Origin of the sequence: Neptunomonas concharum (assembly GCF_008630635.1) — a bacterium.
Taxonomy (GTDB): domain Bacteria; phylum Pseudomonadota; class Gammaproteobacteria; order Pseudomonadales; family Balneatricaceae; genus Neptunomonas; species Neptunomonas concharum.
The window spans coordinates 2,909,208-2,966,878 of record NZ_CP043869.1 but is presented as its reverse complement, the minus strand read 5'-3'; the positions used below and the strand labels follow the sequence as shown (position 1 = coordinate 2,966,878).

General features: G+C 46.8%; 52 protein-coding genes and 4 tRNA genes (2 of these 56 cut by a window edge). 24 read left to right on the top strand and 32 right to left on the bottom strand.

Translation table 11 applies throughout. The annotated features are described in order from the left end of the window. From F0U83_RS14070 to F0U83_RS14045, 6 genes are all read left to right on the top strand, one after another. On the top strand, positions 1-1,068 hold the 3' portion of the coding sequence (locus F0U83_RS14070; RefSeq protein ID WP_138987869.1) for an acyl-CoA dehydrogenase family protein. The gene continues 696 nt to the left of window position 1, outside the view; the window shows 1,068 of its 1,764 coding nt (coding positions 697-1,764); its start codon lies off the left edge, out of view; its stop codon occupies positions 1,066-1,068. A gap of 14 nt (positions 1,069-1,082) precedes the next feature. Next, on the top strand, positions 1,083-2,738 hold the full coding sequence (locus tag F0U83_RS14065) for an electron transfer flavoprotein-ubiquinone oxidoreductase (RefSeq protein WP_211343679.1): 1,656 nt from the start codon (positions 1,083-1,085) through the stop codon (positions 2,736-2,738). A 199-nt stretch (positions 2,739-2,937) separates the two neighbouring features. Further along, positions 2,938-4,254: a hypothetical protein gene (locus F0U83_RS14060; RefSeq protein WP_138987868.1), complete on the top strand. Its 1,317-nt coding sequence runs from the start codon at positions 2,938-2,940 to the stop codon at positions 4,252-4,254. Continuing rightward, complete coding sequence (locus F0U83_RS14055) at positions 4,242-5,531, top strand: hypothetical protein (RefSeq protein ID WP_138987867.1); 1,290 nt, start codon at positions 4,242-4,244, stop codon at positions 5,529-5,531. The genes F0U83_RS14060 and F0U83_RS14055 overlap by 13 nt, the downstream gene beginning before the upstream one ends. Positions 5,532-5,575: 44 nt before the next feature. After that, positions 5,576-6,889 carry a hypothetical protein gene (locus tag F0U83_RS14050; protein WP_138987866.1) on the top strand — a complete coding sequence of 438 codons (1,314 nt, stop codon included), beginning with the start codon at positions 5,576-5,578 and terminating at the stop codon, positions 6,887-6,889. Positions 6,890-7,007: 118 nt separating this feature from the next. Further along, entirely contained in the window at positions 7,008-7,610 is a 603-nt protein-coding gene (locus F0U83_RS14045; RefSeq protein ID WP_138987865.1) for a MarC family protein, read from the top strand. Between the two features lie 11 nt (positions 7,611-7,621). Here the strand turns inward: F0U83_RS14045 and F0U83_RS14040 are convergent, their stop codons facing one another. Together F0U83_RS14040 and F0U83_RS14035 are read right to left on the bottom strand one after the other, a co-directional pair. Next, complete coding sequence (locus F0U83_RS14040; RefSeq protein ID WP_138987864.1) at positions 7,622-8,812, bottom strand: MFS transporter; 1,191 nt, start codon at positions 8,810-8,812, stop codon at positions 7,622-7,624. Positions 8,813-8,946: 134 nt separating this feature from the next. Then, entirely contained in the window at positions 8,947-9,720 is a 774-nt protein-coding gene (locus tag F0U83_RS14035) for a ferredoxin--NADP reductase (protein WP_138987863.1), read from the bottom strand. A 107-nt stretch (positions 9,721-9,827) separates the two neighbouring features. Here F0U83_RS14035 and F0U83_RS14030 point away from each other — a divergent pair, with 107 nt between their 5' ends. The 10 genes from F0U83_RS14030 to F0U83_RS13985 all read left to right on the top strand — a co-directional run bounded on the left by F0U83_RS14030 (position 9,828) and on the right by F0U83_RS13985 (position 18,585). Beyond that, positions 9,828-10,721, top strand: a complete 894-nt coding sequence (locus tag F0U83_RS14030) for a LysR family transcriptional regulator (RefSeq protein ID WP_138987862.1) — start codon at positions 9,828-9,830, stop codon at positions 10,719-10,721. Positions 10,722-10,839: 118 nt separating this feature from the next. After that, a tRNA-Ser gene (locus F0U83_RS14025) sits at positions 10,840-10,927 on the top strand. Positions 10,928-10,945: 18 nt separating this feature from the next. Beyond that, positions 10,946-11,021 (top strand) — tRNA-Asn (locus tag F0U83_RS14020). 7 nt (positions 11,022-11,028) lie between these two features. Further along, positions 11,029-11,103 (top strand) — tRNA-Lys (locus F0U83_RS14015). A 15-nt stretch (positions 11,104-11,118) separates the two neighbouring features. Beyond that, positions 11,119-11,193 (top strand) — tRNA-Lys (locus F0U83_RS14010). A gap of 89 nt (positions 11,194-11,282) precedes the next feature. Next, positions 11,283-11,765: a transcription elongation factor GreB gene (gene greB, locus F0U83_RS14005; RefSeq protein WP_138987861.1), complete on the top strand. Its 483-nt coding sequence runs from the start codon at positions 11,283-11,285 to the stop codon at positions 11,763-11,765. Positions 11,766-11,847: 82 nt separating this feature from the next. Continuing rightward, positions 11,848-13,587, top strand: coding sequence for an autotransporter assembly complex protein TamA (locus F0U83_RS14000; RefSeq protein ID WP_138987860.1), 1,740 nt, complete (start codon positions 11,848-11,850; stop codon positions 13,585-13,587). Beyond that, positions 13,584-16,901 carry a translocation/assembly module TamB domain-containing protein gene (locus F0U83_RS13995; protein ID WP_138987859.1) on the top strand — a complete coding sequence of 1,106 codons (3,318 nt, stop codon included), beginning with the start codon at positions 13,584-13,586 and terminating at the stop codon, positions 16,899-16,901. Before F0U83_RS14000 ends, F0U83_RS13995 begins: the two co-directional genes overlap by 4 nt. Before the next feature lie 295 nt (positions 16,902-17,196). After that, positions 17,197-17,643, top strand: coding sequence for a hypothetical protein (locus F0U83_RS13990; RefSeq protein WP_138987858.1), 447 nt, complete (start codon positions 17,197-17,199; stop codon positions 17,641-17,643). Between the two features lie 48 nt (positions 17,644-17,691). Beyond that, positions 17,692-18,585, top strand: coding sequence for a DMT family transporter (locus tag F0U83_RS13985; protein WP_138987857.1), 894 nt, complete (start codon positions 17,692-17,694; stop codon positions 18,583-18,585). Here the strand turns inward: F0U83_RS13985 and F0U83_RS13980 are convergent. Next, on the bottom strand, positions 18,578-18,964 hold the full coding sequence (locus F0U83_RS13980; RefSeq protein WP_138987856.1) for a hypothetical protein: 387 nt from the start codon (positions 18,962-18,964) through the stop codon (positions 18,578-18,580). The genes F0U83_RS13985 and F0U83_RS13980 overlap by 8 nt on opposite strands. Positions 18,965-19,115: 151 nt before the next feature. On the opposite strand from F0U83_RS13980, the gene F0U83_RS13975 reads away from it, so the two are divergent. Beyond that, complete coding sequence (locus F0U83_RS13975) at positions 19,116-20,435, top strand: DUF945 family protein (protein ID WP_138987855.1); 1,320 nt, start codon at positions 19,116-19,118, stop codon at positions 20,433-20,435. 15 nt (positions 20,436-20,450) lie between these two features. Here F0U83_RS13975 and F0U83_RS13970 read toward each other — a convergent pair whose 3' ends face one another. From F0U83_RS13970 to F0U83_RS13930, 9 genes are all read right to left on the bottom strand, one after another. Further along, entirely contained in the window at positions 20,451-20,729 is a 279-nt protein-coding gene (locus F0U83_RS13970) for a hypothetical protein (RefSeq protein ID WP_138987854.1), read from the bottom strand. Then, positions 20,726-21,565, bottom strand: a complete 840-nt coding sequence (locus F0U83_RS13965) for a putative RNA methyltransferase (RefSeq protein ID WP_138987853.1) — start codon at positions 21,563-21,565, stop codon at positions 20,726-20,728. Before F0U83_RS13965 ends, F0U83_RS13970 begins: the two co-directional genes overlap by 4 nt. 6 nt (positions 21,566-21,571) lie before the next feature. Beyond that, positions 21,572-22,708, bottom strand: a complete 1,137-nt coding sequence (dapE, locus tag F0U83_RS13960) for a succinyl-diaminopimelate desuccinylase (RefSeq protein ID WP_138987852.1) — start codon at positions 22,706-22,708, stop codon at positions 21,572-21,574. A 63-nt stretch (positions 22,709-22,771) separates the two neighbouring features. Further along, complete coding sequence (dapD, locus tag F0U83_RS13955; protein ID WP_138987851.1) at positions 22,772-23,803, bottom strand: 2,3,4,5-tetrahydropyridine-2,6-dicarboxylate N-succinyltransferase; 1,032 nt, start codon at positions 23,801-23,803, stop codon at positions 22,772-22,774. A 12-nt stretch (positions 23,804-23,815) separates the two neighbouring features. Then, complete coding sequence (locus tag F0U83_RS13950; protein WP_138987850.1) at positions 23,816-24,175, bottom strand: ArsC family reductase; 360 nt, start codon at positions 24,173-24,175, stop codon at positions 23,816-23,818. Between the two features lie 4 nt (positions 24,176-24,179). After that, a complete protein-coding gene (gene dapC, locus F0U83_RS13945; RefSeq protein ID WP_138987849.1) occupies positions 24,180-25,382 on the bottom strand; it encodes a succinyldiaminopimelate transaminase in 1,203 nt (400 codons plus the stop codon). A gap of 202 nt (positions 25,383-25,584) precedes the next feature. Then, positions 25,585-25,881 (bottom strand): EF-hand domain-containing protein, encoded by a 297-nt coding sequence (locus F0U83_RS13940; protein WP_170221832.1) that lies wholly within the window; start codon positions 25,879-25,881, stop codon positions 25,585-25,587. A gap of 269 nt (positions 25,882-26,150) precedes the next feature. After that, the gene (locus F0U83_RS13935; RefSeq protein ID WP_138987847.1) at positions 26,151-29,306 is read right to left on the bottom strand and encodes an efflux RND transporter permease subunit; all 3,156 of its coding nucleotides are present in this window, start codon (positions 29,304-29,306) and stop codon (positions 26,151-26,153) included. 3 nt (positions 29,307-29,309) lie between these two features. Next, the gene (locus tag F0U83_RS13930; protein WP_138987846.1) at positions 29,310-30,584 is read right to left on the bottom strand and encodes an efflux RND transporter periplasmic adaptor subunit; all 1,275 of its coding nucleotides are present in this window, start codon (positions 30,582-30,584) and stop codon (positions 29,310-29,312) included. 224 nt (positions 30,585-30,808) lie between these two features. Between F0U83_RS13930 and F0U83_RS13925 the strand changes: the two genes are divergently transcribed. Genes F0U83_RS13925 through F0U83_RS13915 form a run of 3 tightly spaced genes read left to right on the top strand, consistent with a single transcriptional unit; the run spans position 30,809 to position 33,338 of the window. Continuing rightward, positions 30,809-31,648 (top strand): alpha/beta fold hydrolase, encoded by an 840-nt coding sequence (locus F0U83_RS13925; protein ID WP_138987845.1) that lies wholly within the window; start codon positions 30,809-30,811, stop codon positions 31,646-31,648. 16 nt (positions 31,649-31,664) lie between these two features. Then, positions 31,665-32,675, top strand: a complete 1,011-nt coding sequence (locus F0U83_RS13920) for a hypothetical protein (protein WP_138987844.1) — start codon at positions 31,665-31,667, stop codon at positions 32,673-32,675. A gap of 12 nt (positions 32,676-32,687) precedes the next feature. Beyond that, positions 32,688-33,338, top strand: coding sequence for a DUF2959 domain-containing protein (locus tag F0U83_RS13915; protein WP_138987843.1), 651 nt, complete (start codon positions 32,688-32,690; stop codon positions 33,336-33,338). Positions 33,339-33,342: 4 nt separating this feature from the next. Here F0U83_RS13915 and F0U83_RS13910 read toward each other — a convergent pair whose 3' ends face one another. From F0U83_RS13910 to F0U83_RS13895, 4 genes are read right to left on the bottom strand one after another with little or no spacing between them, the layout of a single operon-like run. Further along, positions 33,343-34,071 carry a hypothetical protein gene (locus F0U83_RS13910; RefSeq protein WP_138987991.1) on the bottom strand — a complete coding sequence of 243 codons (729 nt, stop codon included), beginning with the start codon at positions 34,069-34,071 and terminating at the stop codon, positions 33,343-33,345. Then, positions 34,061-36,673 (bottom strand): MlaD family protein, encoded by a 2,613-nt coding sequence (locus F0U83_RS13905; protein ID WP_138987842.1) that lies wholly within the window; start codon positions 36,671-36,673, stop codon positions 34,061-34,063. The genes F0U83_RS13910 and F0U83_RS13905 overlap by 11 nt, the downstream gene beginning before the upstream one ends. Then, positions 36,670-37,296: a paraquat-inducible protein A gene (locus F0U83_RS13900; RefSeq protein WP_138987841.1), complete on the bottom strand. Its 627-nt coding sequence runs from the start codon at positions 37,294-37,296 to the stop codon at positions 36,670-36,672. Before F0U83_RS13900 ends, F0U83_RS13905 begins: the two co-directional genes overlap by 4 nt. Next, positions 37,278-37,934, bottom strand: coding sequence for a paraquat-inducible protein A (locus tag F0U83_RS13895; RefSeq protein ID WP_138987840.1), 657 nt, complete (start codon positions 37,932-37,934; stop codon positions 37,278-37,280). Before F0U83_RS13895 ends, F0U83_RS13900 begins: the two co-directional genes overlap by 19 nt. Before the next feature lie 134 nt (positions 37,935-38,068). Between F0U83_RS13895 and pdxH the strand changes: the two genes are divergently transcribed. From pdxH to F0U83_RS13880, 3 genes are read left to right on the top strand one after another with little or no spacing between them, the layout of a single operon-like run. Then, positions 38,069-38,719 (top strand): pyridoxamine 5'-phosphate oxidase, encoded by a 651-nt coding sequence (gene pdxH, locus F0U83_RS13890; RefSeq protein WP_138987839.1) that lies wholly within the window; start codon positions 38,069-38,071, stop codon positions 38,717-38,719. Next, a complete protein-coding gene (locus F0U83_RS13885; protein WP_138987838.1) occupies positions 38,716-39,375 on the top strand; it encodes an alpha/beta hydrolase in 660 nt (219 codons plus the stop codon). Before pdxH ends, F0U83_RS13885 begins: the two co-directional genes overlap by 4 nt. Before the next feature lie 11 nt (positions 39,376-39,386). Continuing rightward, positions 39,387-39,851, top strand: coding sequence for an FKBP-type peptidyl-prolyl cis-trans isomerase (locus tag F0U83_RS13880; RefSeq protein ID WP_138987837.1), 465 nt, complete (start codon positions 39,387-39,389; stop codon positions 39,849-39,851). 37 nt (positions 39,852-39,888) lie between these two features. Here F0U83_RS13880 and F0U83_RS13875 read toward each other — a convergent pair whose 3' ends face one another. Further along, entirely contained in the window at positions 39,889-40,146 is a 258-nt protein-coding gene (locus F0U83_RS13875) for a hypothetical protein (protein ID WP_138987836.1), read from the bottom strand. A 523-nt stretch (positions 40,147-40,669) separates the two neighbouring features. Here F0U83_RS13875 and F0U83_RS17350 point away from each other — a divergent pair. Next, positions 40,670-40,804: a hypothetical protein gene (locus F0U83_RS17350; protein WP_276469559.1), complete on the top strand. Its 135-nt coding sequence runs from the start codon at positions 40,670-40,672 to the stop codon at positions 40,802-40,804. A 109-nt stretch (positions 40,805-40,913) separates the two neighbouring features. Here F0U83_RS17350 and F0U83_RS13870 read toward each other — a convergent pair whose 3' ends face one another. The 15 genes from F0U83_RS13870 to F0U83_RS13800 all read right to left on the bottom strand — a co-directional run. After that, positions 40,914-41,384: a hypothetical protein gene (locus F0U83_RS13870; RefSeq protein WP_138987835.1), complete on the bottom strand. Its 471-nt coding sequence runs from the start codon at positions 41,382-41,384 to the stop codon at positions 40,914-40,916. Further along, on the bottom strand, positions 41,381-42,094 hold the full coding sequence (locus F0U83_RS13865) for a hypothetical protein (RefSeq protein WP_138987834.1): 714 nt from the start codon (positions 42,092-42,094) through the stop codon (positions 41,381-41,383). Before F0U83_RS13865 ends, F0U83_RS13870 begins: the two co-directional genes overlap by 4 nt. A gap of 163 nt (positions 42,095-42,257) precedes the next feature. Beyond that, positions 42,258-45,344 carry an efflux RND transporter permease subunit gene (locus F0U83_RS13860; RefSeq protein ID WP_211343678.1) on the bottom strand — a complete coding sequence of 1,029 codons (3,087 nt, stop codon included), beginning with the start codon at positions 45,342-45,344 and terminating at the stop codon, positions 42,258-42,260. Next, the gene (locus F0U83_RS13855; protein WP_138987833.1) at positions 45,341-46,408 is read right to left on the bottom strand and encodes an efflux RND transporter periplasmic adaptor subunit; all 1,068 of its coding nucleotides are present in this window, start codon (positions 46,406-46,408) and stop codon (positions 45,341-45,343) included. The genes F0U83_RS13860 and F0U83_RS13855 overlap by 4 nt, the downstream gene beginning before the upstream one ends. 74 nt (positions 46,409-46,482) lie before the next feature. Continuing rightward, positions 46,483-47,601 (bottom strand): alpha-hydroxy acid oxidase, encoded by a 1,119-nt coding sequence (locus F0U83_RS13850; RefSeq protein ID WP_138987832.1) that lies wholly within the window; start codon positions 47,599-47,601, stop codon positions 46,483-46,485. Positions 47,602-47,614: 13 nt separating this feature from the next. Then, the gene (locus tag F0U83_RS13845; protein ID WP_138987831.1) at positions 47,615-48,298 is read right to left on the bottom strand and encodes a Fe2+-dependent dioxygenase; all 684 of its coding nucleotides are present in this window, start codon (positions 48,296-48,298) and stop codon (positions 47,615-47,617) included. Between the two features lie 47 nt (positions 48,299-48,345). Beyond that, on the bottom strand, positions 48,346-50,571 hold the full coding sequence (locus tag F0U83_RS13840; RefSeq protein ID WP_138987830.1) for a TonB-dependent receptor: 2,226 nt from the start codon (positions 50,569-50,571) through the stop codon (positions 48,346-48,348). A 114-nt stretch (positions 50,572-50,685) separates the two neighbouring features. After that, entirely contained in the window at positions 50,686-51,486 is an 801-nt protein-coding gene (locus tag F0U83_RS13835; RefSeq protein ID WP_138987829.1) for an energy transducer TonB, read from the bottom strand. Further along, on the bottom strand, positions 51,483-51,911 hold the full coding sequence (locus tag F0U83_RS13830) for an ExbD/TolR family protein (RefSeq protein WP_138987828.1): 429 nt from the start codon (positions 51,909-51,911) through the stop codon (positions 51,483-51,485). Before F0U83_RS13830 ends, F0U83_RS13835 begins: the two co-directional genes overlap by 4 nt. Beyond that, positions 51,908-52,303: an ExbD/TolR family protein gene (locus tag F0U83_RS13825; protein ID WP_170221830.1), complete on the bottom strand. Its 396-nt coding sequence runs from the start codon at positions 52,301-52,303 to the stop codon at positions 51,908-51,910. Before F0U83_RS13825 ends, F0U83_RS13830 begins: the two co-directional genes overlap by 4 nt. Next, a complete protein-coding gene (locus F0U83_RS13820) occupies positions 52,293-53,135 on the bottom strand; it encodes a MotA/TolQ/ExbB proton channel family protein (RefSeq protein WP_246077784.1) in 843 nt (280 codons plus the stop codon). Before F0U83_RS13820 ends, F0U83_RS13825 begins: the two co-directional genes overlap by 11 nt. Positions 53,136-53,313: 178 nt before the next feature. Beyond that, positions 53,314-54,072: a substrate-binding periplasmic protein gene (locus F0U83_RS13815; protein ID WP_138987826.1), complete on the bottom strand. Its 759-nt coding sequence runs from the start codon at positions 54,070-54,072 to the stop codon at positions 53,314-53,316. Positions 54,073-54,275: 203 nt separating this feature from the next. Continuing rightward, positions 54,276-54,863 carry a CBS domain-containing protein gene (locus F0U83_RS13810; protein WP_170221828.1) on the bottom strand — a complete coding sequence of 196 codons (588 nt, stop codon included), beginning with the start codon at positions 54,861-54,863 and terminating at the stop codon, positions 54,276-54,278. Positions 54,864-54,913: 50 nt separating this feature from the next. After that, a complete protein-coding gene (locus tag F0U83_RS13805) occupies positions 54,914-55,258 on the bottom strand; it encodes a hypothetical protein (protein ID WP_138987824.1) in 345 nt (114 codons plus the stop codon). Between the two features lie 157 nt (positions 55,259-55,415). After that, positions 55,416-57,671 carry the 3' portion of a valine--tRNA ligase gene (locus tag F0U83_RS13800; RefSeq protein ID WP_138987823.1) on the bottom strand. The gene runs 600 nt beyond the window's last position, so 2,256 of the gene's 2,856 nt are visible here — the last part of the coding sequence; the start codon falls outside the window, past its right edge; the stop codon is at positions 55,416-55,418.

Genomic DNA, 57,671 nt, shown 5'->3' with positions numbered 1-57,671 from the left:
TTCTTGGTCAATTCAGACGGCTCATTAGGTGAACTGAATGACGCTAAAGCCGTCTCGCTTGAGCATAAGCTTGGTATTCATGGCAGCCCGACGTGTGTGATGAGCTATGGTGATCAAGGTGGTGCAGTAGGCTATCTCGTTGGTGAACCGCATACTGGCCTAGCTTGTATGTTCACTATGATGAATGACGCAAGGCAAGGTGTTGGTTTGCAGGGGCTGGCTATTTCCGAGCGGGCTTATCAACATGCACTTCAGTATGCAAAAGATCGTATTCAAGGCACACAGCGTGATGGTAGTCGGGTTGCTATTATTCAGCATCCGGATGTTCGCCGTATGCTCATGATGATGAAGTCAGGTAGCGAAGCGATGCGCACGTTAGCCTATGTTGCCGCTTCGGAAGCGGATCGGCTAAAAGTAGCCGCGCCTCACGATAAAGCCCTTTGTCAAACCCGCCTTGATCTCTATACCCCCATTGTAAAAGGTTGGATAACGGAACTTGCTCAAGAGTTAACATCGCTTGGTGTGCAAATTCATGGAGGGATGGGGTTTATTGAAGAAACGGGAGCCGCCCAGTTTTACCGGGATGCACGTATTTTACCTATCTATGAAGGTACAACAGGGATACAAGGTTTAGATTTGGTGGGCCGCAAAGGTTTATCAGATAAAGGGGCTGGGATGTTGGCGTTGTTGGATCAGATTCGCGATGAGCTGGTTACTCTGCAGTTACCTGATAATATGCAAGCTGCCAATGAATTGATGGTTCAAGCAGAGCAAGATGCAAGGGAGGCAGTTGTTTGGTTGTTATCCCACAAGGAAGATGCATCGTCGATAGGTGTTAACCTGATGATGCTATTCGGGTATCTTTGTGGGGGATGGCTTATGTTACGCAGTGCTGCCGCGGCTCATGCTTTACGAGCGGATAGCACTCAAGATATAAGTTTCCTTGATGCCAAGCTGGTTAGCGCACGTTTTTATTGCGAGCATTTTGTACCTCGTGTAGCGGCCCATTGGCAGACTATTAAAGCCGGAAGTGAAGCTATTCTGGCATTGGATGAAGCACAGTTCTGAGGAGAACAAAAAAGATGTCAGAACGCGAATCGATGGAATTTGATGTTGTCGTCGTAGGCGCAGGCCCAGCCGGATTATCCGCTGCCTGCCGCTTGATGCAGATGGCAAACGAGCAAGAACAAGAACTGACCGTATGTGTGGTTGAAAAGGGTTCTGAAGTGGGTGCCCATATCCTTTCGGGTGCGGTGGTTGAATCCCGTGCATTGGATGAACTCTTCCCCAACTGGAAAGAGCTTGGCGCCCCTCTCAACACGCCCGTCACCCGTGATGAGCTGTATCTGCTCAAAGATAACGAAAGAGCCACCAAGCTACCGAGCGCGCTGATCCCTAAAACCATGCACAACCATGGTAACTATATTGTCAGCCTCGGTAACTTAACCCGTTGGCTGGGTGAGCAGGCGGAGCAACTCGGTGTCGAGATCTTCCCAGGCTTTACCGCTGCGGAAATCCTTCTCAATGAGGATGGCAGCGTCAAGGGTATCGCTACCGGTGATATGGGTGTCGCTGAGGATGGCGGCGAGAAAGACAGCTATATGCCGGGTATGGAGCTGCATGCCAAATACACCTTGTTTGCGGAAGGTTGCCGTGGCCATCTGGGCAAACAGCTGTATCAGACGTTCCAGCTGGATAAAAACGCCGATGCTCAGCACTACGGTATCGGTATTAAAGAGCTGTGGGATATCGATCCAGCGAAACACGAAGAGGGCTTAGTGGTACATGGGTCGGGTTGGCCACTGGAAGGAGGTACCAGCGGTGGCTTCTTCCTTTACCATGCAGAGAACAATCAAGTGGTGGTGGGTCTGATTGTCGACCTGAACTACGCCAACCCTTACGTCAGTCCGTTTGATGAATTCCAGCGGATGAAGCATCACCCGGTGCTCAAACAATACTTAGCAGGCGGTAAACGTGTCTCTTATGGTGCGCGTGCTATCGCTAAAGGTGGCTTTAATGCACTGCCTGAAATGACCTTCCCAGGCGGTCTTTTGATCGGTTGTAATGCAGGCACGTTGAACTTCGCTAAGATCAAAGGCACCCATACCGCGATGAAGTCTGGCATGATTGCGGCTGAATCGGTGTTTGAAGCGATTAAAGGCGGCTGTACTGGCGGTAAAAAACTTGATAGCTTCGATAGCGCGTTTAAAGACTCTTGGTTATATGAAGAGTTGTATCGCTCCCGTAACTTTGGCCCGGCGATGCACAAGTTTGGCCCGTATCTGGGTGGCGCGTTCAACTTTATCGATCAGAACCTCTTTGGCGGCAAGCTGCCAATCACACTACGTGATAATCATGAAGATTATGCACAGATGCGCCCCGCCAGTGAGTTCAGTGAGATCACCTACCCGAAACCGGACGGTGTTTTGAGCTTTGATAAGCTCAGCTCGGTGTTCCTCTCCAACACCAACCATGAAGAAGATCAACCGTGCCACTTAACGCTAAAAGACAGCAGTATTCCGTTGGGTAAAAACCTGCCACTGTACGCAGAACCGGCACAACGCTACTGCCCTGCAGGCGTTTATGAGATTGTGGAAACTGAAGCGGGAGAGGCGAAGTTCCAGATCAACTCGCAGAACTGCGTCCACTGTAAAACCTGTGATATTAAAGATCCGTCTCAGAATATCATCTGGATTACTCCAGAAGGCGGCGGTGGGCCTAACTACCCGAATATGTGATGAAAATAAAGCCCGGTTCTCCGGGCTTCTTATCTTCACGCTCAAGAGTCAAACTTAAAAGAGAGTGTTGGTTAATTGAAACGTTTATCTTGAGTAAGTAGTGCTCAGAGTGTATTTTGTTTCTGACTTGATGCCCTGTGTATTATGTAATACAACTGAATGATGTAATGGAATAGCTGATGATGAAAAGGGAGTTTACATGAAGGTGGTCTTTCGGTTTTTCTCTGTTGTTTTTCTCTTTGCTGCCGCTTGTCTGTCTTCGTTAGTATTGGCAGAGAACGAGCGTGTTAGTATCTCCCCCGATGGTTCAGGAGGGGTGTTAATTATTCCGTTTTACACATCCGAAAACGGTTGGGACACCTACTTCAATATATATAACCCTAGCGCTTCTGAGTTATTACATATCAAGCTTCGCAGTGGCAAAACGGGAGAGGTCATCACAACATTCTCCTATTACCCCGATGGTTATGAAACCTTCCGCGCGAGCATTTCTGAGAATGACGCAGGTCATACAATATTGCGTATTGCTGAGGGCGCTTGCCTGATTGGAGGAGATGCTCAATTATTACGCTCTGGCGGCGTAGGTGCTGAGTTTCTAATCGCCGAAAGTCTTGGTAGCGCAGAGGTATATTCAACCAATCTTGTGTTGCCTGCCGACTTTAAAGCACTTAGTTGTGAGGCTCGTAGGGCCCTTTGGGCAAACGAAGAGGGTGGTCTTGTTAATTTCTCCTATCGTAATGAAGCACATATCTATGCGGATATAAATTTAGTTAACGTTAATCAAGGCTTATCGTCTACGTATTCTGCCACAGCGCTGACAGGCACTGCGATCGACTATAGGCACGAACATCCAACGAACAATACAGTCGACCTGAGACGTGTAGTTGGGGGGCTTGATGCGGTCGAGGCCGCTTTGGCTGTGACGAGTTTGGAAAATGAGATCGTGAATGTCAGCACTATCAATGGTAATACAGAATGGGTTGTGAGCTATGTGCTGGATGGCTATAAGAATGATAAGCCATACGCGCAAGTAATCGATGGGCGGACTTATGCTTGTGAGGTTATTAGAACTTTTTTTGATCACACAGTAGACTTTGATTCTATGACGAAGAGTTATTATGACGAAGATGATGATCGTTTTTTTATGGACAATCCAAATGACACCCTTAATCCGGGGTTGGAGCTGAAGCCGGAGCCTTACTTTTGCAACGCTGTAAATTTGCTAGTCTTAGAAGTTTATATGGAGGATACCGATACGTCCTCTAGTCTTGCTCGTAAAGCTCACTATTATTTCCATTCAGACGAAATATTATGGGACACCTCTAAAGCTAAGCTCTTCTTTTGGAATAGTGATCATGGAACTATTATCCCTCGCAAGGTGCCGCTGTTAGGTTTTCGTATGACAACCTTTGTGAATAGTAGGGTGAGAGACGAGAATATTCTGGCGAATTTTTCAGTGTTATTACCGCACCACTTTACCTGTATCAATAAGGATAATTCGCCATGTGTAAAATAAGGACGTTTTGCTGCCTACTTGTATTATGGATTATGAATGCACAGGCTCAGGATAGTACTTCACTTCAGGTCAGAGATGATGGATACGGTGAAGCCCTTATTATCCCCTTTTTTAGCGTGCAGAATGGGTGGCATACATATATCGATATTAATAATAACGGAGGTATGTTGCACCTGAAACTACGTAGTGCAGAGACAGGCGATGTATTTAGCGCTTTTAACGTTTACTTACCAAAAAATGGAGTGCTTCGTGCTACATTGTCGTCTCCCGATAGTTTCGGCAACTACCCAGGAGGGCCGGGCATTTCGTTTGCGAGTGATGCAGGCAGCATGTGTGTTGTCGGTGGTGCTATAGGCGAGCCGTCGTGGGGTGGTTATGATCGTGGTTATGGTCGTGGAAATCGCATGTTTCCTATAGCTCATACTATTGGCAGTATAGAAGTCTATTCACTACGCTATAATACGGAGGCGAAAAACCCTTACATTGGGTGTTCGACCTTGATAGGAAGGTGGGATGACGGGGGCCGTTGGCAGACAGAACCGCTACTCTGGGTCACTTCGGTCAGTAATCCAAAGGCGAGGGCGTTCGTCACACTAATCAATATAGAAGAGGCGGTGTCGGTTAACTATACAGCGACAGCGCTTTCCAACACAGGCATTGAATCGGTTCATGAGCACCCACTCAGAAGTACGATCGATTTATCCCGTGTGACGGGGGGAATAGAAGCTGTTGCAAAAGCGTTGAATGCTTCCAAGATAACGAATGATATCGTGAATCTGGAAAGTATCAACGCCTCCACAGAATGGGTGTTGACGTACCCTTTGGCGGGTTATGGTTATCATCAAGGTCGAGAGACCCTCATTGATGGGCAGGTGAGGTACTGTGATAGTTTCGGTACTGATAATCTTGGCCCTGATTCACCGTTAGGAGGGGCGTTGTTGGGTGACCCTATACGTTTAAGTCTCTACGGTGGTGGTCAAGAAGTCGTAAAGATCCCGAACGCTAGCTGGTCCAGCTTTGATGCCTGCTATGCGGTTAATTTAATTAGTTTTCAACCTGAGAGCCTCTTGTCCACTGGGGAGGATCTCTTCTCGGTTAAGCAGCAGAAAGTCTCTCAGATGCTGAAGAGTATTGGCGGTGCAGGGGTGCTTTCTTGGTCAATGGAGCAACCATCACCTGTCCTAGGCTTTCGGATAACGAACTTCAGCAATGGAACATTGGATGGCGGGAAAACGTTATCGAACTACTCTATCTTAACACCACATAAGTTTGATTAATCTTACATTACCATAGGTACTTTAACAGAAAGGAAGGACTGCTGATGATACGTTATTTAATGTTATCTCTGATTCTGTTGTTTACGGCTAAATCACTGGCTGCCGACGACAACATGAAAATCACTCAGGACGGTGTAGGTGAAGTACTTATTTTCCCATTTTTCACAACCCAAAATGGGTGGGACACCTATATCAATGTATTTCGTCACTCAGGGCGCTACCCTATATCGAGTGCCTCACCCCTGTTGCATCTCAAATTCAGAAGTGCTGAAACAGGCGACGTTGTTAAGTCATTGAATGCTTATGTAGGGTCAGGGAATAATTTCCGTTTTAGCTTGAGTAAAGATGAAGCAGGTAAAGTGACCCTGCGGGTTGCTGAGGGCTTATGTGTACTCGATGGTGTTGGATATGGCTTTGGTTCAGGCGCGCAGTTCGATATACCCATTAATACGGGCAGCTTAGAAGTATACCATTTAGGAGGAAACGATTTAGCGCTACTCCCTCAGCCTGAAGAGTCTCATTGTGCCGAGCAAGCAGACTATTTGGCTGGCATCGAACCCGATGCAGAGCCTGTTGGGCAGTATGATATACGAGATGATTTAATTTACGGTACGGCTAATTTAATGAACGTGCAACAGGGTTTGTCAGCTGCTTATGAGGCTACTGCTATTACCAATACGCGCATGCATGCTCTGCTAGGCTCGCGGGATGCACGGTCTATTCACCCTTTAAATACCTACATTAATCTTTCACGAGTGCAGGGTGGAATCGATGCACTGGCTAAGTTAATGATGGCAATGCATATCAGCAATGAAGTTGTGGTGTTGGATGAGCTAAATGCCCAGACAGATTGGGTGATTAGTTACCCTCTAGCTGGCTATAAAAACCATAAGCCATTCAGTGTGTTAATGGACGGAAGAACAAAATACTGTGGCACACTAGGCTTACCCGTTGAAGAAGGAAAAGTGGCAGTTCAGCAGTATTTGTGGATAGGTGATAACTCTTTTATTGGTAGTGTAGGGGGTGGTGAAGTATATGATGCATATAAGGACTATTATGATATTGGACTCCTACCGGATCATCCTAAAGTGGCTGCAGATTTATGTCATGCCGTGAATGTTGTATCGTTTGATAGACCTTCTATACTTCAGGAATCTGGGTCAATTTTAGCCACTCGTGTGGATAATGTGCTTCCCGGGCCTGTGACGCGGTCTACCCTTTATCACACAGGAAGTTATGATCAGGCTCCGGTGTTAGGGTTTCGCTTAACGTCCTTTAAGAATGGAACTCTGGACAATGGTAATACGCTAGCCAATTATGCGTTACTCACACCCCATCGTTACTTTAATCGTGAGTAGTCGCTCCATTCCAATAAAAAAGCACCTTCGGGTGCTTTTTTATTGGATGGTACTTCGTAACGTATTACTATTGCGCCCTTGATATTAAGACGTTTGTCTAGTGTGAGTGGAGTGAGTGATGGATTTGGCAGCTTATTTAAACGCAATGATTGCGTTGTTTGTCATTATTGACCCGATTGGTGCAGCGCTCATTTTTCACTCACTAGTCCCACCTGATGATATGCGCCATCGAGTTAAAATGGCCATTAAAGCGACGCTGATCTCTGCTTCTTTGCTGGTGCTGTTTGGCAGTTTTGGTGAACCTCTGCTCCACAAACTAGGTATCAGTATAGATGCGCTGCGTATCTCGGGGGGCATTCTGCTTTTTTACACGGCGTTCCATATGATCACTCAAGATATTGAGTACACCAGTACCGATGTTCGTAAAGATATTGCTGTCTTTCCGATGTCGATCCCTATGTTGGCAGGGCCTGGCTCGCTAACCCTTGCAATCCTGTTATATTCAAAAGCGGATAGTGGCAGTACGACACTGTCTATTACGTTAGCCATATTAACCATCAGCGCGGCTACCTTGTTATTGATGATCCTGTCCCGCTATGTGAAGCGCATTATTGGCCGCACAGGCGATGACGTTTTGCGCCGATTCTTAGGTGTTATTTTGGCTGCGCTGGCTATTCAGTTTGTTCATGATGGTATCGTCAATATGGCACTGATCAGCTGAGATTCAACTATTTAGGCCAATGTGGTGCTGAGTCGGGTTTCACTGCCTTCTATAGGTTTGTTAGGTATCAGTAGCGCTAGGAGTAGGGAGATCCCTGCCATACCTGCACCTGCATAAAATACAATAGAAGGTGATATTAACCAGAGTAACCCAAATGCCGCTGGAATCACTACAGCCGCAATATGGTTGATAGTAAAGGAGACACCTGCTGTTGGCGCGATATCTTCCGGTGAGGCTATCTTCTGAAAGTAAGTTTTAATGGCGATTGCCATGGCAAAAAACAGATGATCAATAATATAAAGGGCGGCCGCCCAAGTGGCACTTTCAACTAGGGCGTAAGACGTAAAGACACCGATTAATCCAATGTACTCAAAGGTGAGTGCTCGGCGTTCGCCCCAGTGAGCAATCAATCGCCCGATTAGTGGCGCGGCAATAATATTGATCGCCATGTTGGCGATAAACATCAGTGTGATTTCTGAGGCTGAGAAATCAAACTTCTCCACCATCAAAAAGCCTGCAAAGACAACAAATATTTGGCGACGAGCACCACTCATAAATACCAGTGAGTAATAGAGCCAGTAGCGTTTTTTTAGAAAGAGTTTTTTTCGTTGTTCCACTTTTTCTGGGTAATGAGGGAATAAGGTCCAGGCGGCTGTAGCGAGCATGAGCGTTGTACAGCCGCCTAGGAAGTAAACCCATACCATCGATAACCCAAAGTATTCTAATGCGATATAGACGCTTCCATAGGCTGTGAGAGAAGATACTGATCCAATAGCAACGAGTTTCCCCATGACCTTGGGTGCTTCGCCTTTTTCCAGCCACTGTAATTGTAGCGATTGATTGACCGTTTCAAAGTAATGAAAACCTATCGACATCAGCACGGTGGTGAAACACAGCCCATAAAAGCTGGGTAGAAAACCGGTTAATGCGGTGCCTAACCCCAATAACGCTAAAGAGAACACCGCAAGGGTCTGCTCTTTAATAATGAGCAGCAGAAAAATGACAGCAAAGGATAAAAAGCCAGGAATCTCTCTAAGGCTCTGTAAAATCCCCATATCAGCACCATTGAACTGTGCATATTCAATAGAAAAGTTGTTGATAAGCGCCATCCACGTACCCATCGAAAATGGCATAGCAGCGGCCATGATATACAACAATACAATTGGCTGTTGCCAAGAAGGTGTGGATGAAGACGATGCCATGGGTGATCTCACAATACGTTGAGGTTTAACAATAACCTTTTCTTGTATTTGAGAGTAGGGATGTTTTGAGCAACAGTTTGACTTATTAAAGAAACAAAAAAGCCGGAAGGAGGGGGCCTTCCGGCAACACTCGACTACTTCTCCACAAACGCACGTTCTATAACATAATGGCCAAGGTCACCATGTCGAGCCTCGTTAAAGCCCATTTGATTCAGTAAGCCGCATGTGTCCTTTAGCATGGCTGGGCTTCCGCAAATCATAAAACGGTCATGCTCCGGGCTTAGTGACGGCAATCCCAAATCTTGAGTCAGTTTACCGCAACGCATAAGATCAGTGAGGCGACCGTTATTGCGATAGGGTTCGCGGGTGACAGTTGGGTAATAAAGTAACTTGTCTTTAATCATCTCCCCAAAGTACTCGTTATTTGGGAGCTCATGCATGATGGTATCAGCGTAAGCGAGCTCCGAAACATAACGTACACCGTGGGTTAAAATGACTTTGTCATACGCTTCGTAGATCTCTGGATCCTTGATAATGCTCATGAAGGGCGCTAAGCCTGTGCCCGTACTGATAAGGTATAAGTGCTTACCGGGTATCAGGTTGTCATTGATCAACGTTCCTGTCGGCTTCTTGCTGATAAGAATGCGGTCGCCAACTTGAATGCGCTGTAGTTTCGACGTCAATGGCCCATCTTGTACTTTGATACTGAAAAACTCCAGCTCGTCTTCATAGTTGGCACTGGCGATACTGTAAGCGCGCATCAGAGGCTTTCCCTCGTGCTCTAACCCAATCATCGTAAAGTGGCCGTTCTTAAAACGGAATCCCGGATCACGGGTCGTTTTAAAACTGAAAAGCGTGTCGTTCCAGTGGTGGACGCTAATAACTTCTTCGTGACCGATCGTTGACATAATACTGACCTGCATATCGAACTGTTGATAATTGCTATCCGAGTATAAAGAGACTAATTTATCGGTAAAGCGAGTAGTATTTATATATCTAATCGGAAAAATCGATAATGAAGTATTCCCTACGTCAACTTGAAGTTTTTCTAGCGGTTGCTCACTACGACAATATTACCCGAGCAGCAGAAAGCCTTGCGATGTCTCAATCGGCCGCGAGTAGTGCATTACGTGATTTGGAGGAGCAATTTGATATCCGTTTATTTGATCGCGTTGGTAAACGGCTGCAAATCAATGAACTTGGGAGGTTGGTACGTCCGAGAGTTGAGGCATTGATCGCTCAAGCGCGAAGTCTAGAGCAGGAGCTCAATCAACACCAAACGCCTGGGAGTTTGAAATTAGGCGCAACACTGACGATTGGCAATTATCTGGCCGTAGAGCTGATGGCAAGCTATATGTCAGAACACCCAGGGAGAAGGGTGACGCTTGAAGTGGCAAACACCTCGGCTATTGTTGAAAAAATCAGCAACTTTGAATTGGATATTGGCTTGATCGAAGGAGAGGCCAACCACCCCAATCTGATATTTACCCCTTGGTTAGAGGATGAGTTGGTTGTGTTCTGCTCGCCTCGCCATCCTCTTGCAACAAAAAAACAGTTATCGGATCAGGATCTTCAAAATGCGGGGTGGATTTTACGTGAGCAAGGCTCTGGCACGCGGCAAGCCTTTGATTGGGCGATGCGTGGGTTGTTGCCTCGGTTAAATGTGCTTTTGGAGTTACAGCACACAGAGGCGATTAAGCGCTCTGTCCGGGCAGGTCTTGGAATTTCCTGTCTATCACGCATTGCCTTACAAGAATCTTTCCAAAATGGCTCTCTTGTGGAACTTGGTATCCCTGGTCGTAATATGCACCGCCAATTTTATTTGGTGCTCCATAAACAAAAGTACCAAAGTGCAGGCATACGCCATTGGCTGTCTATGTGTGCAAAACTTGAGCAAAATTGGCACTGACTGCTTAGTAAGTGAGCAGGTTTATGAAAAAACACGGTTTTTTTCACTTTTATGTGAAATTATTTACATTAAGTATTGACACTTTTTCTCAACTCTATAAAATCTGCGCCCATCCTTTGGAGGGGTGGCTGAGTGGTCGAAAGCACCGGTCTTGAAAACCGGCGAGTCGAGAGGCTCCCAGGGTTCGAATCCCTGCCCCTCCGCCATTTAAAGGATACTGAAGTTCCTCGATAGCTCAGTTGGTAGAGCAGTAGACTGTTAATCTATTGGTCGCTGGTTCGAGTCCAGCTCGAGGAGCCACTTCAGTGGGTCGTTAGCTCAGTGGTAGAGCAGTTGGCTTTTAACCAATTGGTCATAGGTTCAAATCCTATACGACCCACCACTTTTTCCTCCCTGCGGGTCGTTAGCTCAGTGGTAGAGCAGTTGGCTTTTAACCAATTGGTCATAGGTTCAAATCCTATACGACCCACCATTTTCTTTTTCTGTTATCTTTACCCAATCGCTTCTGTAAAAATAGACTTCTCACTCAAGTCACGTTGTTGATGTATTCAGGCTGTCTGTATGAAAGCAAAATTGATCACCCGCGAGGGCTACGAAGCGCTACAAACCGAGCTTAATTATCTCTGGAAAGAGTACCGCCCAGAAATCACCCGAAAGGTAACATGGGCAGCGAGTTTGGGTGATCGTAGCGAAAATGCCGATTATCAATACAATAAAAAAATCTTACGTGAGATTGATCGTCGTGTGCGCTACCTGCGCAAAAGGTTAGATGAATTACAGATCGTTGAGTATTCACCACAACAAGATGGAAAGGTCTTTTTTGGTGCGTGGGTCGATATTGTTAACGATGACGACGAAGAAAAGCGCTTTCGTATAGTGGGTGTTGATGAAATTTACGGGCGTAGCGATTACATCTCAATCGACTCGCCTATGGCTCGTGCACTGCTTAAGAAAAGTGTTGATGATGAGGCCATTGTTCCCACGCCCAGTGGCGATAAAATCTGGTATGTTAATGCGATCTCTTACCCGCAAACGCCTGAATGAACATTTGCGCTAGCTTTCTGTCCTAACCAGCTGATGCTTTCAAGTAGCAGCTTCACTCTTGATCAGGAAATGCGAGGTATGCATGTTAACCCGTGGTGCGCTTAGTGCGTTGATTGGAATATTGATAATGATCGGTACTCTGAGGCTCCACGCGGCTGAGTTGACTGTTGTGATTGAAGGTGTTGATTCACAGCAGCAACAAAACATCCGTACGATGCTCGGTTTGGAGTCCCTTCATAAAAAAGAGATTACCCATGAGAGTCGTCTACGCTATCTTTTCAGTAAAGCGGATGCAGACATAAAAAAAGCGCTACAACCTTTTGGCTATTATCAGCCTAAGATAGAGTCTCAATTGCAAACTGGAGATGACCAGTGGGTGGCCAAGTTCATCATAGATCCTGGGCCTTTACTGCATATCTCAAAGTTGGATTTGCAGCTATTGGGTGATGCCCTCAATGATCAGGTTTTTTCAGATCTACTAGCTGACTCACCCGTTCAGGTTGGAAGTCCTCTTATCCATAATCACTATGAAACGCTGAAAAAGCGCATACGCTCTCTTGCGGCAGAGCGAGGCTACTATCGTGCCGAATTTATTGAGCATCGTGTTGAAGTCGATCTAATAGCTTATCAAGCTTCGATTGTGCTGCACTATGATAGCGGCCCGCGTTACAGTATTGGTGAGATTAGGTTTTCGAAGAGCCCTTTGTCTGAGGGTTTCTTGAGACGTTATGTACCTTTCGAGTCTGGAGAGCCTATTAATAGCGCTCAGCTTTTATCGCTGCAGGGAGTGCTAGTGGACAGTGATTACTTTCAGAGGGTGGAAGTGAGGCCTTTATGGGAGCAAGCCAGTGGCGCGCAAGTCCCCTTGGAAGTAACCCTTGATGCTCATGAAAGAACTAAGTATCGCGGCGGGTTTGGGTATGGGACAGATACAGGAGCCCGAATGACCCTAGGGATGACTCGACGCTGGGTCAATAAACGGGGTCATCAGTTTAATACATTGTTACGAGCTTCGCAGATTCGTAACAGTTTGGCAGCGGAATATGTTATCCCGGGGTTTCGCCCACAACAGGACCGGTATACGGTCAATGTGAACCTGAATGATGAGCATTCGGATAGCGTAGACACTCGTAGCCAATATTTAGGGGCGTCATGGCAAAAGCAATGGGGAGGTTGGCAGCAGGTAGCCTCATTAGGGTTCCAGCAGGAAACTTTTGCGGTGGGGCCCAATACCACGCAAAGTACTTTTTTGATCCCTCGTATTAGTTTATCCACCGTCTCCGTTAAGGACAGGCTCAATGTTGATAATGGGTATCGTCTGACACTGCAAGCATCAGGAGGAAGTGCGCAGCTATTATCAGACACAGACTTTTTGCAATTGCGCTTAGGGGCAAAGGCTGTACATAGTGTTAATACAAAGTTACGCCTGTTGGGGAGAGCGGATTTAGGGGTTACTTTTGTTGATACGTTCGACAAGTTACCCGTTTCACAACGTTTTTATGCAGGCGGTGACAACAGTGTACGCGGGTATGCTTATCAGAGCTTGGGGCCTAAGGATAATCAGGGGGATGATTTAGGCGGCCAGAACCTATTAGTTGGCAGTGTGGAAATGGATTATCGGCTGACGGATAAGTGGGGAGTTGCCGCTTTTATGGATGTAGGTAACGCCTTCAAAGGAGCTGAAGCTGATCTTCATATCGGAGTAGGTATAGGCCTGCGCTGGTTTTCCCCAGTTGGGCCGGTGCGTTTTGATTTAGCTACGCCTTATGATGACGATGAGAGAGGGGTTCGTCTTCATCTAAGTATAGGGCCTGATTTATGAGGTCAATATTCAGACGAGTGTTGCTGGCTGTTGCCGTCATTATTTTATTGTTTCTATTAGTGGCGCTTTACCTTTCATCCAGCACCCATGGGCTTCAGCAACTTCTGGGCTTGGTGCAACGCTCGCTTCCTGGTGAGTTCCAAGTGGCGCAAGTTGAGGGGCGTTTGCTCGATACAATAACCTTAAGACAGGTGCATTATCAGAATGATGCACTCAATATATCGGTTAAGCAGTTACGATTAGATTGGAATCCGTGGGCTTTAGTTCATGGTAAAGCCCATATTTACTCAATAGATATACAAGAGCCTGAAGTACACATATTCCCCGTCAAAGCTCCCTCCCAGAATGATACGCCGGCCTTTACGTTGAGCTTGCCAGAGATTACCTGGCCGCTGAGTCTGCATCTTGATCGCCTATTACTGAGTCAGTTGGCTTTTTCCCCAGCTAATGAAATAGAAACTACCTCACAGCCAGTGCAAGTTAATAGGTTGTTATTACAATCCCATACTCAGGGGGAGCGCATCATTGTGGATCGCTTTGAGCTGGACCTGCCTGAGCTGAAGGCTGAACTATCAGGTACTCTGATACCAAAAGAGCGATACCCATTCCATCTAGTTGGGGCTTGGCAAGATCTCAGATACCCCGCAGGTGCAGTTACTCCCCTGCTACAAGGTGAAGGCTCCTTTAGCTTGCATGGTACTGTTGATAACTACTCCCTGGATCTGCAGAGCGCCCTGAAAGGGAAAGATCTTCCAGCAGGAGAGTGGAGTGCGCTGGCCGAGGGGAATTATCAGGGCTTTACTGCCTTGGAGTTGTCTGGAAAAACCCTTGATGGTGTTCTGAAAGGGGGAGGGGAGGTCAGTTGGCTGCCTGTTCTAAGTTGGAAGCTTGATGTGACCGGCGAGCAATTAAATCCCGGGATCCAATGGGCAGAATGGTCGGGTTTAGTTGACTTTCAATTAAAAAATCGAGGATCTAAAGCTGTAGCACAGCCACTCGAAGTAGAGATTGAACACGTGTTGCTCAATGGCACACTAAGAGGTGAGCCTATAAAAGGGCAGGCCGTAGGCTTGTTGAAGGGCACGGATATTTCAATTCAAACACTCTCGCTTAATGTTGCCAGCGCAACGTTAAACGCATCGGGTACGGTGGGTGAGCAAGTTGATCTCAATATGGCAGTCAAAATGCCCGCATTAGAGCGGGTATTACCCCATGTAAAAGGTGCCTTTATAGGTAAAGGGTCCTTAAAGGGGCCAAAAGACAGCTTACAACTAGTGGCTGAAATTAATGCCAACTCATTATCTTACGAAGATAACAAAGTTGAGCGTCTCACTGCCAATCTCGATATAAACCTGATGGCTGGTCAACCCTCTCAACTTGATCTTCAGGCACAACAATTAACAATTGCTGGTGAACAATGGACATCACTTAACGTAGAAGGAGTTGGGAGAGTAGAAAAGCATCAGGTTTCCTTACGTTTATCCCAAGGTCCTGCTGAAGTGGATGTAGAGTTAGAAGGAGCGTGGGATAAAGCCCTGTGGCAAGGTAAATTACTTCGTGCTGATCTGCAAAACGATCTACTGGGTTCGTGGGGCTTACAACAGCCTGTTGACACCGAAATCAGCAGAGAAGCGGCAAGTATTGCACATTTTTGCTGGAGGCGAATCCCCACAGGTAGCGGAGCGTTATGCGGGCAAGGGCGTTGGACTGCTGAAAAAGGTAGCCAGGGACGTTTTGATATTCAACAGCTTAGTCTTGGGTTGCTGGCTCCTTTCATACCACCAGCGATAGAGGTAGAAGGAAAACTGGAAAGCCAGATAACATTCCGACAAGCTTTGGGTGAACAGCCCGAGTTTTCAGTGGCTGGGCGTATTCCAAACAGTGTTGTGTTGTTGCCCGGTAGTGATCTGAAAGTTATCAGTGGAGAATCGGCTTTTAATATAAATGGAGAAAATGGGCAGCTTAATGCTGATTTTTCGTTGCCAGTTGTTGAGCCTGCTGGGCGTCTTCAAGGGCGTATCTTCGTTAAGGATTTCTATGATGATGGCCAAATTTCAGGCGTAATGGAAGCTGAATTGAGTGATTTGGGGTTTGTATCATTGTTTTTACCCCAACTCCAAGGGGTGAAGGGTGGTTTAGACGCTAAAGTCAGTTTACGTGGACGTATGACTGAACCGGTTATGCTGGGCTATCTGACATTAAAACAAGGCGAGGCTGAACTTCCGGCGCTAGGCCTTAAGTTAGGTGATATCGAGCTGGATGTGCGCGATCAGGCCGGTAACTCAGCATTGCTTGTCAATGGCTCGATGCGTTCTGGGGATGGTGTTTTACAATTGAGCGGTCAGCTTGATCCTATAAATGGTTCTGGGCAAATACAAATCAAAGGTGAGCGTTTGCAAGCGGTAGCGACTGAAGAGTTAAAAGTATGGATTTCGCCACAGATAGCTGTGGATGTCACTCCCACCCTGATTAAATTACGCGGTGAAGTAAACGTGCCTAAGGCGCATATTTTTCCACCTAAGACAACGGCCTCTTATCCTTTGTCTTCTGATGTCGTTATTCTTGAGGAGAGTGATCAATCAGGACAGGAGGTGCCTAAACGCCATCTGGATACGCAGATTCGCCTTACCTTAGGAGATCAAGTAGAGGTGGATGCATTAGGCTTTAAAGGCCGTTTGCAAGGCAGCGTTCTAATTGAAGAAGATGGTCGGCGCGCAACACGGGCTACTGGCAGCTTGGCGGTAGCTTCAGGGCAGTATCGTCTTTATGGGCAGGACTTAAATATCGAGAGGGGAAGTTTGGTTTTTAGTGGCGGGCCTGTTGATAATCCAGGGCTGGATCTCAGAGTTTCACGCAAGGTAGACGAAGTCATTGCTGGTGCTCGAGTTGGTGGTACGTTATCCGAACCACGTTTAGCTTTATTTTCGGAACCTTCAATGCCTGAAAGCGGTATACTTTCATATCTGGTCTTTGGTCGACCACCGGGGGCTGGGAATAACTCTGCCTCTGAGCAAGAATTGTTGTTTAGGGCTGCATCAGCGCTCACCATGAAAGGGGGCAACGTCGTAGCCGAAAAGTTATCGGATCTGCTCGATTTGAACGAGGTTGGATTGGAGGGGGATTCTTTAAACAGCACGGCGTTTTATATTGGTAAATACCTCTCCCCAAAATTGTATGTAAAATATGGTGTAGGTGTTCTAGAGCCGGGTAGTACTTTTTTGATGCGCTACCAGCTTAGTAAGCGCTGGAGTGTTGAGTCCCAAACGGGTACTAATAACAGCGGTGGTGATCTGATTTATACATTGGAACACTAACGGGTTTCCTTTAAGGCGCTAGGGAAAATACGAGCATACTTGTGCCCTTATTTGACTCTGATACTGGCTTTCAAAACGCTGTTCGAATGGCTGCATTATTAATGATTTTATAGCTCGTTGTCTTTGTTGTTGATCTTGCGTTGTCCTATGTTGTAGAGTTTTTAGCGATTAATGATACTTATGGACAGTAGTTCGCAGCTTCCTTAACTCCTTCTGGTTACTCTCAGGCAATTTCCCCTAAAGCACTAGATTGTACAGCCGATAACAGAAGTAACCAGCGTATAGCGAATCTCAGATGATACAGACTGACAGCATACAATCGAGGATTGAAACGTACACCTCTTCACTGCCTCAGGCGGTGCAGTCTTCTCATGGTGCGCAGTTCGCCATGTTGCTTAGTCTTATCTCTACCAATCGTGAAAGCGGCGGTGGCGTGTTTGCACCTCATTTAAGTGAGAGCGGCTCTTCCAATGCGTCAGGTGAGTTTACGTTGCCTGATGCTGTTACTTACCCCACTGTTGATGAACTGCATACGCCAGAGTTGGTTGGTCGATTAAACCATGCAGTTAACGATAATTTGCCGGGTGATTTTGCTTATGTGAATAGTCATATTTTCACGCGTGCTCAAGCCCCTCAAAACAGAACTAATATTGCTGACGAGTTCGCTAAGATGAGCTTAATGTCAGCGGGTAAATTGATGCTCAATCACATTTCTGAATCGCGTGTTTCTGTACTTGCTTAATCTGTTGTCGTTCTGACACTATATGCACTTTTTATAGGCCATTAGATAATGGAAGACAAAAATCAGTCTAAAGCTATGGCTTTGGGTCTAGTGGCCGTTTTGCTTTGGTCTACTGTTGCGACGGCTTTCAAACTCGCTTTGCAGCATTTGACCCCATTACAATTATTGGCTATCGCCAGCATGACGTCGCTGGTGCTTTTGCTGGTAGTGACGCTCTATAAACATTCCTTGCACTCGATTTTGCGCTACTGGCGGGCGGCTCCATGGCGTTTTTTACTGCTAGGTGCCATTAATCCTCTGCTGTACTACGTGATTCTCTTTCAGGCTTATAACTTGCTGCCTGCTCAGCAGGCCCAGCCCTTGAACTATACATGGGCGTTAGTGCTTTCCCTTTTGGCGGTGCCACTTCTCGGTCAGAAATTACACCGAGCTGATATTATTGCGTTGGTGCTGGGCTACTTTGGGGTGTTAATTATTTCGACCCGAGGTGACCTGCTTGGACTGCAGTTTGATAGTGGTTTAGGTGTGTTGCTTGCTTTGTTGAGTACAGTGATCTGGGCACTCTATTGGATACTAAATGTTCAGAACAAAGCGCCTGCTGATGTTTCATTATTGCTCTGTTTTGTACATGGCACCCCGTTGGTGTTGTTAGCTGCATGGTGGTGGGATGGTATCCCTTTGAATACAGAGGGAATGTTAAGTGCTATCTATGTGGGCGTTTTCGAAATGGGGGTCACATTTATACTCTGGATGAATGCTATGAAGCTTGCTACGTATACTAGCCGAGTCAGTAATTTGATCTTTCTATCGCCATTCTTATCACTGATATTAATCCACTATATTCTTGGGGAAGAGATTGGCATATCAACCTTTGTGGGGTTAGTGCTTATTGTATTGGCCGTAAGTTATCAGCAATACAGTGCAAGACGTAACGCTAGTTAGTCGCCCATTGAATCAGGGCTTCTTCGTCGCCTTCTATCTTCCACCATTCGTCGGGGTCATCGCCGCTCTTCCAGCCACCGGCAATACAGCGCACTTGGGTTGCTAAAGCGACAGCCGCTACTCGGGCACAATCCAGATCTTTAAACCAAGGGGTTTCATCTGATTTAAACCAGATGCTGCTCCACGCTTTTCCTGCCACCTTTTCATGGATCAGTACGGGGATCTGTTTGCCCTCAATAGATAACTTATACTCGTGCGTTACGCCTTGAGAAAATTCATGTTGCCAAGTGTCGCTCAGCTCTGAAAACCAAGTTTCGATTTGGCTGATCGAACAGCTTTTAACATAAATTTCGATATCTGGGTGGCGCTCTTGGGTCATAACGTATGTGCTTCAGAATAGGGTGGCTAGAGGCGGTCAGTATGCGTTGCTTGAAGGGCATGATCAAGGAGAAAAGCGTCTCCCCCTTGATTCCATTTTGGTAGAGATAAGGTATCCTTTGCTGACATTTAATCTGGTATCAGGATGAACGATGAAAAAAAGTATGGTTATGGGGGCTATTGGCGTATTGGCTGCTTCGGGAATATATCTGGGTGGGGTGTACTTCTCTGGCCAGCAGGCTTCCCAATATATGGAAACAGCTATGGAGAAAGCACAAACTGCCGTTCAGGGACAGGGATTTATTCATAATGAGCCGCAGTTGGGTTTTTTCTCCTCTCATTATCGTATTACCTATACGTTAGCTTCCACTTCAGATGAGTTTGCTGAGCTTATAGGCACACGAGAAGTACCGTTTGATGTGCTTGTTAAGCATCGCTTTTTAGGTGCTGACTCCGTTGTTACCTTGGCCGAGGGGGAGCTGGCTTCTAAGCTTAAGTCTGTTCAGGCTAACCACGCCGTTGCCCCCATCAGTATTGAATCTTTTCAGCGTTTTAGTCCATTTTCTCAGCAGATGTCAGTTGATGCTGTGATAAACACCGATAAATTCATTGTCAAAGATGAAGACAGTGGTGACGAAGCAACTATCGGTGCGGTCACATTAGATTACTCACAAGATGGCAGGGACTTCACTCTGGACTTTGCCATGCAAGACTCAGGTGTAGTGGGTGAAGATGGACAACTGGCTGTGCAAGGTATCAGTGGTACTGAAAGTGGTGTTTTGGACCATGAGGATCCGTTTCAAGCATTGATGGCTGAGTCTCTTGAGGCCTTGTTCAATGTGAAGAACATTGATCTAAAAACACAAGAGGGTAATTTTGCGGTAAACGATCTTGTATTGATGGTAAGTCAACAGCCGGAAGAGGATCGAATGTTAACGCGGGTGGTGTACAGTGCTGGTAGCATTGAGGCAACCAAAGAGGAACAGGCGTTCTCTTTTAATGATGCAAACTTTGGGATCTCGTTTAACTTAGATACCGAAGCAACCAGAGGGCTGGTGGAACAGTTAAACCAGCTTAACCCTGAAGATCAAGAAGCGATGATGCAGCAGATGGACGCATTGGCTGGTGCAGCAGATCAATTGACACTAAAAGGTATTCAGGCTCAGATTGAAGATCTGTCTGTGCGCCAGGGGGAGCTCAAGGCTGAGGCAAACGCTGCTCTTGAGTTGGCGCCTTTTAAAGTATCCGATGTGATGATGATGCCAACGGCGGCGATTCAGTACCTTACGCTGGATGCTACCGCTCAGTTTCCTGCGGCTATGGTGAATCAGTTACCAGATTACAACCCTGAGCAGCTTGAGCGAATGGTCGATATGGGTTTTCTTCAAAAGACACCAGAGGGTGACTATCGCGCTGAGTTGAAGATTAATAAGGGTGAGGCGACGCTAAATGGGCAGCCGATGCCGATGTAATTGATTGAGCGGTGATCAATCCTGCTTATCTTCGTTTTGAAGAAAGCGAAATATACGCAACAGGCTGAGGCTGATATAGCCTGTTGCGGCGAGCAGGATACCTGCCACAACCATAATCAACCCCAATAACGCAACCAGCTCTTGCTTCAGGGATTGGCCAAACAAGTATTCGGCCATCACCACTAAAAATAAGCCAAGCATACACAAACCAAAGCCCGACAGGAGCCAAGTCAGGTTTTGCTGAACGTTATCCGCCTGCTTAACTAATCGTGCTTTGAGCTTCTGCCACCTCATCGTCTACTGAACACTCCGATATTAACGTCAAAGGTCAGATGAAGCGGTTTCTGGTCTAGCAAGCGAGCACGGTTATCGGGGGCCATACGTTGGCTGTGAGGCGTCATGGATAACAGCGCTTCAATATCATCGTTGTCATCGAGGGCGAATTGAAAGGTTAATTTGTCTTGACGCTGGCATTCAAAATAAAGGTCGAGGTCTGCCACAGGGTTAAAATTAGAGGTTTTGATCTGCGAATAGATAGCCTGCCTTAGCTCAATGAGATGCTGCTGAGCTGGCCATACCAGTATCAGTGTTCCCCCGTGTTTGACGACTTTGGCGAAAGGCTCCGGCATGACGCGGCTGAACATCACGAGCAGCAGATCCTGACTTGATTCAGGTACAGGCATCTCTGCCCCTGAGGCGACAAGCCAGTGGACCGCTTTGGTGCGTTTACATGCCGCTTTGATTGCATGTTTGGATATATCAAGGCCAATAAGGGAGGGTGTTTTTGTAAACAGTGCATTAGCTACGTGCTCTGTGTAGTAGCCCTCTCCACACCCCATATCCAGCACCTTTGGGGAGGGGGTGTCTTTCAGTTGCTCTAAAGCGATACGGCAGACCGCCTCCGCTAGGGGTTTATAGTGCTGTTGATCCAAAAAGCGCGAACGCGCCGAAACCATCTCGGGATTATCCCCTGGATCCTTAGAGCGTTTACGCTGTACCAGTAAAAGGTTCCAATAGCCTTGCTTGGCCTGATCGTAGCTATGGCGCTGGTTACACGCCAGCGTCCGCTCTTTTTGTATCAGGGGCTCCTGACACACTGGGCAACGAAATAGAGGAGAGGGTAGGCTCATCCGTGCTTACACCAGTAAACGTGCCATGATGTTTTCATACAGGTCACTTAGTGTATCCAGATCCTTAACGCGCACGCGCTCGTCTATTTGGTGGATAGTAGCATTCACAGGACCAAGCTCCAGTACTTGAGCGCCCGTTGGTGCGATAAAGCGGCCATCCGATGTTCCGCCGGATGTGGATAACTCTGTCTCCAAGCCGGTAATCGCTTTTATAGACGCTTGTGCAGCAGCGACAAGATCCCCTTCAGCGGTTAAGAACGGATTGCCAGATAAAATCCAGTCGATATCCCATTCAAGGTTGTGCTTATCTAAGAGATCGCGCACACGCTCTTTTAACTCATCGGCAGTTACTTCGGTCGAAAAACGGAAGTTGAAGTCTACTTCGATACTGCCGGGAACCACATTAGTTGCGCCGGTTCCTGCATGAATGTTAGAAATTTGGAAGCTGGTGGGTGGGAAAAAGTCATTGCCTTCATCCCATATTGTCGATGCTAGCTCAGCTAAGGCAGGCGCCGCTTCATGAATTGGATTACGAACTAAGTGAGGGTAAGCAACATGCCCTTGGATACCATTAACACGCAACTTGCCGCTCAGTGAACCACGTCGGCCATTTTTGATAATATCGCCCACTTTGTCCGTGCTGGATGGCTCACCCACGATGCACCAGTTGATTTTTTCATTGCGTGCTTCCAAGTGATCAATAACACGGGTTGTGCCGTTAATAAATGGTCCCTCTTCGTCACTGGTAATCAGTAGGGCAATAGAACCTTTATGGTCGGGATGGTGTTCAATAAAGCGTTGTAGCGCTGTCATAAAAGCGGCGATGCTGCCTTTCATGTCAGCGGCTCCGCGCCCATAAAGGTAGCCTTCGCTGATGGTTGGTTCAAAAGGGTGGTGTGTCCACTTTTCAACAGGCCCTGTTGGCACCACATCGGTATGCCCTGCAAAGCAGAACAGCGGGCCTTCGGTGCCGCGTCGTGCCCATAGGTTAGTTACCTCTTCAAACGGAAGCCTTTCAATAACAAAGCCCATCGCTTCCAGCATTTCAATCATCAACTCCTGGCAACCGGCATCCTCCGGTGTAACAGAAGGGCGGGAAATCAATGCTTTGGTGAGTTCAATGGTGGGTGACGACATAGACATGTTAGGCTCCGATGAGGTTGGTAAAGCAGGTGCCGGAGTCCGACACCTTGGGGCTATCGATGATTAGTTGTGCTTGTGAAGTTCTGCGTTAAGTTCAATCGCAGACTTATTGGTTTTTACTTCGATGCGCCCATTCTGTGAATTCCGGCGGAATAGCAGGTCTGATTTACCAGCAAGCTCAGCAGCTTTAACGGTATCGACTTCATTATTCTGATCATCAAGTACGGTCACTTTCGATCCGCCTGTTACGTATAAGCCTGCTTCGATGGTGCAGCGATCACCCAAAGGTAAGCCTAGACCTGCGTTAGCGCCGAGTAGGCAGTTTTCGCCAACAGAGATAACAACATTGTTGCCGCCAGACAGTGTGCCCATGGTTGAGCAGCCGCCACCTAGATCAGAACCGTTACCTACTACAACACCCGCAGAGATTCGCCCTTCAACCATGCTGACACCCATTGTACCGGCATTAAAGTTGATAAAGCCTTCGTGCATGACGGTTGTACCTTCACCCACATAAGCGCCTAAACGGATACGGGAAGCATCACCAACACGGATACCTGCTGGTACAACGTAGTTTGTCATTTGTGGGAACTTATCGACGGACTGGACGTTTAGAATACGGCCCTGAGCACGAGCGGCCAGCTGGCGGCGAGGCAGATCTTCTAGAGCGATAGCGCCTTCGCTGGTCCAAGCAACATTCGGTAGTAAACCAAACATACCGGATAAGTCTGTACCATGAGGTTTGACCAAACGGTGCGAAAGCAGTGCTAATTTTAGGTAAACTTCGGCAGTGGTCGCGGGTGCTGAATCAGTGGCCAGAATCGTCATGATCATCGGCTGCTGTGTACCCTTGAGGATCTCAACCACTTCAGCTTGATCTTCCGCATCAACACTGAGGAAAGCCGCTTCCAGAGCTTTCAGTTGTGCTTCGCAGATTTCGATTGCTGCATCGCCACCCTCATAACCGATAATGTCAGAAACGGCATTGATCAATGCCTCTGAAGGGTTTAAGACGGGTTTGTTGTAGTAAATTTCCAGCCAATCACCCGCTGAAGATTGGGTGCCGATACCTAGGCCAAAAGCAAAATAACTCATAATATTCTCCGTCTATGACGTCTGATGTTTAAAATAGGTTTGATAGCTTGCCTCACTAAAGCCTACATGACGCTCGCTACCTGTATCCAGAACAGGGCGTTTGATAATGGCTGGATTATCCAACATTAGCTGGCGCGCAGAGGCTTCATTGATGCTGCTTTTAATCTCTTCAGAAAGCTGTCGCCATGTGGTGCCTCGTTTGTTGAGCAGTGTTTCCCAACCTACGTCGGCAAACCACTGCTCCAGCAGATTGGTGTCTAAGCCATCGACTCTAAAATCGTGAAAGCTATAGTCGATCTGCTGAGCCTCTAACCACTTGCGTGCTTTCTTAATGGTGTCGCAGTTTTTAATACCATAGAGTGTAACAGCCATTGTTTTAATCCTTTAATCCTTCTACAAAGCGGCGGATACGTTGAGCGCCTTCGATGCACTCCTCTAATGTGGCAACCAATGCCATACGTACAAAGCCTTCGCCAGGGACGACGCCTTCGGTTTCTCTGGATAGATAGCGGCCAGGAAGAACCGTCATATGTTTTTCAGCAAACAGCTTTTGAGCAAACAGGTCATCGGCGATGGGGGTTTTCACCCAGAGGTAAAAGCTGGCCTCTGGTTGTGTAACCTCGAGTACTGGGGAAAGAATCTCGATCACTTTTGAAAACTTCTCTCGATATAAATCGCGATTCTGTAGAACGTGGGCCTCATCGCCCCATGCGGCTACCGATGCAAGCTGGTGTTGAACCGGCATTGAACAACCATGATAAGTGCGGTATTCGAGGAATGGCCCCAGTAACTTAGCATCGCCAGCAATAAAGCCAGAGCGTAATCCGGGTAGGTTGGAGCGTTTGGATAAACTATGCATCACTACGCACTTATCAAAGTCCGTGCGGCCTAGCCGTGCACAGGCTTCTAAAAGCCCTACCGGTGGGTTGGCTTCATCAAAATAAATTTCAGAGTAGCACTCGTCAGAAGCAATGATGAAATCGTATTGATCCGCAAGGTTGATCAGTTTGGCCAGCGTATCAAAATCAGTAACAGCGCCCGTTGGGTTACTGGGCGAGCAGATAAAAAGAATTTGGCAACGTTCCCAAATATCAGCAGGTACCGCATCATAATCAGGGATGAAACCGTTTTCTGCGTTGCAATTTAGATAGTGAGGCTCAGCTCCCGCTAAGTAGGCTGCCCCTTCGTAGATCTGGTAAAAAGGGTTTGGCGAGATAACCAACGCGCCCTCTTTGCGCTCTACTGCGGCTTGCGTGAAGGCAAAAATTGCTTCACGGGTACCGTTAACGGGCAGCACATGATGATCGGCTGTTAGCTGACCCTCAGGTAAGTTAAAACGCCGGGTACACCAAGCCGCAATGGCCTCACGAAGCTCAGGAATCCCTTTTGTGGTTGGGTAGTTTGATAGGGCATTCAGGTTGTCAGCGAGTGTTTTAACCACGAACTCAGGAGACGCGTGTTTTGGCTCGCCAATTGAAAAAGCGATGTGAGATAGCTCAGCGGGTGGTGTGACCTCAGCTTTGAGCTTGGTTAGCTTTTCAAACGGGTAAGGTTGAAGGCGCGATAAATCCCGGTTCATAAAGATTTCCTGTAGGCCGTATATCTGATTCAAAATTGGCTGGAAATTATACCGGATGCAGCCGCTGCTATTAAGCACTTATCGTCGTTATCAATAATAACAATGTGAGAGCAACGTATTTAGTGGGGGAGGAGTCAAAAAAACGCTCCGGCGAAAAGAGGGTAGTGCCGGAGCGAAAACGCGCTGGATAGAAAGGGGTGGATTAGCCTTTAGCTAATAAGCTAAATTCGTCGGCGCTCAATTGGCCATCTTGGTTGATGTCCAGATCCTTGAACTGAGCCAGCACGGGTTCGTGTGCTGCGGCTTCCTCTTCGCTGATCATCTCATTGCTATCAGCATCCAATACTTTAAATAGATCAGTGCCGCCAATAGGCTGCGCAACCAGTGGCATCGCAGGTACAACACCTGTTGTCGTTTGCTCAGTGGTTACTTCAGCGGTTTGTGCTAAAGCCGCTGTTGAGAAAAGAGCGATTGCAGTGATTGAGATTAGTTTTTTCATCGTCATATTTCCTATATGTTGTGATAAAGACAGATAGGTAATAGCGGGTTATGTGCCATGTTTTTATAAATTTTTAAAAAACAAATAGTTACGTATTATTTTTTGTTTTTTAGGGCCGTATTGGATTAATCGTGGGTCAATATTTATAAATTGTGTTGCTTAAAGGAGACGAGTCTTATGTTATTGGTTTTTTTGTTTTTTAAAACAGATGGTTAGGGCGTATCTATACGGCGACTATGGTTTGGAAAGCCGCCGTATAGTCTTATTTATCAGGCTCTTGGAAGGTCTGATAATTGGCCGTGGTGCAGGCGTAAACCCAAGAATTTTTTGGTGTGCTCGAAGATGGTCAGTATGGCTGGAATAAACAGTAAGATCAGCAGCGTGCCATAGGCAAGACCAAAGACAATAGAGGTGGCCATGGGTATCAGGAACTGGGCCTGTAGGGAGGTTTCAAAAATAATCGGCGTTAAGCCGGCAATGGTCGTTAGCGAGGTGAGCAGTACGGCGCGTAAACGTTGGCAAGCCGCTTCTTCGATCGCTTTTTCAACTGCTATCCCTTGTGCTCTAAGCTTCTTATAGAAGGTGATGAGAACGATAGAATCGTTGATCACAATGCCGGATAAGCCAAAGAAACCAAAGAGCGAAAGAATCGTTAGGTTTAGGCCGGATATATAGTGGCCGAAGATAGCACCCGTCAGACCCAGAGGTATCGCCAGCATCACGGTAATTGGCCAGCTGTAGGAGGCAAACACCCACGCTAGAATAATGTAAATTAACGCTAATGCTAGCATTAACCCGGTTTGCATATCGGCCAGTGTTTCGCGTTGGTTTTTGTTCTTGCCTTCAAAGCTGGCTTCGATACCGTATTTGTCTAAAACAGCATCCAGCTTACCGGTTTCAAGGTCGGCAATAATCTCATTGGCGTTGGCGGCTGCTTCATCTAGATCAGCGGTGACGTTGATGGAGAGCTGACCGTTTATGCGCTGCATAGAGTCCAAACCCCGCTGTGCCGAGAAGTTCACGATATTGGATAGCGGGGCGGTGCTACCATCAGGCAGTACGATGGGCAGATAATCCAGTGCACTTAAACGATCACGCTCTTCATCTGGCAGCATGACTTTGACGGCAACCTCATCTTGCCCTGCGTAAAAGGTTTGTATTTCTACCCCTTCAAAGGAGGCCCGCAGTTGTCGCCCTACCTGTTGCAGTTTCAATCCGGTGACTTTGCCCTCGGGCGTTAGCTCGTAGATGAGCTGGGATGTTCCATAGGGTAGGTCATCATCAATATTCGATAGGCCTGCATACTCTTTAAGTAGAGTTTGCACTTCTGTGGAAGCTTGTTTAAGCAGGTTAACATCGGCCCCAGAGAGTTTAATCTCTATCGGTTTGCCCCGAGGCCCACTGGTGGATTGATCTATCGAAAACTTCTCTACACCGGCTGGAACGTGAATCTGTTTTCGCCATTCACGAATAATCTCACGGTTGGTTAGTGTACGGCTGTCGATGGGAGTCATCTCGATATACAGGGAGCCAAACTCATCACCATTGGTTGGTGCTGAGCTGGTTCTTGGGAAATTGGCTTTACCATACTCGCGAAAAGCGATCTTAATTAAGTCGCCGCCTAGCTGCTCTTCCGTTGCTTGCAAGGTGGCATCCAAATGAGAAAGAAACTCCCTGACACGAGTATTATCCGTCCCTGCTGCAAATTGTACATTGGCAGTGACTACTTCGCGTTCTACGGCAGGGAAGAAGGTAAATTTAACGCGGCCACCGGCCATAAGCCCAATGGCAATAACAAACATGGCAAGTGCGCCAGCCAGTGTTGCCCATCTGAAGCGGATCGCTGCTTGTACAATGCGACGAAACGTTTTGTCTTTAAAGTGATTAAAGCCAGCATCAAGGGCGATACGTATCTTGGATGGATGTAAATCGGCTTTGCTACGTAGGCTATGATGCAGATGCCCAGGTAGTATCAGGAAACACTCGACGAGTGAGGCAAGGATAACGCAGATCACTACTGTGGGAATATCCACCAAAATATTGCCGATGGTGCCGCCAATAATCAGCAGGGGTAAAAAAGCGGCAATGGTAGTGAGAGAGGAGGCGATAACCGGCCCTAGCATACGATGAGCACCACCGATGGCAGCCGATAAGCCGCTCTCACCCATCTGAACATGGGTTAAAGTATCCTCCCCCACGACAATGGCATCATCCACGATAATACCGAGTGCCATGATCAGACCAAATAGGCTGATCATATTGATGGAGCCGCCAATCATGTAAAGCACGGCTAGAGTTGCCATAAAAGACACAGGGATGCCGACGGTGACCCAGAACGCCACTCGTGCGTTTAAGAACAGAAACAGAATAACAATGACGAGTACCAAGCCACCTAAACCATTTTTAAGAAGTAGGTCGATACGCGCTTGAACCTGGGTCCAGCGTTCATCATAGGTGATGAGTTGAATATCTTCGGGCAGTCCGGTGCGTGCTGTTGTTAGCCAGTTTTCTAAAATGGCCGCGGCTTTGAGCGTATCTTCGTTTTCGGTACGTTTAAGCACCATGAGAATAGCAGGCTGGCCTTGGTAGCTTAGCTCGATCTGTTTGTCTTCTGCTCGCCATTGGATATCGGCAATATCCCCTAGACGCACCAGTCGCCCATCCGCATCGGCAATGATAGGTAGTTGTTTAAAACCTTCGACATCCCGTTGTTGACTCAGGCTACGGATTTGCCGAGAGCCATCGCTTTTAGCCGCTGTACCTGCCGGTAGATCTAAACTTCGCTGGCTGATGTCTGTAGCGATGTCATTCAGTGACATACCCAAGGCATTAAGTTGCCCAGAGGATACTTGTATAGCAATCTCTTCTGAGGGCATTCCTGAGAAATCAATTTTTCGAATGCCTTTATCGAGCAGTTCCCGTTCAAACTTTCTGGCTAAGTAGCGAAGCTCTGCTAGGTTGGCTTTGCTGGATGTGATCAGCATGGAGGCGATATTTTCATAACGTATCACCCGCTGCACGACCGGCTCTTCGGCGTCAGAGGGCAGCGAGTTACGAATGCTGTCCATTTTCTGCTTTACTTCATCAAGTGTGTACTGAACATCTGCTCCCTCAACAAGTTCCAAGCGAATGGAGGCTCGGCCTAAACTGCTGGTGGAGTAGAGGGTGTCGATGCCATTGATGGCGCGAATCTCCTCTTCAATGGGCAAAATGATGGAACGTTCAACATCCTCTGCAGCTGCGCCACTCCATGAGACGCCGACCGTGATAATATCAAGCTCAAAAGAGGGGAAAAACTGGGTGTTGAGCTTCTTGATGCCCCAAACGCCCCCTAAAATCATCAGAATCATCAATAAGTTAGCTGCTACCCTGTGCTCGGTAAACAGGCTAGTTAGGTTTTGCAAAGGCCCCATTTGCTTGCTCATCGTTTACTCCATCGCCTTTACAGGGAGGCCAGTAATGGCGTTAGGAAGCTGTGTTGTGATGATCTTATCGCCCTCTGAGAGTTGCTCGGAGGTAACCAACACCCAAGGCTGGTTGTTTGTAGCGCGGGTATCACCCACGCGATTGACGGTGACAGCTTCAAGTTTACCGTCATTAACCCGATACACTCTGTCCGTTCCGTAAAGAGCCAGCGGCGGTATAGCAATGATATTATCTTGAGCTGGTAGCGTCAGGGTTAGCGAGAGAGTTCGACCCGGTTCGGGTGCGATTTTTCCGTCTTCTATCTCAAATAGGGCATCAACCCCGGACTTGCCTTTATCGACTTCGCTGGCGAGGCGGCTAAGACGTAATGTTACCGGAGTGGCGTCAATGTTCGCTTGAGCCATTAGCCCTTGCTCCCCACTCAGCCCTTGCCTGATTTGCGGTAATATACGCGAAGGGATTTGTGAACGTACTTGTAGCGTTTTGGGGTTGTATAAGGACAACAGTGGGTCGCCGCTACGTACTCGATCTCCAGATGCGATGGCAATCGACGCTACACGCGCATCATAGGGAGCCACGATTTGAGTGCGCTCCAGATCGAGTTTTGCTGTAGCTAATAATGAGGAAATCCGACTTTTTTCGGCTTCAAGTTGTGCCAACTGTGCTGGAAAAGATGTAATGGCCTGTTTGCGGTTGTTTAAGGAGAGTGCCTGTTGTTGATAACTGCGTCGTGCGTTATCGAGTTGGTCTTCTGAACCTACTTTGCGTTTTACTAAGTCCTGATAGCGAGATACGGTTTTCGCAGCGAGTGAGTAGAGATTTTGTTCAATTTTTAAAGCGGCCTGATCTGAGGCATGTTGAATATTGGCCGCATCAATTTTTGCTTGGATGCTGTGTAAATCTGCTTGGCGCTGCTGTACAACTAGCTGTGCATCCCTTGAGTCCAGTTGAATTAATAAGTCCCCTTTAGATACAGCAATACCTTCGCGTGCGGGCACAGCATCCACAAAGGCGGTTACTGCCGAAGATAATTGGGTCAGTTGAGGTGACTCTACCTGCCCGTACAGAATGATTTCAGGACTGAGGCTTTGAAAAGTCACCGGCTGAGTTTGCACCGACCAAACCTTTTCAGTCACAGGCTTTGACGGGGCCTGAGGTTTTGTCGATTTGAGCAAGTAAAAGCCCCCACCTGCGACGATTAAAAAGATTACGGGTAAAAGCCACTTGAGGTGTCGAGTTGCTGGAGAAGTTGAACTGCTTTTTTCTGTATCCGACATGACTGTTCTTTTCCTGAACAAAGACGTAAGTGCTACTTAACGGGTTAGTTCCATCGTGTTAGTGCTTGAAACTAAAAATAGTTTAACTGTTTTATGGGTGTACGTGGGTATTGTTTACGCAACTTTACAATTTTCGGATGCGTGTTAACTTAGACAAATCTATTGTGGCCTTCATCACAAGCGCCGGTCACGTTTCAACCTATCTTCAAAAGAGGATTCACTCTGTGCGAACAGAATCGGTCAAAGGGTTAAATGCTAAGGGCTTTCACAACATGGTTTATCATGAGTGGGGGAGTCAGGATAACGACCGAGTTATCGTCTGCGTTCATGGTCTTGCCCGTAATAGTCGAGACTTCGATGAAATTGCCAAAGCTTTATCCAGAGATTATCGGGTAATCTGCCCTGATGTGGTTGGACGTGGGGAAAGCGACTGGCTATCCGATCCCACAGGTTATGGGATGCCTCAATACTTATCGGATATGACGGCTTTGCTGGCGCGACTTAATGTTAAGCAGGTTGATTGGTTAGGTACATCCATGGGTGGCATTATCGGTATGCTATTGGCTGCTATGCCACAAACACCCATTCGCAAGCTGATACTCAACGATATTGGAGCTTTTGTTGCAAAAGAGTCGTTGCAGCGTATTGGTGATTACTTAGTACCCAAGCGTTTTGCAACGCTAGCGTCAGCCTGTCAGTTTATGCAAGCGACCTACCCGGGCCTAAAAAACCTGACAGAATCTCAGTGGGCACATGTTACCCAACATAGCTTTCGGCAAGATGGCAGTGAATGGACCCAGCATTATGATCCTGCTATTGGTGATATCACTCGCGCGGTTTCCGATCAAAATGTGGATCTTTGGCCTGTATGGCGAATGATATCTTGCCCGCAAATGTTGATTTGGGGGGATGCGTCTGATGTGCTCAATCAGGCAACCGTGGAGCAGATGCAAACCGAAAACCCAGATTTACATCTGTACCGTTTGCCCGGGGTTCCCCATGTGCCTTCTTTAATGGAGGATGTTCAGATTAAAGAAATAATTCAATGGTTAAGAAGTCACTAGGCGAAAAGGGTAGTTCATGAATCGGAATGTACTCTGGCCCAAAGACCAGTTGTGTATGAGTCATGCTGAGCGAAAAGAGGCTGTTAAGTCTGTCGAAAAAGCCTTTGCTACGGCGCTTGCGTCTCTCAAAGTGGATATAGGTTTGGTGGAGATGTTTGAGTCCATCTATGTACCTTTGGGCGCTTGGTTAATGTGCCGGAAAAAACAGCACAATGGACCATTGGTTGTTGGAATTAATGGTGCTCAAGGGGCTGGTAAATCAACACTCTTTAATTTGATTGAGGTGATTCTTAGTGAGGCCTTTGGTCTGAAGGTTGTCGGTTTTTCTCTGGATGACTTGTATAAAACGCGTTTCGAACGGGAGCGCTTGGCAGAAATTGTCCATCCTTTACTCATCACTCGTGGTGTGCCCGGTACACATGATGTTCAGCTAGGTATCGATATTATTCGCTCCTTAAAAAAGGGAGATCCTGATCAGCCCACTAAGATACCGGTTTTTGATAAGTCGATTGATGACCGCTGCCCACCGTCGGTGTGGCAAGAGTGGCAAGGCCCTGTGGATGTGATTGTGTTTGAAGGCTGGTGTGTTGGGGCTTTACCACAGAGCCAGCAACAGCTGAGTGAGCCTGTCAATATGCTTGAGAGGGTGGAAGATGCTAATGGTGATTGGCGCCGTTATGTGAACCGCCAAATCGAAGAGAAATATCAGGAACTCTTCAGCATGATAGATACGCTGGTGATGCTTAAGGTTCCTAGTATGGAGGCGGTATATGAGTGGCGCTCTCTCCAAGAGAAGAAACTTGCAGACAGAGTAAAGTATATTTTTGATACCCAGCAGCCTACCGACCATCTAAGAATCATGAACGAGGAAGAAATCAACCGCTTTATTCAGCATTACGAGCGTCTGACCCGCTCTATGTTGGGTGAAATGCCTGATAGGGCTGATGTTACCCTGATGCTCAATGAAAACCATAAAATTAGTCAGATTCAGATTAATCAGCCCTTGGCGCATTGCCGCGAGGCTTGAGGAGTTAATTCTATGTTGAAACGCATCGTGTTCATGGCGGCAGTTATTTTGTTGTCTGGGTGTCAAAGTGCATATTACTCGGCTATGGAAAAGGTCGGTGTACATAAGCGCGATATTTTGGTGGATCGGGTTGAAGAGGCGCGAGATGCTCAAGGTGAGGCTCAGGAGCAGTTTCGGGATGCTCTGGAACAATACCGGGCCGTTGTTCAGTTTAGCGGCGGAGAGCTTGATGTGCTCTACAACCGATTAAAAGAGGAATATGACCAAAGCGCTGAAGCTGCCGAGCAGGTGTCTGAGCGTATCGATAGTGTTGAAAGTGTCGCTGAAGCCCTTTTTAAAGAGTGGGAAGAGGAGCTTGGCCAATATCAAAGCGAGAATTTAAGGGCACAGAGTGCTAAACAACTCAAAGATACCAAGCGCAGATATGGTGAGCTGGTGTACGTGATGAAGCGCGCGGAAAAACGTATGAAGCCTGTCCTTACCGCGCTGAATGATAATGTTTTATACCTCAAACATAACCTCAATGCCCGAGCTGTTGGGGCGCTGAAAGGTGAGTTTGCGGGAATACGCCAAAACATTGACCGGTTGATTAATGATATGCAGCGCTCGATTCAAGAATCGGATGCTTTTATTCGCTCGATGGAAAGCAGTCGTTCATCCTAGGCTTTTAAATCGGCAGGAGTGTCGTTGAAGCCACGCCATGTAACACTTTGTTAATGGCTCGATTGTTCTGATCGGCGATCAGTCGGGCCATCATATCCTGCAAAGAGATCATTTTCCCAAATAAGCGCTCGAAGCTCAGGTTGCTAATACGGGTCTCCCCGTCAATGCTATTACTCAATAACAGTAAGTTCCCATGGCCATCACGACGATTATTTAGTAACCACGCGATAGACTCTAAATTCCTCGCGCAGTTATATATTTTCTGCTGGTCGAGTTTGTCCAGCATGAAGAACTCATCTTGGAAGTTGTAAGAAGTATGAATCATGCCTGCAACGCCTGCCATCAGAGCAAACACGCGATCACCTTGGAAGTCGGGGTTAAAAGTAAGAGGAATGGCACTGTTTCCGTAAGCGTTCCCTAATTCAGTGAAGCGAACGGTGCGAGGCATACCAAATAGCTGCTGAACTCGCTTCGCAATGGTCGTACCTTTAGGGGCTTTCTTGAGTTCTCTTGGGTTGAGCTTATAGAGCTTAATCATCAGGGCTTTTGCCAGTGTATTAAGTTCCTGCATATGCGCATCAGTCACCATATCAATATCGGATTTACCGAGGTTTTTGATATGAAATGGCCGAGTGCCTCCTTGTTGGCAGCCCGTTAGCAATAAAAGCGAAAGCAGTAGCGCTGCTACATGTGAATAAGTTAACGGCTGAAAAATGTTCAGGTCACATCTCATCAATGTTAAATAATGCTCCAGATTGTGCGGGAGGGCTATCCTCAGGGGAAGTAAAGCTTAATCCCCCTCCGATAATGGTTTCTAAGCTGTCAGCGCGTACGTTTAAGCCACCGAGTAGCGATAGGTCCACGTTTACGCCACTGGCATTAGTAAATACGCTATCTTGTTTGACCAGAGTGGCGTATTCGGGTTTCACATTGATAAAAATTTCCACGTATTTACCATTAGAGGTCAAGTCATAGCCCGTCACGCTGCCAACAGGCATCTTGCGGTATAAAATCGGACTGCCTTTGATAATAGAGCCTAAATCAGGGGCTTGGATCGTGATATTCAGGCCTGACAGATTTTGGAAAGACGGTGGCTTAGTTAAGCCGGTAAATTTAAACTGTGCCTTGCCCCCTCGTTGTCCGTTCATAGACTCAATATAGTTGCCTGTCAGCACGCCTGCGGGGTTTTCGATGGCGCTAAGCCTGATCACAGGCTCTACAACCCAAAAACTGCTGCCTTGCGCTGCTAAAAAGTGCCCATCTCTAAACAGATCAATCCCTGCTCTGATCTGTGTGCCGCTGTTGATTACGCGTGCATCGCTCACCTTGCCAATAATCTGACCTTTGTAGCGGACATCAGCGTGTCGCTTGATATTTCTTCCTGCAGGAAAGTCCACTTCTATTCGCAGGGGTTGCTCAATACTGCTGGTACGATCGGGGTACAGGGTAAATAGGTGGTTGGAGGACACTTTCTCTCCAACGAAGTCGTTCTCAAAAGCCACGCCGCCGCTGACGAGTGAAGCTAGGGACTCTGTGCGAATATCAATTTCCTTGAGCGTTCCTTTGACGGTTACACCACTGGTATCCCAAAAACGGCTGCCATCATTAATCAAGTGGCGATAAGGGGCCTCGATCAGACCGTAAATAGTTAAGCTTTTGCCATCCTTGTCTAAGACGGTTTCTACTAATTCACCCACCTTAAACCGTTTGTAAAGGATAGGATCGCCCGGGGATAAACCGCCAGCTGATTCAGTGTGTAATCGGATCCGTAACGCATTTTTGTATTGGCTGTCTGCGAGTTTTCCATGATCGGATGCTGCATGGTAGCTGGAAAATAAAGAGTAATGCGCGGGCTGTTTTGTCTTATTCCCAGTGACAGGGTTAAAAAAGGCGATGCCACCCCGAAACAAAGCAGAAGCCGACTCCGTGGTTAGCTGGACACCTTGCTCCAGAGAGGCATTGATACGTACGCCGCTGGCGTTCCAGAAGCGAGAGGTGGGCTTAATCAAATGTTGGTAACGCTGCTCTATAGCCGCCTTGATAATGATCTCTTTGCCGTTATCCGATAGTTGATAATCGATGACTTCACCCACCGGTAGTTGACGAAAGAGAATAGGCGAGCCTTTGTCTATAGAGCCTAATGAACTGGTGCGTAGTTCAATTGTGGTTCCATTTCGCAACTGGTGCTTAGCAGGGGCAAAGTCGAGTGCAGTAAAGTCACGCTTTTTCGAGCCTTGGCCCGGTTCCATTTCAATGAAGCTGCCTTTGAGTAGCGTGCTGACTGAACTTAACGTTTGTAAGGAAATCTCGGGCTTTTGCAGCCAAAACCGAGAGCCTTCTCTGAGCATGTCAGCTGCCCGAGGGTCGATCAGTAAGTGAGCATCTAAATGTTGAAAGTCATCGGTTAGCACAGCTTGAGTAACGCGCCCAATGGTGATGCCTTGGCTTTCCACTAATGTGCCTTCAGAAAGATTGGTCGCCCCAGGAAAGCGCAGAGTGACAGGAATGCCATCTTGAGCATCTTCATAGTCATCATAAAGGGAAAATGTCAGCCCATTGTCTGCCTGTTTAGCTGTTTCGTCGGGCGTAGAGAAGTGAATCCCCCCGGCGATAATCGAGGCCAATGATCCAATTTGTATATCCAGTTTAGGCAGGTCAGCTTTAACTTTAATGCCACTGGCATTCCAGAATCGGGTGTTCGTTTTGATTAAATAGGTAAAATGGGGCTCAATATAGGTCTCAATCTGTACCTGCTTTCCGTCAGGACTAAGGGCATGGCTTAAGACTTCGCCTACCTCGATATCTCGGTAATAAACTTTTGCACCTTGATAAACGGAACGGGCGCTATCAGCCACTAAGGTGAGATACAGTCCACTAGAGTTTTTAACCGGTGGCGGTGGTTGATCAAGTGCCTCAAATCGGGATTGCGTATCCCCTTCAAGACCCGGTTGAAAGCCAATATAGTGCCCGGACAGTAATGTTTCCAGCCCTCTTACGCCCGAGAGAGAGACTTGAGGCTTTACGAGCCAGAATTGTGCGTTATGGGTGAGTGTATCGGCAGTTTCAGGCACCATTTCAACGCGCGCTTTGACACGTCTAAGGTCTTGGTCAATTGTCAGCTCTTTGACAACACCCGCAGGCAAGCCTCGATAAAGCACTTTGGTTTTATTGGCTTCTAAGCCGGCGGCTGAATCGAAGATGATATCGATCTCCACGCCTTTATCGCTATAGTTTTTATAGACCAGCCAGCCTGCAATAATGGCCGCTAATAATGGTAAAAACCAAATAGCAGAAGGGAGATGGCGGCGTGTAATTACTGGGTCTTGGTCACTCATGTGTCAGCCTCAGAAAGCTCCAGATGTTTATCCCAAATGAGACGAGTATCAAAACTATTAGCAGCCAGCATCGTTAAAATAACGGCTGCAGCGAAAGCGGTAGCGCCTGTATTGCCAACGACACTGGCGAGGTTCCCTAGCTGAACAATCGCGGCTAAGATGGCGACAACAAATATATCCAGCATAGACCAGCGTCCAATCCACTCTACGAAGCGATACATGAGCATCTTTTGATGTACATTGGTGGTCCATCCCATTTGAACCGTCAACAGTAATATAACGAGTCCAACGATTTTAAGCAGCGGTATGATAATGGATGCCGTGAGCACGACCAAGGCTATCCAGAGCATATCGTGCTCTAGCAGTTGTATGACCCCCTGCATGATCGTAGCAGGATCTCCTTGACCGAGGGATTTGAATGTCATAATCGGTAATAGGTTAGCGGGCAACAGCATCGCAGCGGATGCCACCAATAGCGCCCATGTATAGGTGAGGGAGTTTGGGATTCTTGCATGAAGTCGCGTCCCACAGCGGTTGCATTTTTGACCCTCGTGGCGTAAGTGGGCGGGTTTATTGCAGCAATGGCAGGTAATAAGCCCACGGCTTAGCGCTGATTGTTGCATGTTCTGCGCTCCAGTTGTTCGATTCGTCTCCAAAAGCGATGTTTGTCCAGCTGTGTTGAGGTTAATAGCGTTGTAATGATTAACCCTGTGAGGCTGTATAAACCAATGCCGGGGGTCACTTCTGCGACATCAACCAGTTTTATAATAGATACGAGGATTCCCAACATATAAATCTCTAACATTCCCCAACTATCCATCTGTTGATAACTTTTCATTGCCCAACTCAGTAAGGGAGCAGGCTTGTGTAACAGTAAGCAGCTGCTGAGATAAATGAGCAGTAGGAGTTTGAACAACGGTACGACAATGGCGGATAGCAGCACTAGTCCAGAGACAGCATACAGATGGCTATCGTACAAAGCCTTAACTGATGTGAAAATAGTCTCTGATTGTGATAAACCGAGTGCATTGAGTGACAGTATGGGAAAGAGATTGGCAGGAAAAAAGAGTATTAAACCCGCGATGGCCAGCGCCAATGTTCTCTCAATGGAGCGATGCTTACTGGCAACCAGAGTCGATTGGCAGCGTGGGCAGTGTGCTTCAAATTGATCGGGTACAGCACACCGGTTCAATAAGAGGTCACATTCAGAACAGATCCAAAACTTTTCCGGTTGTATCAACTGATCGTCCTGCTTGGTCATAGAGTGTTTTCTGAACGAAATTGAGAAGGCAGTATGCCAGATTTTTGCCGATGATGGCTATCGTGACTCGGTTATTCAAGATGCCGTCTACAGGAGAATTCGTTATAGTAGAGCGATTCAAAAGGAGGGCAACTATGTCAGATTTTACGGCAGATATCAGTCAACTCAGACGAGAGTATCTTGCTCAGGGCGTCAGCCGAAGCGACTTAAGTCACGATCCCGTTATGCAATTTTCCAAGTGGTTTGATGTGGCTTGTCGAGCAAGGCCCGATGATGCGACATCAATGACGTTAGCGACGGCTGATAAGCAGGGGCGCCCTTCAGCGAGAATCGTGTTGCTGAAGCATTTTGATCGTGAAGGTTTTTGTTGGTACACCGATCAGGAAAGCCAGAAAGGGAAAGAGCTAGCCGAAAATCCTCAGGCAGAAATACTGTTTTACTGGTATGGGTTGGAGCGACAGATCCGTATTAAAGGGCGGGTAGAAACGCTAAGCGGCGAGCAGGCTGATACATACTTTCATGCCCGACCACTAGGTAGCCAGCTGAGCGCGCTGGCCTCCCATCAAAGCCAACCTGTTGAGTCTCGTGAGCTTTTAGAGCGTCGAGTGGCTGAGCTTGAAACACTACATAGCGAAAATGAAGTACCACGACCTGCAAGATGGGGCGGTTATCGTCTGATACCCGATGTATTTGAGTTTTGGCAGGGGCGTGAAAGCCGTTTGCATGATCGGTTTCGTTATGACCGTGAAGCTGATCAGTGGCATATCACGAGGTTGCAACCATGATCGATATGCTAACGGTTGAAACGGCTCCTGTGTGTGATGCCGTTGTTATCTGGATGCATGGATTAGGTGCAGATGGCGCTGATTTTCCTCCCACGATACCTTATTTGAGATTGCCGGAAGAGCTTAAAATACGCTTTCTTTTCCCTAATGCACCTGAACGCCCGGTGACGATCAATGGAGGCTGGGTGATGCGTTCGTGGTATGACATTCTTAGCATGGATAATAATGGCCGGGAGATTAGTCGTGATGAGCTGCGATCTTCTGTGGATAGCATTAGCGCTATTATTCAGGCTCAGACTGCAGCAGGGATTGCACCTGAACGGATTTTATTGGTGGGCTTTTCTCAAGGGGGCGCCGTAGCTTATGAAACCGGTCTGACTTACCCACAGAAAATTGGCGGAATTGCTGCTATGTCGACTTACTTACCTCGCCATTTAGATGAGGTCGCTCCAAGCGCAGTGAAAGATCTACCCATCATTGCGCTTCATGGCACTATGGATGATGTTGTGTCCTTGGCGATGGGAGAGTCTGCGGTGGAGCAACTCAGTAAAGTGGGTTATAAGCCACAGTGGAAAACGTTTCCTATGGGGCACGAAGTATCCATTGAATCACTTAACACATTAGGCCGATGGATGAGCGAACGGCTCCACCATTAAGGAAGCATTGCATGCAAATTACAGAAAACCATGTTGTCTCTTTTCACTATGCGTTGATCAATGATCAAGGCGAGGTCCTAGATGGCTCCCGTGCAGGTAACGCTATTCCATATCTTCATGGCCATCGGAATATTGTTCCAGGTTTGGAAGAGGCAATGGAAGGAAAAAGCGCTGGAGATACCTTTAAAATCACCTTAGCTCCTCAGCAAGCCTATGGCTCTCGTGATGAAGAGAAGGTCTATGATGTTGATCCTCAGCTCTTTGCTGGTATCGAAGGTGTTGAGCCAGGGTTCATGTGTCAGATGACAAATGAGTCAGGCGAGCAGGAGCTTGTCTCTGTTTTGGAAGTCGGCGACGATTACGTGACCGTTGACGCCAATCACCCTTATGCCGGCCAATCACTGACGTTTGATGTAGAAATTGTTGATGTCAGACTGGCCACCCCGCAAGAGTTAGAAGCCGGTCAGATTATCTGATTTCTCGATACTAAAGGCGTTTGTTAGTGCAAACGCCTTATACTTTTTCTCTCCATTCTAGCTCACCAATATGCACATTTAACCACTCAAACCCTATTCGTTTAGCGACGGCAGCAGCTCCGTCCAGACTTTTAAATTCCCTCTCTTTCTTACTTCTCTGAAGATCCAGCGTGATTACGCTCGCGTCTTTAACGATAAATTTCAGTGTCCATCCTCGTGACATAGCAACAGGTGTTGCTTGGCAAGATTCAAAAACACCCGCATTAAAAAGAAGTTTTATTTCTCTCTCTTGCATTGTCTTTCACCTTTTTTGATTAATCGTTAAATCTTAATGATTATTTTATATTATATATTGATTTTAAGTCAAGTTTTTAAAGGTTTTTTGTTCTATTTAAATTATTGATTTATAACGAATAAATAAAAATTTTCTGCGTTATAAATGCTTCTTAGTAAAATTTATAATTTGTTGTTATATATAGAAATTTAATTTTAAATTTTTGCATATATGAATAAACAAAAATAATTTTTAGTAAATCTTTACTTAATTTTGATAATTCATAAAGTTTATATTTATCGATAAGCCTTCCAGGCTGCTAACTGCGAGCTCGTGGGGTAGAGGGCGGGAGGGAAACTTTTGACTTAGATCAAGTGTTTGATCTGCTAAGTTAATGATGGGTGATATAAAATTCTTTTAAATCATGTGGTTACTTGTGGTTAAGAAATATCAGGTAGAAGTGTTGAGCCATATCAATTTTTTCTAATGTGTTGCCGTGTAATCTGTTACCAACGTTAAAAAGAATTCTCAATGAGGTGTGGTTATGTTTGGTATTGATCCTTATGCTTTTGAAACTCTCTGGCCTAGCCTTCTGGGTGTGGCAGGCATGACTGCGGTGATGGTGTGGGGGTTCTTCAAAGTTCGTCATCTGATGAACGAAGACCAAACCAAGAAGTAATCTTACAGTCTGTCCAACCCTTATATAGGTTCTAAGTAAACGCCCGATATTTTTCGGGCGTTTTGCTTTTCAGCGGTAGGTAAGTGATGGGATTGTTGTGTCTAGAAACCTAAATCATATCCACCGTCACAGGCAGGTGTGTAAAGTCAGCAAACTCTTGTGCGACTTGCTTTGCATAGGCTGGATAGCGAAGATTACTGATCGCCACCTGCTCACCATTTTTGCACATCATCACGACCTGGTAAGGCAGATTCTTTGCACCACGGCTAATCACTCTAAACCCAAGTACGTCGTTTAAATTATATTCACGGTAAAAAATGGGGTAGATACTAGAGGCTTTCAACACTATTTTACGGGTTTGTAGGTTTACCCTTACTCTGTAGTGAGTAAAGGTAGCGTGCCAGCCCAGTGTGGTGATCAGGCCAATCGCCCAAAACGGTAAATCGCCGGGGCCTGCAGCAAAATAGATATTTAATAGACCCACCAACAAAATAACAGCGCCCAGCCCACTTAATAGAATGCGTGAAAACAGATCTTGTCGATAGCTGGCGCGATTGGGTGAGTGTACTTTAAAAATCATAACAACACCCCAGACTCTATAAGCGCCGCTAGCACACTAAATACAGGAATAGGCAAAGCTAGCTTTAACAATGCTCCGCGTGACCAGATGGGTACCACTAAACTAGATTTATATAAAGGAGGTTCTACCTTGGCTGAAGTTTTCTCAGGGACCGGTTTAATAGCATGAGGGGCAGCTCCTTCAGCCCGCCACGGGTGCTTATTGGGCCAATCACTGATTTGCTCAAGCGCCACGACACGAAACTGTTGCTGAAGGTAGTCCATTAACGCATGCGCATCACTAGGCTGATCAAACACATACAATTGGTTTAAGAGGCTCACCTGTAGACGTTGGTTGCTTTCTCCGCGGGTTAGCAGTATTTCTACCGTTTCTGCGTGATGGGCGTCTATCATCTGCTCTGCTCGCCACCAAGCAGACCGCTGCAGAAACACCCGATTCGTCATCCTATCAAACACCAGTCGGTGTGACTGACCAAATAGATAGAAACCGGTAAAAGCGCTAATCAATGTAAGTACGCCGTAAAAAGCACCTTCATGCCCTTCCAGCACCACACTTAAGACCAGCGACTGAACACACAAAAACAACAGAAAGGCACCGCCTAGCTTAATCATTACCCCTTTTTTTGTATGCAGACTGAGGCCTGAACCATCCGCTTCAGGGCGCAGGAGTTTTTTTACTTTATCGGGTAAGGCTTGGTAATGTGCGTTCATATCTTTTTAAATTCATAGGGTTACCATAAACGGCCTATGGTACACACCAAACAGGCCGGACTAAAGTCAAGAGATTAGACGCAGGTAACCCGTTTGGACTGATGCACTCAGTACCCTGTACTGGTCTTAGCAAAATCAACGCACTTAACTGGCCATTAGGAGCCTAGGTGCGCCTGAATTCGTGGAATAGCTTATACATCATGGGTACTAAGATGAGGCTGACCAGCATGGAAAAGCTGAGGCCCCAAACAACTGTTATTGCCAAGGGTTGAAGCATTTCGGCACCTTCTCCCCACCCTAAAGCCAGAGGCAGCATCCCTACAACAGTACTGAGTGTGGTCATCAGAATGGGACGCAGGCGAAGGCGAGCGGCTTCCCGTACCGCATGATCGAGTGACTTCCCTTTGATTCGCGCAAGTTCTATATACTCCACTAATAAAATAGCATTGTTTACCACGATACCAATGAGCATAATCATGCCGAGCCATATAGGCATGGATAGGGGCAATTTTAAAAAGTAGATTGCCAATGAGACACCGCAGGCTGCAAAAGGCACACTAATAATAATGATCAATGGGTTCAGTAATGACTCGTATTGAATAGCCATGACGACAAATACAAGAAAGAGTGCCAGTAACAAGAGTACGTGGGTGAGCTGTTGCTGTGCTTGTAATGCCTGCTCTGAACCGCCGTCATATAACGTGTAACCTTCGGGTAAAGGGAAGTTTTGTCGAAGCTGACGCAATTCAGTTATAGCTTCTCCTAGCGTGGTTTCTTCACTTAGCGTAGCAGTGAGTTCGATAATCCTCATCTGGTTGTCGCGTTTGATAGAGGCGGGTGTCTCTATCAGCGTGATATCGGCTACATGACCTAAATAAACCGGTTGCTGAGATTTGTTCTCAGGAAAAAGCAGGATGGCGTCTAAATCCTGAGGTGTGGCTATCTCCTCTTGAGCTAAGCGTAAGCGAATATCGTAGCTGCGGTCGCCATCCAGAAAATCACTAATGACGCTGCCTTGCAAAGCGATCCGAGCCGCCTGAGTAAGTGACTGAATATCTAGGCCTAGTTGGACGGCACGTTGCCTATCTAATGTAATCGCAAGTTCAAACTGCTCCTCTTCTGCAGAGTGAGAGATGTTTTTAAGGCCGCGGATATCGCGCATTTTCTGAGTCAGGTCATCAGCTAATAACTTCATTGTTGAGAGATCATTTCCTTGCAGTCGTAGGCTGATGTCGTCGTCACCGCTGTTGGTTCGAATGCCGCGTATACCCCTTTGTGACATGCGCACGGTAAAACCTGCCAATTGCATCTGTGCAATCTGTCGCTTCATATTGGCAATCCACTCTTCACTTGTCAGGGTGCGTTGTGACAGAGGTTTGAGTTGAGCAATGATTGTGGAGCGGCTAGGGATCTCTCTTGCGGTGCGGCCAAATACGGAGCCTCCAACTAAGGTAAACAGCGTGTCGGTTTCAGGTTGGGCGGCAAAGAGGGATTCAATTTGTTGGGTGCGGCTATTCATCTCATCAAGCGATACGCCACTATCGGCTAATAGGGTAATACGAATACGCCCGTCATCTAGTTTGGGTAAGAATATTTGCTTGCCGGATAGAAAAACAGGAAGGCTAAGCGCTAGTCCGCTGCAAAAAAGCAAAACGATGAGCCAACGAAGCGGGAGTAGTCTGGTGATTAAACATGCGTAGCATGTTTGTAACGTGTCAATTTTATGGTCGAACCATACTCTAAAACGGTTTCGGCTTAGAGTTGTTACTTTAGCGGCAAAGGCGGGAACTAGCGTCAGCGCGATAACCATTGACGCAAAAATAGCGGCTGAAATGGTGAAAATCAGCTCTCGGAAAAGTAACCCTGTTAATCCGCCGATAAATAGAAAGGGCAAAACGGCTGACAGGTTGGTGGAGGTCGAGGCCACAATAGCACCGTTAACTTCGGTTGCCGCTGTGGTTGCGGCCTCTTTCGAGGGTTCATTATCGGCTTGGTGGCGGTAAATGTTTTCTAACATCACAATGGTGTTATCGACTAACATTCCAATGCCTAATGCCAAGCCGCCTAGGGTCATAACATTGAGTGTTAGACCGCCTAATCCCATTAAAATACAGGTAAACATGACGGCAATGGGGATCGCGCTGCCAATAATGACCGTGCGTCTTAAATTGCCTAAAAATATATAAACGACCGCCATTGCTAACAAAGCGCCGCTGATTGCCGCAAGCGTGGCATTTTTAAGGGATTGCACAATATAAACCGACTGATCAGCTACCGGTATAATCTCAACATCCTGCGGTATCACTCCTTGCTCTGTTAGCCATTCCAGTCGCTGTTGTACAATCTCGGCCACAGCGGTTGTGTTGGCGGTTGGCTGTTTTTGAATAGATAACTTGATACCGCTAATACCATTTGCTCGAATCAAAATCCGCTCATCTTCTTGATGATCAATAACGCGTGCTACATCACTGAGGTAGAAAATTTGTCCATTCTGTTGGCTAATAGGCAGTTGGCGTAATTGATCAAGTGAGTGAATACGCCCTTGGATGCGTCCGGTGATTTCATTGGATGGCATCTGAATGCGCCCAATCGGTTCGTCGCTATTGGCTTTTTGGATGGCATTGGTAAGGTCTTTGTAGGTGAGGCCTAAGCCGGCTAGTCGTTTTTGATCGGGAATGACTTGTATCTCTCTTTCAACGCCGCCTCCCACTTCCGCTGCAGCAACACCGGGCAGATTAATAAACCACTTACTCAGTTGGTGGTCTACCCAACGCCTCAGCTCTATGGTTTCTCTCAGTGGTGAACTAATGACAAACTCCATGACGGGAATTTGTGAAGGGTCAAGTTTGTAGATGACGGGTGGGTCAATTGAGTCAGGTAAAAAACGTTTGGCTCTATCCAAACGTGTGCTGGCATCCCGCAGTGCTATATCAATATCTTTGCCATACTCAAAGGCGAGATCGACGGTGCTTAAGCCCCGACTGGTATTCGATTGAATGCTGATGACATCTTCAGTAATGGCGAGTTGTTCCTCCAATTGTCGAGTTATTTTATCTTCCATGACAGTTGAAGGAACGCCTGAGTCGGTGATACGTACACGGATCTCTGGGTAAATGATATGGGGAAGCAGATCTATCGCCAGTTTACTTAGTGCAAACATACCCAAGACAATGACGGCAAGCGCTATCATACTGACGCCTACAGGGTGACGAATCGACCAGGCGGCTAATCCTCTTTGGGGGCTACTCACGGTAAAGTACCTTGTGCGGATTTGACGAGCGTGACATCAGTACCTGATTTTAGGTTAGTAAAACCTCTTGTGATAACTTGATCGCCTGCATTTAGCCCCTCCAGAACCTCAATGCTTTCTGCAATTCGTTCACCTGTTCTTATGTAGGATTTTTTCGCCTTCTGTTGGTTGTTCAAAATGAATAAATAATCTCCTTGCGCATCTCTACGTAACGAGGAGAAGGGGACGAGTAGTCGCTCAGCAGTTTGGGTATTGAGCGTTACTCTGGCTAATTGTCCGGGTCTTGCTCCTGAGGGAACCGGATTAATTGATATTTCTACAGTGCCTGTGCGTGTTATAGGGTTTAGATTAGGGTGTATGCGTGTGATTTCCCCTTTAAGGGTGTTTAAGTGCGTAAGCGCATCGATACGAATATCAACCTCATCACCGATAGATAGTTGATTCAGCAATAGCTCTGAAATCGGTACTTCAGTGACTAAAGCACTTTGGTCAGATAGGGTAAGTAGGTGGGTATAGCGCTCGGCAATATTGTTAGTTTCACTTAGCCGCTCACTGACAATCCCACTGATAGGGGCATATAAGCGGGTGTAGTCAAGTCGCGTTTGGAGAAGCTGCTCATCAGCTTTTGCAATTTCAAGCGCCGTCTCAGCATCATTTAAGTCAGTCACTGAAGTAAGTTTACGCTGATTGAGGCTACGAACACGCTGTAGATCTTTTTCGGCTTTGCGTCTTATTGCTTGTGTCCGTTGCAGTTGAGCTTTCAGTAAATGATCATCCAAGCGAACAATAAGATCTCCTTTGTTAATCGTATCTCCCTCGAAGAAAGGCATCTCAATAATGCGTCCCTCCTCCTGATTGAAGACCTGTATTTCGCGGATGGCTTTTAGCGTGCCAGCTCTTTCTCGTATGATTGAGTTAATAGAAGGTTGGGCGTGAATTGCCTCGACTAAGTGTTGGCGAGTGGGCTTCTGAGCACGAGTAGGAGGTGGTGCTTCAGAGCATCCGGTGCCAAATACCCCAAGAATACAAATGAATGAGAGCGGTCGAAACAAAGCTGAAAGCATATGGCCTCACAAACGCTGCTCCTCGGAGGGGCCGAGGCAGACCAACCGATTCTAGGGGCATTTATATTAAAGATCTATAGCCTTTGAAACCCGCCTTGCCAGAGTATTGCTTGGCGAATATCCGATACGTTTGAGGTTCCGGCTAAAGCCATAGTGACTTCCAGTTCTTCTCTAATGATGCGCAACATATGCGCTACGCCTAAGGATCCTGCAACTGCTAATGCATAGATTTGGGGTCGCCCGACCATTACGGCATCTGCACCGAGAGCGATCGCTTTAAATACGTCCGTACCTCGCTCGATAGCACCATCCATTAGGAGTAAAAAATCATCCCCAGCATGAGATCTGATAACAGGCAGCATCTCAATGGCGGTTGGGACGCAATCCAGCACCCGCCCGCCATGGTTAGATACAACGATACCAGAGACTCCCATATCTTTAGCGCGTAGCGCATCGGCAGGATGTAAAACACCCTTGAGAATGATAGGCAGTTGAGTGTTTTTGATAAGCCACTCAATTTCATTCCAGGTGGGAGCTTCGGTCATCATCCCTTGGAAAACAATACTCTCATTAGGATCCAGTATCGCTTCAGGTAAGGGAGGGCGATCTCTTAAATTGACGGCTTCGATGCCTTTAGGTAGCTGGAACCCTGCTCGTTGAGCGCGATTACGAATGCCATGTAGTGGCGCGTCGACAGTTACGATTAAGGCGGTATAGCCAGCCGCTTCTGCGCGTTTAATCAGCTCTAATGTAAACGCTTTACTTTGCTGAAAGTATAGCTGAAACCACTTTGGCGACTTAAGTGTTTGGGCAATATTTTCAATCGACTCAGAGGCCAATGTGCTTACCACCATCCCTGCCTCGAGTAAGCTTGCGGCAGCAGCTGTGGCCAGTTCTCCGTCTGGGTGAGCGATTTTTTGAAATGCTACCGGTGCAAGCAAAATGGGGTGGCGAAACGATTCACCTAAAAGGCGGGTTGCGGTTGTTCCTTTGGTTACATCCTGCAAAACTCTCGGCTGTATGAAATATTGATCCAAAATTTTGCGGTTGCGCTTGAGGGTAACTTCGTCAGCACCGCCGCCTGAAATATAGTCGTAAATTGCACCGGATAGGTGGCGTTTAGCGTACCGCTCATAGTCGCTTAGACTAACAAGATCGCGGGGGATTTGTGTTAGTGTGGATGGGTAGTGCATGGCTGCTCCAGTATCAAGTATCGCACCATTGGCGAATGAGTCGGTGATAAGTGGTGGTAAGACGCATCACATCAGGGTGTTCATGGCCATGAATGGGCGTTAGCGATTGAATACTTTGATCAAGATCGAATAGTATTTCACGCTGTTCATGGCTACGCACCATGCTTTGTAACCAAAGAAAAGCACTGGTGCGGCAACCTTGGGTGACAGGTGTCACTTGGTGCAAACGGGTGGAGGGGTAGAGGATCATATCACCAGCTGCAAGCTTTACATTGTGAGTGCCGTAGTTATCTTCTATCTGCAATTCACCGCCTTGATATTCATCAGGCTCGCTCAGAAATAGGGTGGCAGAGAGATCGGTTCTTACTCGAACCGGTGTTCCAGGCACGATACGAATCGCATTATCGACATGCAGCCCATAAGTTTCCCCCTGTTCATATCGATTTAGCATCGGTGGGTAAATTTTTAACGGTAAGGCGGCCGCAATAAACGTGGGGTGCTGAGATAACGCCGTTAGAATAAAATCGCCTATTTGCTGAGCTATTTCACTTTGCTGAGGGATTTGTTGATTACGTTTTTGATCCTTTGCTTGGGTGCCTGCTGTGGCACGACCATCTTCCCATTGTGCTTGGTCAAGGTGAATACGAAGCTGGTCAACAGCGCTCTTTGTGAGCAGCTTTTGAATTCGAATTATCATGTGTGGGTTATATCCAACGAGGAAAGGGGGCTAATGCCCCCAACGGGTTAGAATTTATAGATGAGATTGACGTTGGCTGAGCGGCCATCACCGATATATACAATACTCCCACCTCGGTAAACCGCGGTGTAGTAGTCTTCATCGGTCAGGTTTTGGATGTTCGCCCTTAGGCTGAGTTGGTCGTTAAATTGGTAGCTCGCAAAAAGATCGTAGACCGTATAACCATCCAGCTCAATGGACGTTCGAGCCGCAGTGTCCGGTTGGCCTCCAAAAATCTCGCTGGAGTATGTCATCGTACCACCGAAGGCAAAGCGAGGTGTGGCTTGATACTTCAGCTGTAGGTTGGCACTTTGCTCAGCAAAGTTGGCTTTAGGCTTACCGATATTTTCTTCGTTATAGGATTTCAATGTTTCTGAATCCATTATGGCAATACCCGCTTGTGCACTTAGCTTGGGGGTCAGGTTGCCGGACAGCCCCAATTCAATACCTTCGACGCGATTTTTACCGGTATTTAATGATCCGCCGCTTTCGTAAGAGTTGCTTCCACCTTCTATGACCTTATCCTTGGTCGTACGGAAAACTGCTGCAGTGAGTAGCAGTTTTTCATTCATTAGGTTCCACTTTGTGCCTAATTCAACGTTGGTCGATTGCTCTGGGTCAGCATTTTTGTAGTTACCATCACTATCTGAACAGAGTCCCCCATAGCCACAGTTAGTACCTGCGTCAGCTTCTCCGCCATTGATATTGGATGAAGTGCTCCAGCTGGCGTAGATGTTACCATTGTCCCAAGGTGAATAGACCACGCCCAGATGTCCGTTTAGAAAACCATCGCTAAAGCTATACTCTTTTTCTGGCGTGATGGAGCCGTCCCTGTTGGTACGAGCTGCTGCCCACATGTCGTAGTCAAAGTAATCATAACGAACACCGCCGAATAGTTCCCACTGAGGACTGAATGTCACCGTGTCCATTAAGTAGGCTGAAACGGTTTTCAGCTCAAGCTCTGTGCGAGATGGATCACGATTGGTGGTTCCTTTCCAGCTACTATTGTCTGGGTTATAAGGATCAATGGTTACACTGTCAGTAGTGACGGTATAGCGTCCAGCTTTGGTTTTTTCATTGGCATACTCAATTCCAGCGATGATGGTATGGCGGCTATCACCTAGTTTCTTGTCAATGATCAGGTTGGTTTGATTGCCGATATAATCATTTTCTTGCCACCCCGTGAATGAGCGTAGGCTGCCGCGGCGCTTGCTGTAAGCCGAGATGATATAATTGTTTTCTGTTTGGCCAATACGGCTCTTATTCTCGAGTCGAATGTCGTCAGTTAAATCAGCATCAAACTTTAGCGTGAAAATGTCGGCAGCGGTGTCCTGGAAATCCAGACCATCTTGTCCTACATATTTGACCTGGTTGTCTGGCTTACCGTCTACCAAGAAGGTTCCTGCATCGCTGAGATCATCTCCGCGAAAGTGATAATAATCCGCTGAGATTTTTAGGGTATCGGTGGCTTGTAAAACGCCCGATAACAAGGCCCCTTGGCGTTGTTCTGCTGCAGGAGCTCGGTCGGGTATATCTGCATCGCTGAACAATGCGTTGAATCGTATGGCTAGGTCTTCGTTGACGGCTTGGTTAGTATCCAGTGTAAATCGTTTGTACTTATCTGTGCCTAAGCCTCCTTGCAGTGTCGTGAAACTTTCAGCTTGACTCGCTTTCTTTGTAACACTGTTTACGGAGCCACCAGTGGAGCCACGGCCAGCGAATGTGGAATTAGGGCCTTTTGAAATTTCAACTTGTTCGAGTGCAAAGGTTTCTCGTGTAATCAGCCCCGGGTCGCGCAGGCCGTCTGTGTAAACATCATTGCGAGCTTCGTAACCACGGATAATATAACGATCACCAAAGGAGTTCCCGCCTTCGCCTGTTCCCAGCGTAATACCGGGTTGAGCACTTAAGAGGTCTTTTAATTCTGTTTTTCCTGATTCTTCAATCACCTCTTTGGTGATAACCGTCATCGTGTGGGGGGTGTCAGCAATATCACGAACCTGGCGGCTATCAGATAGGCGTTTGGCTTTATAAGGCGCATCGGGCTCTGCGTAAGGGTTGCGGCCTGCGGCTATGCCTCTGTCTTCAATCAGTAGCGGCGTCAGATTGACTTCTTCTGCTGCCATTACTTGCGGAGTAATCGCAGCTGAGATAGCCAGTGCTAAGCTGCTTATGACGCAACTTGGTAGGCATGGTATGTTGGTTTGTTGGGATCCCAAAACCTGAGATGGCATGTTTTTTCTCCGAGAGTTTATTGTGTTGTAGGTATAGCTCGCAGGTTCTTTGGGGTTCTTTGTCGGTTTGTTGTTTGATTTGTATTATGAGCCCCTGTTAGTTAGTGCCATCGGTTAACTGTTCAGCTTAAAAGAAACAGGTATCTTCACGGTTAGCTGAGGCTGTAGCATATCTTTGGGGAATGCCGGTAAAGGCGCGGCTTTATGCAACATTTTGATGACAGCATTATCCAGCTTAGGAAAGCCTGAGCTGGTGTGAATACGGGATTCTAAGACGCGACCTGAACGATCAAGTACAAAGAAAAGTGTCACTTCACCTTCTTCGCCCCGTCGTCTAGAAGACTTAGGATACCGCTTATGTTGGGCTAACTTTGCTGCCAATAACGCATAGTAAGAGCGTTCAGCAGCCGGTTGCCCACCATGGGTTAAAGCTTGTCCACGGCCTGTGGATTGTTTTTGCATCGATACCGGCTGAGTTGCTGGCTGATCTGAAGGGGGGAGATCAGATGGCAACTTATCCGGCTGCGGTGTATCTGGTGCTTTAACCACATGATTTTTCGTCTTTATCTGTGTTTTGGGTTTTGGTTTTTGCTTAACGTGTAGCGGTGCCACTACTGGCTCTGGTTCAGGGTCCGGTATAACTTCAGCAATATCTGGTTCTACAACAGTCTCTGATGGCGTTGTCACAGGTTCCACAGGCTGTGTTTCAGCAGGTGGCTCGTCAACTGTTTCTTGAGATGTTCCAAGGTCACCTAGCATGCCTAAATCGATCTCGATTCCCATTTCGCCTTCGTTTTTTGCTCCTGTCTCTGCTTGGGCGCTTAACGTGAACAGGAGCAGCAAGTGTAAAGCGACCGCAAAAAATAAGGCGATAGCTACCTGATAGGTTCGTATAAGAGGAGAGGTGCCTATCATGATGCCTCCACTCGTAAGCGGGTGGCCAGACTGATCTTTTGAAACCCAGCCGCACGCACATACTTTAAAATTTCATACAACTTCTCTGCAGGAAGCGTTGCATCAGTTTTTATCAGTAAGCTTGATGTTGGTTGATGGCTTATCTGGAGTGCTAAAAGGTTTGCGAGTTGATCAAGTTCGACGGCTGTGTCTTCTAAGTGGATTGAGCCATCATGCTCAATGATAAGCGAGACTTTTTCATCCTCTGGTGATAGAGAACTTACTGATTGGGGTGGTTCTATTTTGATGCTATCTGTACGTTGTATTTGCCCGGCAACCATAAAGAAGATCAACATAAGAAAGACAATATTGATCAGTGGTATTAGGTTGTCATCACTGCTGTTTGATTTGCCGCTATCAGGCAGATTTATCATCAAAGGTTTCATGGTACGACCGCCGTTAATGAAACATGTTGAGCTCCCGCTTGTTTAAAGTGCTCGAGTAAATCTATTAGTGCTTGTGTCGAGATATGCGGGTTGGCAGCTATTGCAAAGACACTGTCTGGCTGTTGCTGAATGATCCGATTAACACTTCCCAAGTCATCACTTTCATATTTTGTGCCGTTAACAAGAAAGCGGCCACTTTCAGAAATCAGCTCCACTTTAACGATGCTTCTTGTGCTTTCAGTAGAGCCTTGTGCGCTTGAAATTGTGATCTCTTTCCATCTTATAAAACTGGTCGATAACATAAAAAAAAGCAGCAAGATGAACACGACATCGATTAGTGGTGTAAGGCTGATAGCCTTTCGTTTCTGGGCCGGTAAAATATCAAGCAGCACGCTGTGTAACCTCAGTTAAGACAGGTGTTCTTGGTAAGGCTTGGTGGGTAAATACTTGCGTAACGGCATCATTCATTAACAGTGCGATTCGTTCTGTTTTTCTATCTAACCAGCTGTGTATAGCCACGACAGGTATGGCAACACAAAGGCCAACCGCAGTTGTTAAGAGCGCCTGCCAGATACCACCAGATAACATCGATGGGTCTACCTGGCTTCCTGCATCGGCCATTTGTTGAAAAGCTACGATCATACCTAAAACCGTCCCCAGCAACCCTAGTAACGGACTCAAATTTGCGATGACTTCTAAGGGTCGCAGATAGGTACGTAGTTGGTTGATGTAAGCACTTGCTAAGCGTTGTATCTCCTCCTGTAAAAGCAGCTTGTTTTGTGAAGCGTCGTGTAGTCCTGTCATGGCAAAAGACACGACAGCAGAAACCGGTCGTTTTTTCTTCAGTTGCAATTGGGCTGCCTCATACTCTCCTTGCTTCCAAAGTGCCAAGCTTTTTTGAACATCGCTATAGCTCTCGGGGCGTAGCTTAATAAATTGCCAGACTTTCAGGAGAATGAGAGCAGTGGCTATCATGGAAAAAATGGCAAGTATCCACACTACAGGGCCGCCTAACTGAAGCCATTCAGTTAACGTTTGAATTTCGGGATGTTGAGTCAGTATATCTGGAAGCTCTGTTGTACTGTCGATGCCTACTGCTTTATTAACGGCTACGCTTGTAGAGCTTACATCAGAGTCCGGGGATAAAAAGTCCATAGAGTCAATAAATGGAGCTTCCTGTTCATGCTTGCTGGGATGTATGAATAGGGGAGATGAACTGTCCAATGCGACACCTGATTATTAGTGTTAATGATAATGATTGTTATTTATATTATTATATATGTAAGTGGGTTTGCAATATTTAAATGGTTAAAAGTATGGAGAAGGTGAGGCAGTGGTTACATTCTGTGGCAGATATAGGTGATCGTAGGTAAGACGAGAGAGTAGAGAGGGGGGGATTATGTTATTGAGCGTATTTGGCTTCAATGGCGGAGATGTTTCCGTTCTTTCTATTTTCAAGAATCCGTTCGTTAATCTGACTTAATAGAGCCTTGCATGGAGATTCCCGAGACATAGAAAGGTGTACATTGTTCTTGCTGACGGGAGTATCGAGAGGTATTACCTTCCCTTGGTAGCCTAAAAGATTAACTCTTTTCAAACCACTAAATCGTGGAAGTACAATATAGTCGGCTCGTTGTGATACTAACATCGAGACCATTTGTTCATGCAGTTCGACTTCAGTAATGTTGAGTTTATGTTTGTAATCATCAAACTCTCTGCCGAAGCTGACACCTGAGGGGATTAAGCCTGCGTAGTTTTCTAGATCTTTTAGCTTATCAAACCTAATCGAACTCTCTGGTTTTACAAAAACACGAACATCGTCTTCAGAAAATGGCTGCGTTAGTAGCCAGGCTTTTTCCCTTTCACTATTGGCATAGTTTCCGGCCAAAAGGTCTACGCTGCCATCTAGCATGGCTTGCTCTATTCTGCGCCAAGGCAGGTCGTCAATATACTGTATGGGTATGTTAATATCTGAGGCTATCAGACGCACGACATCAAACGCGATACCCTGAGGTATGTTGGGTACAAGGGGATCGTGATATGCAAAAGGAAACCACTGACTTGCGCCAGCAACGCGCAGGCTTGTGCATTGGGTTGCAGCCACATTTAGAGATAAAGCTGCACCAAGAACGCAGAGAGCAGTATGAAAAAAGAAGCGCATATTAACCTGTGATTACATTGTGTATATCTAATGTAGGCTAGCAGTGTGAATATTTCAAGATCAATCAAGGAGTTAGGAATCTCTGTGCTAAACGATTTTCTATCTGTGTTTAAGAAAAATAAGAATGCTTTACCCAACTAGCATAGAGTTAGGTAAAGCGGTTTTGGTTATTGTAGATTTAGAGAGGGCTTATTAACGTGGCTTTAGGTGTCTTTACCCGTAAAAAGCACACCAACAACTTCGCTAAAACTGGCTGCTCGTTTAGATACATCCACTGGGATTTTCAGCCTACGGGCTATATCGCTTGAGGCTATGACGCCTCGAATTTCGTGCTTCAGCGTATCTACGACGAGTATATGAGGTGTGCCAACATGTTGTAGTGTCTGTAGAAGGTCGCCAATTTTCGCATGGCTGATTTCATGAAGAGGGACGGCATGAAGTTTCTCTCGTGGTGTCATCACTTCTTTGATGGATATATCTTCTCTTTTTAGCCCTGCTGAGGTTGCAATACTCATCGCCAAGCGGCTTTCTAAATCGGCCAGCGTTAGAAGGCCACGAAAGTTTTCATCTTTATCGATGACTAATATTGAGCGCACATGCATCCGCTTCATCATACTTCGCGCATCATCGATGGATACATTCTTCTCCATGAGTAAAGGTTGAACCCTCTCAAAGTCGGTCATGATATTGATTGCAGGGGTATCCAGTGTGTATTCGCTAGGAGTACCGGGCCGAGCAATATGGTCAGACGCATCTAAGAGAATCGTTTTAAGTTCGCGATAGTTATTCATCATTGAATCCTGCTTTTAAGCTGTAATTTACTATTTGAGAAAAGTAAGAGTTAGCTGGTGGCAGGTGACGCTCGGCTGGGGGGAATGACCCAGCGCGTTTCAAAAAGTGGTGGTTGTCTGAGCGTGAATCTTTGAGAGCTTTGGCGCTGCAGGTGGGAGTCGAGAAGTCGTTGTGTCGCTAAGTCGTTGGTATCCGACTCCGCATTGTCTAACGAAGGAAGTAGTTCAATGACGATAGCATCACTGGCGAGAGATAGTCGCTCAGTGCAAGAATCCAATGCTAGTAAGGATTGGTATTGAAGTGAAATCAGAAGAAACAAGCTACAACACAACACCTGACGAAACGTCCGAAGGGGGTTGGTGTTTGAGATAGTAGTCACTTCTGCGTGTTTCATGCTTTGAGTGTAGGCCAAAATTATCGGAGTTGGAATCGTGAGATCAAAGTAGGAGAAAGAAATGAGGGAGGCCGGGTTGGTGGTGGGTAGAAAATATAAAGCCTTGAGAAAATTCAAGGCTTTATGGGGTAAGTAAAGAAGCGACTACATACTTGTTTTACAACGCTTCTATTTTTCCATACTGCTCTTTCAGTTTAGCGAAGGCTATCTGCGCGCTTTCAAGCTTTTCGCGCTCCTTCGTAATCACTTCTGCTGGGGCATTCGCAACGAATTTCTCGTTATTGAGTTTCCCTTCTACACGGCCAACCTCTTTATCGAGTTTGTCCATCTCTTTTTTGAGTCGAGCCAACTCGGCGTTTTTGTCGATCAAGCCTGCCATAGGCACCAGTACTTCCATGCTGCCGACAAGCTGGGTGGCTGACATTGGTGCTTCGTCGCCTTCGTTGAGCCAAGTGATTGAGTCAAGCTTTGCCAGTTTGGTTAAGAAAGTACGGTTAGCGTCAAGGCGACGTTGGTCTTCTGTGCTGCCGTTCTTGATTAGAATCGGCAGGTCTTTTGCGGGGGATATATTCATCTCACCGCGAATGTTACGCACGCCGATAATAACCCCTTTTAGCCATTCGATATCGGCTTCTGCTTGTAAGTCCACTTTTGCAGGGTTAGCCATAGGGTAGGCGCTTTGCATGATGGTATCGCCAGATTGCCCTGCTAAGGTTTTTACCTGCTGCCAGATCTCTTCGGTGATATAAGGCATGATTGGGTGGGCGAGACGCATGATTGCTTCTAAAACCCGCACTAGGGTACGGCGGGTACCACGTTTCGCTTCTACAGAGGCGTTATCATCCCAAAGCACAGGCTTAGAGAGTTCTAGATACCAATCGCAGTATTCATTCCATATAAAGTCATACAGTGCCGAAGAGGCTAGATCGAATCGGTACTCTTCGAAGTGGCGGTTTACATCAGATTCTAGCTGTTGCAGACGACTTGAGATCCAGCGGTCTGCCAGTGATAGTTCAACAACTTCGTCATTGACGCCACAATCTTCGCCTTGGGTGTTCATTAACACATAACGGGCGGCATTCCAGATCTTGTTGCAGAAGTTACGGTAGCCTTCTAAGCGCTTCATATCCCAATTGATATCACGGCCGGTGGTCGCCAGCGCGGCTAGCGTGAACCGCAGTGCATCAGTACCGTGGGCAGAGATCCCTTCTGGGAACTCTTTCTGAGTTCGTTTGCCGATCTTTTCAGCCAATTGTGGCTGCATCATATTGCCTGTGCGTTTTTCGAGTAAATCGGCCAGTTCAATACCGTCGATCATATCCAGAGGGTCGAGTACGTTACCTTTGGATTTAGACATTTTATCGCCGCTTTCATCACGGATCAGACCGGTTACATAGACGGTCTTGAAGGGAATCTGTGGTGTGCCATCTTCATTTTTCATGAAATGCATTGTCATCATCATCATGCGGGCAACCCAGAAGAAGATAATGTCAAAACCCGTTACCAGTACATCCGTTGGGTGGAATGTTTGTAAGCGCTCGGTGTTTTCTGGCCAGCCGAGTGTCCCGAATGTCCACAGACCAGAGCTGAACCAGGTGTCTAGTACGTCATCATCTTGACGCAGTTCCAACTCTGGGTCCAAGTTGTATTTTTGGCGGGCTGTGTCTTTGTCTTGTGCGACGTAAACATTGCCTTCGTTATCGTAGAAGGCAGGGATGCGATGGCCCCACCACAATTGGCGAGAGATGCACCAGTCTTGAATGTCACGCATCCAAGCAAAGAACATATTTTCATACTGCTTAGGTACGAATTTGATATCGCCGCTCTCGACAGCCTCAATAGCGGGTTTAGCCAGTGTTTTTGCATCGGCAAACCATTGGTCAGTCAGCATTGGTTCAATCACGACACCACCGCGGTCGCCATAAGGGACTGTCATGTCGTTTTCTTCGACTTTTACCAATAATCCCGCTTCTTCGAAGTCAGCAATGATGGCGCGACGTGCAGCGAAGCGTTCCATGCCGCGGTATTTTTCTGGGATAAAGCCAGAAATATCGGTGTTTACACTGCCATCGCTGTTGAAAGTTTGCGCTTCATCGAGGATGTCTGCATTCAACGTTAAGACGTTGATCATAGGGAGTTTGCAGCGTTTGCCGACTTCATTATCGTTGAAGTCGTGGGCTGGTGTGATTTTTACACAGCCGGTGCCTTTTTCCATGTTGGCATATTCGTCAGCCACGATGGGTATGCGACGACCCACGAGCGGTAATTCAACAAATTTTCCAACTAGGCTTTTGTAACGATCATCTTCTGGGTTGACGGCAACACCCGTATCACCCAGCATGGTTTCAGGACGTGTTGTACCGACAACGATATAGTCCAGACCTTCGTCCGTCTTTACACCATCTGCTAGGGG

Coding starts and splice junctions, on each gene's coding strand:
- F0U83_RS13905 (WP_138987842.1), bottom strand. CDS start 36,673: ATGAGTGACCAAGACCCAGTAATTACACGCCGCCATCTCCCTTCTGCT.
- F0U83_RS14030 (WP_138987862.1), top strand. CDS start 9,828: ATGAAGTATTCCCTACGTCAACTTGAAGTTTTTCTAGCGGTTGCTCAC.
- F0U83_RS13805 (WP_138987824.1), bottom strand. CDS start 55,258: ATGAAACACGCAGAAGTGACTACTATCTCAAACACCAACCCCCTTCGG.
- F0U83_RS13810 (WP_170221828.1), bottom strand. CDS start 54,863: ATGAATAACTATCGCGAACTTAAAACGATTCTCTTAGATGCGTCTGAC.
- F0U83_RS13895 (WP_138987840.1), bottom strand. CDS start 37,934: ATGACCAAGCAGGACGATCAGTTGATACAACCGGAAAAGTTTTGGATC.
- F0U83_RS14065 (WP_211343679.1), top strand. CDS start 1,083: ATGTCAGAACGCGAATCGATGGAATTTGATGTTGTCGTCGTAGGCGCA.
- F0U83_RS13840 (WP_138987830.1), bottom strand. CDS start 50,571: ATGCCATCTCAGGTTTTGGGATCCCAACAAACCAACATACCATGCCTA.
- F0U83_RS13965 (WP_138987853.1), bottom strand. CDS start 21,565: ATGAGCCTACCCTCTCCTCTATTTCGTTGCCCAGTGTGTCAGGAGCCC.
- dapE (WP_138987852.1), bottom strand. CDS start 22,708: ATGTCTATGTCGTCACCCACCATTGAACTCACCAAAGCATTGATTTCC.
- F0U83_RS14000 (WP_138987860.1), top strand. CDS start 11,848: ATGTTAACCCGTGGTGCGCTTAGTGCGTTGATTGGAATATTGATAATG.
- F0U83_RS14050 (WP_138987866.1), top strand. CDS start 5,576: ATGATACGTTATTTAATGTTATCTCTGATTCTGTTGTTTACGGCTAAA.
- F0U83_RS13950 (WP_138987850.1), bottom strand. CDS start 24,175: ATGGCTGTTACACTCTATGGTATTAAAAACTGCGACACCATTAAGAAA.
- F0U83_RS13865 (WP_138987834.1), bottom strand. CDS start 42,094: ATGAACGCACATTACCAAGCCTTACCCGATAAAGTAAAAAAACTCCTG.
- F0U83_RS13885 (WP_138987838.1), top strand. CDS start 38,716: ATGATCGATATGCTAACGGTTGAAACGGCTCCTGTGTGTGATGCCGTT.
- F0U83_RS13880 (WP_138987837.1), top strand. CDS start 39,387: ATGCAAATTACAGAAAACCATGTTGTCTCTTTTCACTATGCGTTGATC.
- F0U83_RS13870 (WP_138987835.1), bottom strand. CDS start 41,384: ATGATTTTTAAAGTACACTCACCCAATCGCGCCAGCTATCGACAAGAT.
- F0U83_RS13915 (WP_138987843.1), top strand. CDS start 32,688: ATGTTGAAACGCATCGTGTTCATGGCGGCAGTTATTTTGTTGTCTGGG.
- F0U83_RS14035 (WP_138987863.1), bottom strand. CDS start 9,720: ATGTCAACGATCGGTCACGAAGAAGTTATTAGCGTCCACCACTGGAAC.
- F0U83_RS14040 (WP_138987864.1), bottom strand. CDS start 8,812: ATGGCATCGTCTTCATCCACACCTTCTTGGCAACAGCCAATTGTATTG.
- dapC (WP_138987849.1), bottom strand. CDS start 25,382: ATGAACCGGGATTTATCGCGCCTTCAACCTTACCCGTTTGAAAAGCTA.
- F0U83_RS13920 (WP_138987844.1), top strand. CDS start 31,665: ATGAATCGGAATGTACTCTGGCCCAAAGACCAGTTGTGTATGAGTCAT.
- F0U83_RS13900 (WP_138987841.1), bottom strand. CDS start 37,296: ATGCAACAATCAGCGCTAAGCCGTGGGCTTATTACCTGCCATTGCTGC.
- dapD (WP_138987851.1), bottom strand. CDS start 23,803: ATGAGTTATTTTGCTTTTGGCCTAGGTATCGGCACCCAATCTTCAGCG.
- F0U83_RS14055 (WP_138987867.1), top strand. CDS start 4,242: ATGTGTAAAATAAGGACGTTTTGCTGCCTACTTGTATTATGGATTATG.
- F0U83_RS13970 (WP_138987854.1), bottom strand. CDS start 20,729: ATGAGGTGGCAGAAGCTCAAAGCACGATTAGTTAAGCAGGCGGATAAC.
- F0U83_RS13935 (WP_138987847.1), bottom strand. CDS start 29,306: ATGAGCAAGCAAATGGGGCCTTTGCAAAACCTAACTAGCCTGTTTACC.
- F0U83_RS13985 (WP_138987857.1), top strand. CDS start 17,692: ATGGAAGACAAAAATCAGTCTAAAGCTATGGCTTTGGGTCTAGTGGCC.
- F0U83_RS17350 (WP_276469559.1), top strand. CDS start 40,670: ATGTTTGGTATTGATCCTTATGCTTTTGAAACTCTCTGGCCTAGCCTT.
- F0U83_RS13910 (WP_138987991.1), bottom strand. CDS start 34,071: ATGAGATGTGACCTGAACATTTTTCAGCCGTTAACTTATTCACATGTA.
- F0U83_RS13815 (WP_138987826.1), bottom strand. CDS start 54,072: ATGCGCTTCTTTTTTCATACTGCTCTCTGCGTTCTTGGTGCAGCTTTA.
- F0U83_RS14060 (WP_138987868.1), top strand. CDS start 2,938: ATGAAGGTGGTCTTTCGGTTTTTCTCTGTTGTTTTTCTCTTTGCTGCC.
- F0U83_RS13930 (WP_138987846.1), bottom strand. CDS start 30,584: ATGTCGGATACAGAAAAAAGCAGTTCAACTTCTCCAGCAACTCGACAC.
- F0U83_RS13850 (WP_138987832.1), bottom strand. CDS start 47,601: ATGCACTACCCATCCACACTAACACAAATCCCCCGCGATCTTGTTAGT.
- F0U83_RS13845 (WP_138987831.1), bottom strand. CDS start 48,298: ATGATAATTCGAATTCAAAAGCTGCTCACAAAGAGCGCTGTTGACCAG.
- F0U83_RS13975 (WP_138987855.1), top strand. CDS start 19,116: ATGAAAAAAAGTATGGTTATGGGGGCTATTGGCGTATTGGCTGCTTCG.
- F0U83_RS13995 (WP_138987859.1), top strand. CDS start 13,584: ATGAGGTCAATATTCAGACGAGTGTTGCTGGCTGTTGCCGTCATTATT.
- F0U83_RS14045 (WP_138987865.1), top strand. CDS start 7,008: ATGGATTTGGCAGCTTATTTAAACGCAATGATTGCGTTGTTTGTCATT.
- F0U83_RS13835 (WP_138987829.1), bottom strand. CDS start 51,486: ATGATAGGCACCTCTCCTCTTATACGAACCTATCAGGTAGCTATCGCC.
- greB (WP_138987861.1), top strand. CDS start 11,283: ATGAAAGCAAAATTGATCACCCGCGAGGGCTACGAAGCGCTACAAACC.
- F0U83_RS13990 (WP_138987858.1), top strand. CDS start 17,197: ATGATACAGACTGACAGCATACAATCGAGGATTGAAACGTACACCTCT.
- F0U83_RS13830 (WP_138987828.1), bottom strand. CDS start 51,911: ATGAAACCTTTGATGATAAATCTGCCTGATAGCGGCAAATCAAACAGC.
- F0U83_RS13940 (WP_170221832.1), bottom strand. CDS start 25,881: ATGAAAAAACTAATCTCAATCACTGCAATCGCTCTTTTCTCAACAGCG.
- F0U83_RS13875 (WP_138987836.1), bottom strand. CDS start 40,146: ATGCAAGAGAGAGAAATAAAACTTCTTTTTAATGCGGGTGTTTTTGAA.
- F0U83_RS13980 (WP_138987856.1), bottom strand. CDS start 18,964: ATGACCCAAGAGCGCCACCCAGATATCGAAATTTATGTTAAAAGCTGT.
- pdxH (WP_138987839.1), top strand. CDS start 38,069: ATGTCAGATTTTACGGCAGATATCAGTCAACTCAGACGAGAGTATCTT.
- F0U83_RS13855 (WP_138987833.1), bottom strand. CDS start 46,408: ATGCTTTCAGCTTTGTTTCGACCGCTCTCATTCATTTGTATTCTTGGG.